At 70.1% G+C, this 57003-nt stretch carries 51 protein-coding genes (1 of these 51 only partly in view); 26 read left to right on the forward strand and 25 right to left on the reverse strand.

Annotation, left to right across the window (positions count from 1 at the left end; genetic code table 11):
* Positions 1–62 precede the first annotated feature (62 nt).
* From ACFORO_RS43820 to ACFORO_RS43835, 4 genes are all read left to right on the forward strand, one after another.
* Positions 63–662, forward strand: a complete 600-nt coding sequence (locus tag ACFORO_RS43820; RefSeq protein WP_377869857.1) for a non-oxidative hydroxyarylic acid decarboxylases subunit B — start codon at positions 63–65, stop codon at positions 660–662.
* A 46-nt stretch (positions 663–708) separates the two neighbouring features.
* Positions 709–2151 carry an amidase gene (locus ACFORO_RS43825; protein WP_377869856.1) on the forward strand — a complete coding sequence of 481 codons (1443 nt, stop codon included), beginning with the start codon at positions 709–711 and terminating at the stop codon, positions 2149–2151.
* 203 nt (positions 2152–2354) lie between these two features.
* Positions 2355–3605, forward strand: a complete 1251-nt coding sequence (locus ACFORO_RS43830) for an MFS transporter (RefSeq protein ID WP_377869855.1) — start codon at positions 2355–2357, stop codon at positions 3603–3605.
* 256 nt (positions 3606–3861) lie between these two features.
* The gene (locus tag ACFORO_RS43835; RefSeq protein WP_377869854.1) at positions 3862–5580 is read left to right on the forward strand and encodes a glycosyl hydrolase family 18 protein; all 1719 of its coding nucleotides are present in this window, start codon (positions 3862–3864) and stop codon (positions 5578–5580) included.
* An 83-nt stretch (positions 5581–5663) separates the two neighbouring features.
* On the opposite strand, the gene ACFORO_RS43840 is transcribed toward ACFORO_RS43835, so the two are convergent.
* From ACFORO_RS43840 to ACFORO_RS43855, 4 genes are all read right to left on the reverse strand, one after another.
* Entirely contained in the window at positions 5664–6668 is a 1005-nt protein-coding gene (locus tag ACFORO_RS43840; RefSeq protein WP_377869853.1) for a hypothetical protein, read from the reverse strand.
* A gap of 46 nt (positions 6669–6714) precedes the next feature.
* Positions 6715–8367 (reverse strand): beta-ketoacyl reductase, encoded by a 1653-nt coding sequence (locus ACFORO_RS43845; RefSeq protein ID WP_377869852.1) that lies wholly within the window; start codon positions 8365–8367, stop codon positions 6715–6717.
* A gap of 291 nt (positions 8368–8658) precedes the next feature.
* Complete coding sequence (locus ACFORO_RS43850; protein WP_377869851.1) at positions 8659–9258, reverse strand: AAA family ATPase; 600 nt, start codon at positions 9256–9258, stop codon at positions 8659–8661.
* On the reverse strand, positions 9259–10077 hold the full coding sequence (locus ACFORO_RS43855; protein ID WP_377869850.1) for an MBL fold metallo-hydrolase: 819 nt from the start codon (positions 10075–10077) through the stop codon (positions 9259–9261).
* Between the two features lie 101 nt (positions 10078–10178).
* Here ACFORO_RS43855 and ACFORO_RS43860 point away from each other — a divergent pair, with 101 nt between their 5' ends.
* Positions 10179–10613 carry a MarR family winged helix-turn-helix transcriptional regulator gene (locus ACFORO_RS43860; RefSeq protein WP_377869849.1) on the forward strand — a complete coding sequence of 145 codons (435 nt, stop codon included), beginning with the start codon at positions 10179–10181 and terminating at the stop codon, positions 10611–10613.
* Here ACFORO_RS43860 and ACFORO_RS43865 read toward each other — a convergent pair.
* Positions 10537–11175 carry a TetR/AcrR family transcriptional regulator gene (locus tag ACFORO_RS43865; RefSeq protein WP_377869848.1) on the reverse strand — a complete coding sequence of 213 codons (639 nt, stop codon included), beginning with the start codon at positions 11173–11175 and terminating at the stop codon, positions 10537–10539. The two genes, ACFORO_RS43860 and ACFORO_RS43865, sit on opposite strands and share 77 nt — an antisense overlap.
* 92 nt (positions 11176–11267) lie before the next feature.
* On the opposite strand from ACFORO_RS43865, the gene ACFORO_RS43870 reads away from it, so the two are divergent.
* The 3 genes from ACFORO_RS43870 (at position 11268) to ACFORO_RS43880 (ending at position 13261) form a co-directional block, all read left to right on the forward strand.
* Positions 11268–12332, forward strand: a complete 1065-nt coding sequence (locus ACFORO_RS43870) for a Gfo/Idh/MocA family protein (RefSeq protein ID WP_377869847.1) — start codon at positions 11268–11270, stop codon at positions 12330–12332.
* Between the two features lie 48 nt (positions 12333–12380).
* Positions 12381–12602: a hypothetical protein gene (locus ACFORO_RS43875; RefSeq protein WP_377869846.1), complete on the forward strand. Its 222-nt coding sequence runs from the start codon at positions 12381–12383 to the stop codon at positions 12600–12602.
* 149 nt (positions 12603–12751) lie between these two features.
* Positions 12752–13261: a hypothetical protein gene (locus ACFORO_RS43880; protein WP_377869845.1), complete on the forward strand. Its 510-nt coding sequence runs from the start codon at positions 12752–12754 to the stop codon at positions 13259–13261.
* A gap of 70 nt (positions 13262–13331) precedes the next feature.
* Here ACFORO_RS43880 and ACFORO_RS43885 read toward each other — a convergent pair whose 3' ends face one another.
* Positions 13332–14321, reverse strand: a complete 990-nt coding sequence (locus ACFORO_RS43885; RefSeq protein ID WP_377869844.1) for a malate dehydrogenase — start codon at positions 14319–14321, stop codon at positions 13332–13334.
* A gap of 565 nt (positions 14322–14886) precedes the next feature.
* Between ACFORO_RS43885 and ACFORO_RS43890 the strand changes: the two genes are divergently transcribed.
* Positions 14887–15525, forward strand: coding sequence for a DUF4360 domain-containing protein (locus ACFORO_RS43890; RefSeq protein ID WP_354750695.1), 639 nt, complete (start codon positions 14887–14889; stop codon positions 15523–15525).
* Between the two features lie 37 nt (positions 15526–15562).
* On the opposite strand, the gene ACFORO_RS43895 is transcribed toward ACFORO_RS43890, so the two are convergent.
* Positions 15563–16000: a MarR family winged helix-turn-helix transcriptional regulator gene (locus tag ACFORO_RS43895; protein WP_377869843.1), complete on the reverse strand. Its 438-nt coding sequence runs from the start codon at positions 15998–16000 to the stop codon at positions 15563–15565.
* Between the two features lie 102 nt (positions 16001–16102).
* Between ACFORO_RS43895 and ACFORO_RS43900 the strand changes: the two genes are divergently transcribed.
* Positions 16103–16489, forward strand: a complete 387-nt coding sequence (locus tag ACFORO_RS43900) for a nuclear transport factor 2 family protein (RefSeq protein ID WP_377869842.1) — start codon at positions 16103–16105, stop codon at positions 16487–16489.
* Positions 16490–16949: 460 nt separating this feature from the next.
* Here ACFORO_RS43900 and ACFORO_RS43905 read toward each other — a convergent pair whose 3' ends face one another.
* Positions 16950–18731 carry a hypothetical protein gene (locus ACFORO_RS43905; RefSeq protein ID WP_377872358.1) on the reverse strand — a complete coding sequence of 594 codons (1782 nt, stop codon included), beginning with the start codon at positions 18729–18731 and terminating at the stop codon, positions 16950–16952.
* A gap of 128 nt (positions 18732–18859) precedes the next feature.
* On the opposite strand from ACFORO_RS43905, the gene ACFORO_RS43910 reads away from it, so the two are divergent.
* Positions 18860–19807, forward strand: coding sequence for an aldo/keto reductase (locus ACFORO_RS43910; protein ID WP_377872359.1), 948 nt, complete (start codon positions 18860–18862; stop codon positions 19805–19807).
* Between the two features lies 1 nt (position 19808).
* On the opposite strand, the gene ACFORO_RS43915 is transcribed toward ACFORO_RS43910, so the two are convergent.
* Genes ACFORO_RS43915 through ACFORO_RS43925 form a run of 3 tightly spaced genes read right to left on the reverse strand, consistent with a single transcriptional unit; the run spans position 19809 to position 25419 of the window.
* A complete protein-coding gene (locus ACFORO_RS43915; protein WP_377872360.1) occupies positions 19809–21896 on the reverse strand; it encodes an FUSC family protein in 2088 nt (695 codons plus the stop codon).
* A complete protein-coding gene (locus tag ACFORO_RS43920; protein WP_377872361.1) occupies positions 21893–24982 on the reverse strand; it encodes a GH92 family glycosyl hydrolase in 3090 nt (1029 codons plus the stop codon). The genes ACFORO_RS43915 and ACFORO_RS43920 overlap by 4 nt, the downstream gene beginning before the upstream one ends.
* Before the next feature lie 38 nt (positions 24983–25020).
* The gene (locus ACFORO_RS43925) at positions 25021–25419 is read right to left on the reverse strand and encodes a GNAT family N-acetyltransferase (RefSeq protein WP_377872363.1); all 399 of its coding nucleotides are present in this window, start codon (positions 25417–25419) and stop codon (positions 25021–25023) included.
* A 56-nt stretch (positions 25420–25475) separates the two neighbouring features.
* Here ACFORO_RS43925 and ACFORO_RS43930 point away from each other — a divergent pair, with 56 nt between their 5' ends.
* Positions 25476–25934, forward strand: coding sequence for a hypothetical protein (locus ACFORO_RS43930; protein WP_377872365.1), 459 nt, complete (start codon positions 25476–25478; stop codon positions 25932–25934).
* Between the two features lie 76 nt (positions 25935–26010).
* On the opposite strand, the gene ACFORO_RS43935 is transcribed toward ACFORO_RS43930, so the two are convergent.
* On the reverse strand, positions 26011–30318 hold the full coding sequence (locus ACFORO_RS43935) for a GH92 family glycosyl hydrolase (protein WP_377872366.1): 4308 nt from the start codon (positions 30316–30318) through the stop codon (positions 26011–26013).
* Between the two features lie 294 nt (positions 30319–30612).
* Here ACFORO_RS43935 and ACFORO_RS43940 point away from each other — a divergent pair, with 294 nt between their 5' ends.
* Together ACFORO_RS43940 and ACFORO_RS43945 are read left to right on the forward strand one after the other, a co-directional pair.
* Positions 30613–31269, forward strand: coding sequence for a class I SAM-dependent methyltransferase (locus ACFORO_RS43940; RefSeq protein WP_377872368.1), 657 nt, complete (start codon positions 30613–30615; stop codon positions 31267–31269).
* The gene (locus ACFORO_RS43945) at positions 31269–31901 is read left to right on the forward strand and encodes a class I SAM-dependent methyltransferase (RefSeq protein ID WP_377872370.1); all 633 of its coding nucleotides are present in this window, start codon (positions 31269–31271) and stop codon (positions 31899–31901) included. Before ACFORO_RS43940 ends, ACFORO_RS43945 begins: the two co-directional genes overlap by 1 nt.
* Before the next feature lie 3 nt (positions 31902–31904).
* Here ACFORO_RS43945 and ACFORO_RS43950 read toward each other — a convergent pair whose 3' ends face one another.
* Positions 31905–33209 (reverse strand): M20/M25/M40 family metallo-hydrolase, encoded by a 1305-nt coding sequence (locus ACFORO_RS43950; RefSeq protein WP_377872371.1) that lies wholly within the window; start codon positions 33207–33209, stop codon positions 31905–31907.
* A complete protein-coding gene (locus ACFORO_RS43955; protein WP_354750650.1) occupies positions 33202–34029 on the reverse strand; it encodes a M55 family metallopeptidase in 828 nt (275 codons plus the stop codon). The genes ACFORO_RS43950 and ACFORO_RS43955 overlap by 8 nt, the downstream gene beginning before the upstream one ends.
* Positions 34030–34216: 187 nt before the next feature.
* Here ACFORO_RS43955 and ACFORO_RS43960 point away from each other — a divergent pair, with 187 nt between their 5' ends.
* The 5 genes from ACFORO_RS43960 (at position 34217) to mptB (ending at position 41644) form a co-directional block, all read left to right on the forward strand.
* A complete protein-coding gene (locus ACFORO_RS43960; protein WP_377872372.1) occupies positions 34217–35992 on the forward strand; it encodes an ABC transporter substrate-binding protein in 1776 nt (591 codons plus the stop codon).
* A gap of 415 nt (positions 35993–36407) precedes the next feature.
* On the forward strand, positions 36408–37436 hold the full coding sequence (locus ACFORO_RS43965) for an ABC transporter permease (protein ID WP_354750652.1): 1029 nt from the start codon (positions 36408–36410) through the stop codon (positions 37434–37436).
* A complete protein-coding gene (locus ACFORO_RS43970; RefSeq protein ID WP_377872373.1) occupies positions 37433–38350 on the forward strand; it encodes an ABC transporter permease in 918 nt (305 codons plus the stop codon). The genes ACFORO_RS43965 and ACFORO_RS43970 overlap by 4 nt, the downstream gene beginning before the upstream one ends.
* Positions 38347–39999 (forward strand): nickel ABC transporter ATP-binding protein NikE, encoded by a 1653-nt coding sequence (nikE, locus tag ACFORO_RS43975; protein ID WP_377872374.1) that lies wholly within the window; start codon positions 38347–38349, stop codon positions 39997–39999. The genes ACFORO_RS43970 and nikE overlap by 4 nt, the downstream gene beginning before the upstream one ends.
* 91 nt (positions 40000–40090) lie before the next feature.
* Positions 40091–41644, forward strand: coding sequence for a polyprenol phosphomannose-dependent alpha 1,6 mannosyltransferase MptB (gene mptB / locus ACFORO_RS43980; protein WP_377872376.1), 1554 nt, complete (start codon positions 40091–40093; stop codon positions 41642–41644).
* A 293-nt stretch (positions 41645–41937) separates the two neighbouring features.
* On the opposite strand, the gene ACFORO_RS43985 is transcribed toward mptB, so the two are convergent.
* The 4 genes from ACFORO_RS43985 to ACFORO_RS44000 all read right to left on the reverse strand — a co-directional run bounded on the left by ACFORO_RS43985 (position 41938) and on the right by ACFORO_RS44000 (position 45934).
* Positions 41938–42747, reverse strand: coding sequence for a hypothetical protein (locus tag ACFORO_RS43985; RefSeq protein WP_377872378.1), 810 nt, complete (start codon positions 42745–42747; stop codon positions 41938–41940).
* A gap of 103 nt (positions 42748–42850) precedes the next feature.
* A complete protein-coding gene (locus ACFORO_RS43990; RefSeq protein WP_377872379.1) occupies positions 42851–43456 on the reverse strand; it encodes a short chain dehydrogenase in 606 nt (201 codons plus the stop codon).
* Positions 43453–44322, reverse strand: coding sequence for a helix-turn-helix domain-containing protein (locus ACFORO_RS43995; protein WP_377872380.1), 870 nt, complete (start codon positions 44320–44322; stop codon positions 43453–43455). The genes ACFORO_RS43990 and ACFORO_RS43995 overlap by 4 nt, the downstream gene beginning before the upstream one ends.
* 61 nt (positions 44323–44383) lie before the next feature.
* Positions 44384–45934 (reverse strand): hypothetical protein, encoded by a 1551-nt coding sequence (locus ACFORO_RS44000; protein WP_377872381.1) that lies wholly within the window; start codon positions 45932–45934, stop codon positions 44384–44386.
* Positions 45935–46049: 115 nt separating this feature from the next.
* Here ACFORO_RS44000 and ACFORO_RS44005 point away from each other — a divergent pair, with 115 nt between their 5' ends.
* Positions 46050–46529: a nuclear transport factor 2 family protein gene (locus tag ACFORO_RS44005; protein ID WP_377872382.1), complete on the forward strand. Its 480-nt coding sequence runs from the start codon at positions 46050–46052 to the stop codon at positions 46527–46529.
* 42 nt (positions 46530–46571) lie between these two features.
* Here ACFORO_RS44005 and ACFORO_RS44010 read toward each other — a convergent pair whose 3' ends face one another.
* From ACFORO_RS44010 to ACFORO_RS44035, 6 genes are all read right to left on the reverse strand, one after another.
* Positions 46572–47084: an imine reductase family protein gene (locus ACFORO_RS44010; protein WP_377872383.1), complete on the reverse strand. Its 513-nt coding sequence runs from the start codon at positions 47082–47084 to the stop codon at positions 46572–46574.
* 140 nt (positions 47085–47224) lie between these two features.
* Complete coding sequence (locus ACFORO_RS44015; protein WP_370936977.1) at positions 47225–47413, reverse strand: hypothetical protein; 189 nt, start codon at positions 47411–47413, stop codon at positions 47225–47227.
* Positions 47414–47415: 2 nt separating this feature from the next.
* Positions 47416–48132, reverse strand: a complete 717-nt coding sequence (locus tag ACFORO_RS44020) for a hypothetical protein (protein ID WP_377872384.1) — start codon at positions 48130–48132, stop codon at positions 47416–47418.
* Between the two features lie 46 nt (positions 48133–48178).
* The gene (locus ACFORO_RS44025; RefSeq protein WP_377872386.1) at positions 48179–48592 is read right to left on the reverse strand and encodes a TIGR03668 family PPOX class F420-dependent oxidoreductase; all 414 of its coding nucleotides are present in this window, start codon (positions 48590–48592) and stop codon (positions 48179–48181) included.
* A gap of 5 nt (positions 48593–48597) precedes the next feature.
* Positions 48598–49497: a S66 peptidase family protein gene (locus tag ACFORO_RS44030; protein WP_377872388.1), complete on the reverse strand. Its 900-nt coding sequence runs from the start codon at positions 49495–49497 to the stop codon at positions 48598–48600.
* Complete coding sequence (locus tag ACFORO_RS44035) at positions 49494–51434, reverse strand: S9 family peptidase (protein ID WP_377872390.1); 1941 nt, start codon at positions 51432–51434, stop codon at positions 49494–49496. Before ACFORO_RS44035 ends, ACFORO_RS44030 begins: the two co-directional genes overlap by 4 nt.
* A gap of 130 nt (positions 51435–51564) precedes the next feature.
* Here ACFORO_RS44035 and ACFORO_RS44040 point away from each other — a divergent pair, with 130 nt between their 5' ends.
* The 3 genes from ACFORO_RS44040 to ACFORO_RS44050 are packed head-to-tail and all read left to right on the forward strand — an operon-like array spanning position 51565 to position 53848.
* Entirely contained in the window at positions 51565–52140 is a 576-nt protein-coding gene (locus ACFORO_RS44040) for a DUF3090 domain-containing protein (protein WP_354751019.1), read from the forward strand.
* 8 nt (positions 52141–52148) lie between these two features.
* A complete protein-coding gene (locus tag ACFORO_RS44045) occupies positions 52149–52958 on the forward strand; it encodes an SCO1664 family protein (RefSeq protein WP_377872392.1) in 810 nt (269 codons plus the stop codon).
* A gap of 11 nt (positions 52959–52969) precedes the next feature.
* Positions 52970–53848 (forward strand): phosphotransferase, encoded by an 879-nt coding sequence (locus tag ACFORO_RS44050; RefSeq protein WP_377872394.1) that lies wholly within the window; start codon positions 52970–52972, stop codon positions 53846–53848.
* A 443-nt stretch (positions 53849–54291) separates the two neighbouring features.
* On the opposite strand, the gene ACFORO_RS44055 is transcribed toward ACFORO_RS44050, so the two are convergent.
* A complete protein-coding gene (locus tag ACFORO_RS44055; RefSeq protein WP_377872395.1) occupies positions 54292–55284 on the reverse strand; it encodes an aldo/keto reductase in 993 nt (330 codons plus the stop codon).
* A 158-nt stretch (positions 55285–55442) separates the two neighbouring features.
* Between ACFORO_RS44055 and ACFORO_RS44060 the strand changes: the two genes are divergently transcribed.
* The 3 genes from ACFORO_RS44060 to ACFORO_RS44070 all read left to right on the forward strand — a co-directional run.
* Positions 55443–56249 (forward strand): DUF3097 domain-containing protein, encoded by an 807-nt coding sequence (locus tag ACFORO_RS44060; protein WP_344275335.1) that lies wholly within the window; start codon positions 55443–55445, stop codon positions 56247–56249.
* Positions 56250–56341: 92 nt separating this feature from the next.
* Entirely contained in the window at positions 56342–56776 is a 435-nt protein-coding gene (locus ACFORO_RS44065; protein ID WP_354749525.1) for an NfeD family protein, read from the forward strand.
* Positions 56777–56892: 116 nt separating this feature from the next.
* Positions 56893–57003, forward strand: the start of a protein-coding gene (locus tag ACFORO_RS44070) for an SPFH domain-containing protein (protein ID WP_377872553.1). 1233 nt of this gene lie beyond the right edge of the window; the window shows 111 of its 1344 coding nt (coding positions 1–111); the start codon lies at positions 56893–56895; its stop codon lies beyond the right edge, outside the window.

A 57003-nucleotide genomic window follows, 5' to 3' on the forward strand; every position in this document is an offset into this window, starting at 1 on the left:
CAGGGCCCACCGATCCTACGAATGACCAGTTCAGACCCAACAAAGAAGGTAGGACACCCGGCATGACCCGTCCCGTCCGCATCGTCGTCGCCATGTCCGGGGCCACCGGCGCTCCCTTCGGGGTCCGGCTGCTCGAGGTGCTGCGCGACCTTCCCGACGTCGAGACCCACCTCGTGCTGAGCACCTGGGCCCGGACGACCATCGAGCTGGAGAGCACCCGCACTGTGCGGGAGGTCGTGGAGCTGGCCGACGTTCACCACCGGCCCGGTGAGCAGGGCTCGCTCCTGTCGTCGGGCTCGTTCCGCACCGACGGCATGGTTGTCGTGCCGTGCAGTATGAAGACGCTCGCCGCGATCCGCACCGGCTACGCCGACAACCTCATTACCCGAGCCGCCGACGTCACCCTCAAAGAGCGTCGCCGCCTCGTCCTCGTCCCCCGGGAGACGCCGCTGAGCGAGATCCATCTCGACCACCTGCTGGCACTGAGCCGCATGGGCGCGCGGATCATCCCGCCGATGCCCGCTTTCTACAACCATCCCCGGACCCTCGACGACATGGTCGACCACATCGTGACCAGGATCCTCGACCAGTTCGAGCTGCCCGCCCCGGCTGCCCGCCGCTGGCAGGGCCTCGGCCACGCCCGCCACGAAGCGGCCTCGTGACCGCCACCGGTACTCCTGCGCGTCCGGTCTTTTCCTGGAGATTCGCATGACTGATTTGGCATTTCGTTCCGCGCGCCAGCTCGCTGCTGCCGTCGCGGCGAAGGAGGTGTCGAGCGTCGAACTGCTCGACCACTACCTCGACCGGGGGCGGCGGTTCGATCCGAAGGTGAACGCCGTCGTCGCCCGGGACGAGGAGGGCGCGCGGGCAGCGGCGCGGGCGGCCGATCGCGCGGTCTCCCGGGGCGAGCCGCTCGGGGTCCTGCACGGCGTCCCGGTGACGGTCAAGGACTCCGTGGAGGTCGCGGGCATGCGGGCCACCGGCGGCTCGGCCCGCTGGGGACAGCACGTCCCGGACCGCGACGCCGAGTCGGTGACGCGGCTCAAGAACGCGGGCGCGATCGTGTTCGGCAAGTCCAACCTGCCCGCCGACGCCCGGGACTGGCAGACCTACAACGAGATCTACGGGACCACGAACAATCCGTGGGACCCGGCCCGCGGCCCCGGCGGGTCCTCCGGCGGGTCCGCCGCGGCACTCGCGGCGGGGCTGACCGGGCTGGAACTCGGCGGCGACACCGCGGGCTCGATCCGGGTGCCCGCGCACTTCTGCGGTGTCTACGGGCTGCGTCCGTCGTACGGGATCGTGCCGGGCCTCGGGACCGTGTCGGGTCATGCTCCCGGGACGCTGGCGGACACCGACATGAGCGTGCTCGGCCCGCTCGGCAGGCACGCCGACGACCTCGGCCTCGGTCTCGACGTCCTCGCGGGAGCGGACCGCGAGCGCTCGCCGGCGTGGCGGCTGGAATTGCCCGCCGCCAGGGCGGACACGCTGCGGGAGTTCCGGGTCGCGGCCTGGCTCGACGACCCGTTCTGCCCCGTCGACGGCGAGCCGGCCGCGATCTTGCGGGAGACACTGGAGGCGGTGCGGGCCGAGGGCGCTGTGGTGGTCGAAGGTCCGGGGCCGGTCGGGCTCGAGGAGACGATGGCTCTCTACCGCCCGTTGCTGATGGCGCAATCCGGGCTGATTGAGCCCGACGAGTCGTACTCCGGGCTCGTGGCGCTCGCCGCGGCGGGAGGAGGCGGGTTCGCGTCCGACGCGACGCTCCGCTTCCGCGACTGGCACCTCCTCGACGAACGCCGGCAGCATTCTCGCCGCCGCTGGGCCGGGTTCTTCCGCGACGTCGACGTGCTCCTCTGCCCGGTGAGCCCCACCGCCGCCTTCCCGCACGACCAGCGGCCGGATCCGAGCTGGTCGCTCCGGACCCTGCGGATCAACGACTCGGACCGGCCGTACCGCGAGATGCTGCCGTGGATATCGCTGTCCTCGCTGAACTATCTGCCCGCGGCGGTGGCGCCGGTGGGAGCGACTCGGGACGGGCTTCCGGTCGGCGTCCAGGTGATCGCGCCCCATCTGCACGACCGCACCGCGGTCCGCTTCGCGCAGTGCCTCGCGGAGGCGATCGGCGGGTTTCGCCGCCCGCCTGGATTCTGAGCGCTGCCGCAGGGTCGCCGATGCGCTTACCTGCGCGGAAGCTCGCGAATCGCCGCCGCCGCACCGATCCTCGGGAAGCTGGCGGACCGGCTCTTCGTCGGATCCGCTGACACCCGGGCCCGGGATTCGGCGGATCCGACGAAGCCGCGGAGGGGGTCCATGACCGCACAATGCGGCATCGCCGAATCAAGGAGGATCCGACGGTGAGCATTCCGAGTTCCGCCCCGGTCGTGCGGCGGACCGAACGGACCACGTTGGCGCTGCTGGTCGGCGTCTTCATCATCGACTACATCGACCGCGTCATGATCGCGGTCGCGCTGCCGCTGATCGGCGCCGAGTTCGGGCTTTCCAAGACCACGCAGGGGCTGGTCGTGTCCGCGTTCGCGATCGCCTACCTGCTCGGGCAGATGCCCGGCGGACTGCTCGCGGACCGCGTGGGCGCGCGGCCGTTGCTGGTGATTTCGCTGGTGGCGTGGTCGGTGTTCACCGCCTCCACCGGGTTCGCGCCCGGATTGGTCGTGCTGCTCGTGCTGCGCGCGGCGTTCGGGTTCGCGCAGGCGTTGTTCCCTGGCGCGGCGTTCAAGGCGCTTGCCGAGCGGACGACGCAGGAGGGGCGCAGCCGCGGCGCGGGGCTGCTGCTGGCGTCCAACTCGGTCGGGGCCGGGCTCGGGCCGCTGCTGGTCGCGCCGCTCGTGGTTGCCGCGGGCTGGCGGCATACGTTCTGGATCGTCGCGGTGGCCGGGCTGGTCGTCGGGTTGTTGCTGTGGCGGTTGCTGCCGGCGCCGCTGCCGCGCGAGCTGACCGAACCCGAGGCGCGCGTCGCCCCGGTGAAGGTGCCGGTGTCGCAGGTGCTGCGGAACCGGCTGGTGATCCGCTGCGCGGCGATGTTCGCCTGCTTCAACATGCTCGCCTACGGGATGATCACCTGGGTCCCGTCGTACCTGGTCGAGACGAAGGGCCTGTCGCTGGTCGCGGCGGGGATCTCGGCGGCGATCCCGCAGCTGGTCAGCGCGGCGGCGGTGCTGCTGGGCGGCTGGCTGATGAGCCGGTACTTCGACCGCCGCCCGCGCTGGCTCGTGGTGCCCGCGCTCGTCGCCGCGGCGGGCGTGCTCGTCGCGATGCTGCTGTCGGACTCGGCGACCGGGTTCACCGTGCTGCAGACCGTCGCGATGTTCATCAGCGGCCTCGCCTCGATCGGCATCGTCGGCCTGCCATTGCGCGTGCTGCCGCGCGATCTGGTGGGCGCGGGGATGGGCCTGGTCAACACCGGCGGCCAGCTCGCCGGCGTGCTCGCGCCGCTGGTGATGGGCTGGCTCGCGGACCGGTTCGGGTTCGCCGCGGCGTTCGGCTTCCTGGCGGTGTCGACGCTGGCCGCGGCCCTGATTTCGCTGACCACGCGGTCGACCACGTTCGCGCTCGGCGCGCCCGCTCCGGCCAGGGAACAGGTCGGCTGAGCCACCGGCGATCGTGAGTGTTCCTGCCGGTGGGAACCGGCAGGAACACTCACGGGGCGGACGGCAGCTCCGTGCCCGGCACCGGACCACCGGCCCCCGGTGGCGCCCGACGATCCGACCCGGCCGTTCGGCCGCATTAGTGGTCTAGACCTTGACGGGCGACTGGTCCAGTCCAATTCTGAGAAGGTTCCGGCCGTGCCCGCCGCCGCACGGCCCCTTTTTCGGCACTGGAGCCCGCATGCGACGAAGAAGTCACTTGTCACGATTGTCCGCTGTCCTGGCCGCCGCCGCGGCTCCGCTCGGCGTGCTGGTCGCCACCGCGGCCCCGGCGCACGCCGCGACGCCGCTGCCGAACCACGTGTTCGCGCCCTACTTCGAATCCTGGAACGGCCAGAGCCCGGCCGCGATGGCGCAGGAAGCCGGCGTCAAGCACCTGACGATGGCCTTCCTGCAGACCGCCTCCTCGGGTTCGTGCACCGTCCTCTGGAACGGCGACGCGAGCCTCCCGGTCGCGGATTCGTCCTTCGGCGCGGACTTCCGCACCATCCGCTCGCGCGGCGGGGACGTGATCCCGTCGTTCGGCGGCTACACCGCGGACCACAACGCCACCGAAATCGCCGACAGCTGCACGGACGTCGACAAGATCGCGGCGGCGTACGAATCGCTGATCACCACCTACGACGTGCCGCGCCTCGACATGGACATCGAGGACAACTCGCTGACCAACTCGGCCGGCGTCGACCGCCGGAACAAGGCGATCAAGAAGGTCCAGGACTGGGCCGCGGCCAACGGGCGCTCGCTGCAGATCTCCTACACGCTGCCGACCACCACGAGCGGTCTCACCAGCGCGCTGGGCGTCCTGCAGAACGCGGTTTCCAACGGCGCCAAGGTCGACGTGGTCAACCTGATGACCTTCGACTACTACGACAACGCCACGCACAACATGGCCCAGGACACCCAGACCGCCGCCGCCGGGCTGGTGTCGCAGCTGGCGTCGCTGTACCCGGACAAGTCGCAGGACCAGCTGTGGGGCATGGTCGGCATCACCGAGATGCCGGGCATCGACGACTTCGGCGCGGCCGAAACGTTCACCACGGCCGACGCGGTGACCGTCTACAACTGGGCCGTGTCCAAGGGCATCAACATGCTGTCGTTCTGGGCGCTGCAGCGGGACAACGGCACCTGCCCGGGCACCGGCGCGCAGGACACCTGTTCCGGCATCCCGCAGGACAAGTGGTACTTCAGCCACACGTTCTCCCCGTTCACCGGCGGAACCCCGGTGCCGGGCAACGACTTCTCGGTCTCGGCCAGCCCGGCCTCGGCTTCGGTCGACCCGGGCGGTTCGGCGGCCGGGAAGGTGACCACCGCGGTGACTTCCGGTACGGCGCAGCAGGTTTCGCTCGCGGTGAGCGGTGCGCCGGGCGGGGTGACCGCCTCGGTCAGCCCGGCGACAGTCAAGGCGGGGGAGAGCGCGGACCTCTCGATCACCACGACGGCCGCGACCCAGCCGGGCGTTTATCCGCTGACCATCACCGGTTCGGTGGCGGGCGGCGGCAGCCACACCGCCACGTACACGTTGACGGTCAACGGAACCAGCCCGACCGGCAGCGTCATCAACGGCAACTTCGAGACCGGCGCACTTAGCCCGTGGACCGGGGGGACGATCGTGTCCTCGCCGGTGCACTCCGGCAGCCACGCACTGCAGGTGTCGCCGACGGCGTCGACGACCGGGGAAGCGGCGCAGAAGCTGACGCTCGCGCCGAACCACGCGTACACGCTGACGGCGTGGGTGCAGGGCGGATACGCCTACGCCGGGGTCAGCGGGGGAGCGACGGCCAGTTCGTGGACGGCGAACTCCAGCTGGACCAAGCTGACCGTCCCGTTCACGACTGGATCCTCCGGCGCGGTGACGATCTACGTGCACGGCTGGTACGGCCAGGCCCCGATCTACGCCGACGACATCTCGGTCAACTGAGTACTGTATAACGACCTATACAGCTGGGCGCTAGGCGGAAAACTTCGCCTAGCGCCCAGCTCTCGTTTCAAGACAAAAACCGCTCAAGACCGGCCGAGGGCCGAGATCAAGCCGCGGTGCAGCCAGTACATCGGCTTCGGGGCGTAGTCGTCGGTCATGAGGCCGAAGTTGTCGAACGGGCTGGCGGAGCCGGTGACGTCGTCGCGCAGGTCGAACATCTCGTAACTGGCCACGTTTTCCGTGACGCGGTCCTGGTTGATCGCGAGGATTTCCGTGGTGAGCGCGCGGGCCTGGTCGGCGGGTGCGCGCTCGGCGGTGTGCGTCGCCCAGCCGTTCTCCGAGACGCGGATCGGGATGTCGCGGCCGAGGCCGGCGATCGGCATCTCCTGGGTGCGGACGTTGTGCAGGGTCTGGTGGACGAACCCGGCGAGGTCGGACTGCGGCGGGATGCCGGGCAGCCCCGCGTCCGGGTAGAGGTCGATGCCGACGAAGCCGACCGAGCGGCTGAACTCCGTGCCGCCGAGTTCGGCGAGGTGCTGCCAGAACTGGGTGAACGGTTTGGTGTAGGCGACCTCGTCGAAGCCGATCTGCAGCCGGTGGAACCCGTCGCGGTCAGCGGTTTTCTTGCCCGCGATCACGCCCTGCACCAATGCGGTGTCGCCATTCGGCTTGGGTACCACGTTCTGTTCGAGTGTCACCGAGATCGTGTCGGCGACCGGGCCGTAGCGGTGCACCGTGTTCTCCACGCAGGTCTGCCATTCCGGCATGCTTTCGCCGGAGTAGCCGAGCACGACGTCCAGCCGGCGGCCCGGGGCGAGGTACCGCATTTCGTCGTCGGGGAAGGCGGTGCCGCAGCCGAGGTAGTCGCGGAGCAGGAACGGCTGGCGCCCGGATTGCAGCTGCGCCAACGCCTTCCGGATCTGGGCCGGATTGTCGGGTTTGCCGGTGGTGGAACCGCCTCCCGCGTAGCCGCCCGGGTAGATGCCGAAGGTCAGCGGCGAGGTCGTGGCGTCGGCGGCGGCCGGGGCGAGCACGGCGAATCCCGCGACGAGGGCGGCGGCCGCGGCGGCGGTCCGGATCTTGTTCATGGCACTGAGTATTGCGGCGCAACCGGGACGGACCCGATGACGGATGTCATCTTCCGGCCGGGGTATTCGTCAGCAGTCTGGGGAAGGTTTCTTCGGCCGGACAAGGCCGTTCCGGGTGCGGCGGGACGGTGCCGGGGCCGATCACGACCGGTTCTTCGCTGCCGAGGGCGGCGTCGAAGAGGGCGGGGTCCCAGCGGCTCCACGCGATCGACACGGCGGGCAGGTTTTTCGCGTGCCGGTGCTCGGCGAGGGCGTCGAGGAATCGGTTGGCGGCGGCGTAGTTCGCTTGTCCGGCCTCGCCGAGCACTCCTGCGACGGAGGAGAAGAGCACGAATGCCGACAGCGGCAGGTGCTGGGTGGCTTCGTGGAGGATCCAGGCGGAGTCGGCTTTGGCGCGCAGGACCGGGTCGAGGCGTTCGGGGGTTTGCTCCGCGAGGACGTCGTCATCGAAGACGGCGGCGCAGTGGATCACGGCGGTCAGCGGCGGGGTGCAGGAGGCGATGAGGCTTTCGGCCTGGCCCGGGTCGGCGACGTCGATGGCGGCGATGCGGACGTCCGCGTCGAGGTCCTGGAGATGCTCGGCGTTCGGCGCGGCGGGGCCGCTTCGGCTCGCCAGCACGAGATGCCGGACGCCGTGCTCGGCGACGAGGTGCTCGGCCAGCAGCGCGCCGATTCTGCCGGTGCCGCCGGTGATGAGGACGGTGCCGGACGGATCGATGGGCCGGGCTTTCCGGACCGTGGCCGGGCGGATCCGGAAGGCGTGCGGGACTCCGTCGCGGATGGCGAGCTGCGGTTCGGTGTTGCCGCCGACGAGGTTGAGGATCTCATCGGCGGGCATTGGCGCGTCGAGACCCACGGCGGTGATCTTGCCCGGGTACTCGGCGGCTGCGGCGTTGACCAAGCCCCAGACCGCGGCGTTCACGGGGTCAGGCCCAGCGGTGGTCACGACGAGTCGGTCTTCGCGGCTCTGTACTGCGTGCAGGGTGTGGGCGGTGAGGGAGTGGAGGTCGTCGCTGGCGGGGATTTCGAGGATTTCGGCTGCGCCGGGCTTGGCCGGGACGGGGACCCGCTCCGGGCGGTAGAGCATGGCTTCGGCGGGCAGGTCGACCTGCCGGGCGCCGCTCCCGGCGAAGACCGCGTTCCAGGCGACCGGGATGCCCGCGGTGTGCAGCCGGGCGACCTCGGCGAGGAGATCCGGGACGGAGGCCGGGGTGAGGTCCAGGACGAGGCTGGCGTCATCCCAAGGTCGCTTGGTCAGGCGGGCGACCGCCTCGGGGTAGAGGCCCCAGGATTCCAGCAGGCAGCACAGCGCGCCCTGGAAAGCGAAGTGCCGGTCTTGATAGTCGCCGAACATCGCGTCGAACGTTTCCGAGAAGAGCGGAGACCGTTGGCCGAACTCGGTTTCCCTGCCCGGCGGGAGTTCGGTGCCGCGGGAGACGAAGGTCAGCCGCGGGCGCTGCGCGACGGGCTGGCCGGTCGTCTCGCCGCTTGCGACGGCTGAGAGGGCGGCGCGGTCCCCGGCGGGGACCAGGGCGCGGAGTGCCAGCGGAGTACGGGTCGCGAGCGTGTAGGAGAGGTCGAGATCGGACGCCGTGCTGTCGAGGATGCCTCCGGCGAGGGCGCGCAGGGCGACGCTGTCGGTCGCGCTGAGCAGCCAGGGCGGCGTGGGGAAATCCGTGCGGGCAGCGGGTTCGGGCATGGGAGTCTCTTCCGGGAGGACGTGTGCGGGGTCGGGCCGGGGACTCCGGGATCCGCGGCGGCGACCGGACCGTCGTAGGGGAGTGGCGTCGCGGTTCCGACGTGCTTTTGACCGCTGACAAGCGGAATTGCGCTGGATTCAGCTTTGCGAGCCACGATTTCCGCACCAGTGACCGCGAATCCGGCCCGTGAGCGCACTCGGCCCGCGGCGAGGGTGCACGCGGTCCGCCCAGCAAGCGACGGCCGGACCGCGTCGGCTCTGTGTCCTGGCACTCCTCGACATATACCGCGCTCAGGCCGGGCTCGGCGGCGGCTTTCCCGTTTGGTCCCCGTTCCGTGCACTCGGTGCCTCTGCCGCTGCTCGCCGGGCAACAATCGCCGCGACGCGCGCGCACGTTTCGTCCGGGTCGAGGTGTTCGGTGTCCAGCACTGTGCACTGTGGACGGAGCGGGAGGTACTCCGCGACGTGGTCGTGGATCCGGTCGAGCACGACCGGTCCGCCCAATGCGGCCATCGCGTCGGTCGCCGCGTGCTCGCCGCGCGCGGCGAACCGGGCCTTCGCCTGCGCCCGGGGCGCGGTGAGCATGATCTCGATGTACTCGCCGCCCGCCGTGCGGGCTGCCTCCTGGAATCGCTCGGCCTGCTCGACCCGGGCCACCAGCTGCGGCATGACCACGTCGTGCCCGGCCCGCAGATGGGTTTCCGCCATGGCGAGCGCGAGCCGTCGCGCGGCGGGCAGCGTGTCCCAGAACGCGGTCCGCCAGCCGCCGATCATCGTGACGACCTGGTCGGCCTCGAGCGCGAGCACGCCGGGGTGGAGGTCGGCGTAGTGCCGCGCGACGGTGGATTTCCCGATGCCGGACGGGCCGTTGAGGTGGATCAGCCGGGCCATTCACCCGACAGTAGCGGTCCAACGGCCGTCGCGGACGTGCCCGAAGACGACGTCGGCGAAATGGTTTCCGAAGCCGATCGTGCGGGGCTCGGCGAGTTCGGCGACGAGCTTCCGGCGGTGGCTGGCGGCCTCGGCCGGATCGTGGTCGTACACGCAGGACCAATCCGGGTTTTCGATCTGGATCGGCGAATGGACCGCGTCACCGAACGCGATCAGCCGTTGCTCGCCCGCGGTGATGACGTACTCCGCGTGTCCCGGCGTGTGCCCGGCGGCGAAGCGCACCCGGACGCCGGGAAACACCTCCTGCCCGTCGTCGACCGTGCGCACCCGCGGTGCCATGGTGTCGGTCTCGCTGGAGGGCTCACGCTGCGCCCACTCTGGCTTCGCGACCAGATACTCGGCGTGCGCGAATGCCGGTTGCGCTGCCCAGCCGATGTGGTCCGAGTGCAAGTGCGTGAACGCCACCGCCTCGACGTCTTCCGGCCTTCGCCCGAGCGCGCTCAGGTTGTCGAGCAGCGCGCCGCCGTACAGCAGGCCGTTCGGCGCTCCCGGCTCAGCGGGCACCGACTGCGGTCCGAACCCGGCGTCGATCAGCAGCGCCCGGCCGTCGTGTTCCACCAGTAGCCCGCCGATGCTGGCGACGAGGTAGCCGTCGTCGTCCAGATACTCCGGGCGTGCGGCCCAGGTCTCCGCGGTGCTGCTGGGCAGCCACAACCGCGGATTTCCTTGCACAGCACCGTCCGGCACGAAGGACACCTTCGTCTCGCCCAGGTGCACGGTCTGGAGCAGCGCGGGCCGGCGCAGTCGGTCGTCGAGCACGGTTTCGTTCCCTTCCCTCGGTCTGCTCCGACCATAAGCATCAAGCTAGAAACATTCAAGCTTTAAATATTCTGGCTTGATGGAGTTGCTAGGATGGGATCATGACGGAACCTCGGGCGATCGCCGAACGGGAGCTGTGCGGTCTGGTGAACGGGCTGGCGCAGCAGATCGCCGACCACGTCCGGGAGCGCGCGGTGGCGCTGGGGCTCACCGCCGCGCAGGCGACCGCGCTGCGGGAGCTGACCGGCCCGATGACCATGCGCGAGCTGGCCGAGCGGATGAGCTGCGAGCCGTCGAACGCCACGTTCGTCGTGGACAAGCTGGAGAAACAGGGCCTGATCGAGCGGCGCGCGCACCCGACCGACCGGCGTGCCAAGCATCTCGTCTTGACCGAGGACGGCACGGCACTGCGCGAGCGGTTGCTCGAACTGCTGACGCGGGATTCGCCGCTGGCCGGGCTCAATCCGAAGGAGCAGCGGGTTCTGCAGGGCCTTCTGGAGCAAGCGATCGTGCCGGGCGCAGGCCGTCGAGGATGATGCGCAGGTTCCGCCGCCACTGGTCGCCGCTCGGGACGAGACCGATCGTGTGGCCGGGCGGGATCGCGGTGGCGAGCGCGAAGGGGATGTCCCGCCAGTCGAGGTCGGCGCGGAGCACGTTGGCTTTTTGTGCGCGCCGGACGAGTTGATGCACTGCCCGCTGCAGCCGGGTGATGCGCGGCTCCAGGTCAAGCCGTTCGCCGCGGCCGGAGAGCGCGTCGTGCAGTCCGCAGCTGGACGCTCGTAGCTGGACGTAGGTTTCGGCGAACTCGGCGAACCCCTGCCACGGGTCGGGGGAGTCGAGTGCGTGGGCGGCGCGGTCGGTCATCTCGTCGATGGTGTCGGTGAGGATCGCGGCGAGGAGTGCGTCCAGCGACGGCACGCGCCGATACAGCGTGCCGAGGCCGACGCCCGCGCGCTGCGCGATGTCGCGAGTGGTGACTGCGAGCCCCAGTTCATCGAGCGCTTCGCGGGTGGCCGCGACCAGCCGCTCGACGTTGCGCTGCGCGTCAGCGCGCGGTTGGCCTTGGGCGAGCAGCGCTGCGACGGCGGATTCCGGCATTCCCGCAGTCTAAACCAAGCGGGTCACGTTGTTCCGCTTCTGGTAGCTTGACGGAAACGGAACGCTTTGACCCGCTTACTGGAGGCAGGGACTTGACCAAGCCGATCGGCGTCGGAATCCTCGGCGCGAACCCGGACCGGGGCTGGGCAGGGCGGGCGCACATTCCCGCCATCGCCGCGTCGCCCGACTTCTCGCTGGCCGCCGTCGCGACCACGCGCACCCGCAGTGCGGAAGAGGCGCGCACGCGCTTCGGTGCCCGACATGCCTTCACTGACGCCCGGAGTCTCGCCGAGCATCCGGACGTTGACCTGGTTGTCGTCACGGTGAAGGTGCCCGCGCATGTGGAGCTGGTGACGGCCGCGCTGGAGGCGGGCAAACACGTCTACTGCGAATGGCCGCTGACGACGACCGCCGCGGAAGCCGTCGCGCTGGCTGCCGCAGGGGAGCGGGCCGGAGTGCACACCGCTGTCGGGCTGCAGGCGCGGTTCTCGCCGACCGTCCGCCGGGCCCGGGGGATGATCGCCGAGATCGGCGCGGTGCAGTCCGCGACCGTGTACAGCTCGCGCAGCAAGGGAAACACCCGCGATGTCCCCGGATGGACGGCCTACACCTACGACCGTCGCACCGGGGCCGGACTGGTCGAAGTCCTAGGCGGGCACACGCTGGATCTGGTGCAGTACCTGCTCGGGCCGATCCGCGAGCTGACTGCTCGGACGGCGATCCGGAACGGCTCGCATCGCGTCGCCGAGACGGGGGAGCCGATCGACGTCACCGCACCGGATCACTTCCTGGCCCACGCTGAGCTCGACGGTGGGGCAGTGGTGTCCGTTCATCTGCACGACGGGGAAGCGGCGGTGCCCCGGACGCGGATCGAAATCGTGGGCGCCGAAGGGAATCTCGCGCTGACTTCCGTTGTGGAGACCGATCCGTGGGCGGCGCAGCTGCAGATCGGTCGGCTGGAGCTGCGCTCGTCGAGGCCGGAAAGTCCGGAGTGGACGGTGGTTCCGGTGAGCGAGGCCAGCGGATTGCCGATCCAGGCGGCGAATGTCGGCCGGGTCTACGAACAGCTGGCGGCGGACCTTCGAGACGGCACGCACACGGTTCCCGACTTCGGCGTCGCTTCCGGTTTGCACGCGCTCATCGCGGGAGCTTTCTGAGGCGCTCCCGCGGCGAGACCGGAATAACTTTCCGTCTTGCGGTGTTCGGTGCGGAAATCGTTCGGAAAAGACGGTCCGGCGGTTGCCATGATAGAGTTTCATTCTTCGGGCACGTCGCCGGACGGAGTCGCATCGCCCTCGTCCGGCAAGGGCACAAAGACCTTTCAGCGCAAGGAAATCGACCGCTTCGGCGGTGCTCCGGATGCCGATTCGCTGCGAGCTTTGGCGGTCACTCCAACAGCGGCTTCGGAAGCTTTCGGCGGCGGCTAATCTTCTCTCCGGGAACGCGCCCCCGCAGCACGTCGCTCATCTGCGTTCCCATTGCGGAAATTACTGAGATCCTGTCGCTGAGCTAATACCTGGACTATTCCTTGCTGGCATCCGGAACGGATGCCGAATGAGTAATGAAGGGCGATATAGTGGCGATCAAAATCTCGAAGACGATGGTGATCGGTGTCGCGACGGCCGCATTGCTGCCCCTCGGCGCGCTCGCGGCCTCGGCCGCGCCGGCGTCGCCCGCCGCGCCGAGTTCACCGGCCGCGCTCACCCCGGTCACTTACACCGCTGAGAACTTCGAAGACACGATTCCGTCCCTTCCGCTCCAGCTCGGTGGGGTTGCCATCGGCACCGGAGAGCTGAGGGACGCCAATCATTTGCGCGTCGGCGTGTTCTACGAAACTTGCACTGTCGTCACCGCGAGGCGGGACCAGCGGCTGCTGTGCACGGTGGATTTGCGGTTCCGTGACGGCGACATCACCGGCGTCGTAGTCGAAGGCCAGGACCTGCTCGTGCCCGGCCCGACGTCGAGGGATGCGCTCGGGTCGATCACCGGCGGCGCCGGCGAGGGCTACAACAAGCTGCGCGGCGACCTGACCTTCTCCGGCGGCGCGTCCCGAGGCATCCTGAATATCGTCGTCAACCCGGTCTAAACGTTCTTCCGTCCGGCACGGACAGCGATGGCCGCCCCGGAACCGGGGCGGCCATCGTGGAAAACGAACCTCAGATCAGGCCCAGCTTGCGGACCGCGTCGCGCTCCTCGGCCAGTTCGGCCACGGAGGCGTCGATGCGCGGGCGGGAGAACTCGTCGATCTCCAGGCCCTGCACGATCTCGTACTTGCCGCCCTTCGCGGTGACCGGGAAGGAGGAGATGAGGCCCTCCGGGACGCCGTAGGAGCCGTCGGAGACGACGCCGGCCGAGGTCCAGTCGCCCTCGGCGGTGCCGTTGACCCAGGTGTAGACGTGGTCGATGGCGGCCGACGCGGCGGACGCGGCCGAGGAGAGGCCGCGGGCCTCGATGATCGCGGCTCCGCGCTTGGCGACGGTCGGGATGAAGGTGTCGGCGAGCCACGCCTGGTCGTTGATGGTCTCGGCGACGTTCTTGCCGTTGACCTCGGCGTGCTGCACCGACGGGTACTGGGTGGCGGAGTGGTTGCCCCAGATCGCGACCTTCTTGAGGTCGGTCACGGCCACGTCCAGCTTCTTGGCCAGTTGGGCCAGCGCGCGGTTGTGGTCGAGGCGGGTCATCGCGGTGAAGCGTTCGGCGGGCACGTCCGGGGCGTGCGACTGGGCGATCAGCGCGTTGGTGTTGGCCGGGTTGCCGACCACCAGCACGCGGATGTCGTCGGCCGCGCCGGCGTTGATCGCCTCGCCCTGGGGCTTGAAGATGCCGCCGTTGGCCTCGAGCAGGTCGCCGCGCTCCATGCCCTTGCTGCGGGGGCGGGCCCCGACCAGGAGGCCGATGTTCGTGCCGGAGAAGGCCTGCTTCGGGTCGTCGAAGATGTCGATGCCGGCCAGCAGCGGGAACGCGCCGTCGTCCAGTTCCATCGCGGTGCCCTCAGCCGCCTTGACCGCCTGGGGGATCTCCAGGAGCCGAAGCTTCACCGGGGTGTCGGCGCCGAGCAGCTGACCGGACGCGATGCGGAACAGCAGCGCGTAGCCGATCTGGCCGGCCGCACCGGTGACGGTGACGTTGACAGGGGCTTGGGTCATTGCGCTTCTCCAGCTTGAGACGACTTTGGCTAGTACCGAGGATGCTAGCCCTACCGGCGGGCGTCGTCCGGGTGCGTCCAGTCACGGTAGCCAGGATCACGTTCGGGGCCGGCGCGATCCGCCTTAAGTCGCGCGCCGAAGGGCGTAACTCGAGATCACGATCTAGTTGCGGGCCGGTGCGGGGGAGGCGGGTCCGCGGCCGTCGAGTTCGGCGGACGCGGGCGCGACGGGCGGCAGCGCCGGGAGATTCCGCCGGATCGGGTGAGAAGGCGCGGGGTGGCGCATCGGCCGCCGCGGCGCGCGAACTGTCCCAATTGCCCCGGTTTTCGGGCCGATTTCCGCCGGAGTTGTCCGGACCAGCCGGGCCGGGTGGTTCTGGGTCGTGTATTTTTGAATCATTTTTGTTGATTCGTCAATTGTCCATAATAGCTTTTGTCAACGGTTTGTTAACACGTTGCTGTGCGCAGCTAAGCAAGTACGTTGCTCCATTCAGTGGGACTCGGTGTGTAGTTCTCGCGCTACCCTGTCGAAACCCCCCACCCTCGGAAGTAATGGGAAGGAACCCATGCTTACCACAATGGCCGCTGCGCTTTTGGCCCTCTCCTCGACTATTACCCCGCATTCCTGGCCGCAGAATCCTCCGCCGGACAAAATTATCATCGACGTCGCGACCGTGAACGGGACCGGCTGCCCGCCGGACACGGCCGCGGTTTCGGTTTCGGCGGACAACACGGCATTCACCGTCACCTACAGCCAATACACCGCCCAGGTCGGCGTCGGCGCGCAGCCGACCGACTTCCGCAAGAACTGCCAGATCGGCCTGCGCGTGCACGTGCCGCAGGGCTTCACGTACGGAATCGCCTCGGCGGACTACCGCGGATTCGGGCACCTCGAAAAGGGTGCGTACGGCGTGGAACGCGCGAACTACTATTTCCAGGGAAACTCGCCGACCGCGTACGCGACGCATCGGCTGGACGGGTTCTACGACAATGACTGGCAGTTCTCGGATCAGACGGACATCGACGCGATTATCTACGAACCGTGCGGCCAGGAGCGCAACCTGAACATCAACACGGAATTGCGGGCGTATGCCGGTTCTTCGGACCCGGCGAAGACGACGAGCTTCCTGACGATGGACTCGACGGACGGCAGCGTCCAGACGGTTTACCACTTCGCCTGGAAGACGTGCCCGGATAACCGGTAACTGCAGAACTCGGACCCGTGAGCGCTTCCTCGGACGCTCACGGGTCCGTCTGCGTCACGTTTTCCGTGAGCCTGCCGAGCAATGCGGCCAGCGTCGCGATCTCGTCGTCGGTGAACCCGCGGCGCATCCGCTTGTCGTGCGCGATCGCGGCGTCGGCGAGGCGGTGGAAGGTGTGCTCGCCGTGTTCGGTGAGCACGACCTGGTGCACGCGCCGGTTTTCCGGGTCGCGGGTGCGGGTGAGCAGGCCCGCGGTCTCCATGCCGTTGAGGTGATGGGTGAGCGTGGCGCCCTGGATGCCGACGGCGTCGGCGAGTTCGCGCTGGCTCGCGTGCCGGCGGGTTTTGAGCGCGATGAGGATCTGCCAGACCGGCTGCGATCCGCCGACCTCGGCGAGTGCGCGGTCGAAAGCCTGGCCCGCGGTTTTGGCGGTGCGGGCGAGGAGGACGCCGAGCGGAGGCGTGTCGGGTCGGGGCACGGGGAGACGGTACCGCAGGTTCGTCGAGCTCTAACTGTTTGACGACGAACCATTAGATGTCTAACGTTTGTGCTGTCTCATTGATCGGCACTGGAGGGCATTGTGGACACTGCGGAGATCGCTGAACTGGGCAAACGCTGGGCCGTCGCCGAGGCGGCGGGCGATACGGACACGCTGGGCGGCCTGGTCGCCGACGAATTCCGGCTCGTCGGACCCCTCGGATTCGTGCTCGACCGGGAGCAGTGGCTGGACCGCTACCGCTCCGGCGCGCTGGCGACGCTGCGGCTGGATTGGCGCGACGTCGAGGTGCGCGTCCACGGTGACACCGCCATCGCGATCGGCGTGCACGACCAGGAAGCGACCCATCAGGGGAACCGCGTCGACGGCACGTTCCGGGCGACGCACGTGCTCGTCCGCGACGGGGACGGGTGGCGGATCGCGGGGATGCATCTCAGCCCGATGGGTGCTCCGCCTGCTTTTGCCCGCTGAACGCGGGACCGTGACGCGGGATTGGGTGCGCCGGTCGGGCGGAGCACCTCGATCTCGCGTCGTCGGGCGTGCCCGGAGCGGAGGTGCGGTCCGTGAAGGGCTCCTTGAGGGAATCAGATTCCCTCAAGGAGCCCTTCACGGACCACTGCCCGCAGCGTCAGGAACTTGAGCTGCGCGGCGCACGCCCGTCGACCGTCCACAAAGGACGCGGACTTCGCTGGAATGCCTCATTGATGACCATGCGACCGTCTGCTGAACTCCGTGAGGGGAACCCTGAGGGACTCTGAGTCCGTCAGGGTTCCCCTCACGGACGCCTGGTCCCGCCCAGGTCCTCCGACCTGGGCAAACTGCAGTCGCAGCGCCGCCCTAAGTCTCTGGCATTGACCCCCGCCGGTCCGTGGGGGCCCCTTCACGGACCGGCGGCGGCCCGCACGCGATGCGGCTGCGGATCGGTGCGAGGTCAGGGTTTGCGCCACAAATGCACGGTGGTGTCCGCTGTCGAGCCGGAAGTCGTGGCGAGGGTTTTCCCGTCCGGACTGACCGCGAGGTTGAGGATTCCGGGGAGACCGGCTCCGTCCTGTTTGCCGTCGAGGTCGCGGACCGTGACGGTGCCCGTCGCGATCGCGACGAGGTGCTGGTCGTCCAGCCCTGGTACGGCCATGATGAAGAAGGCATCCTTCATTTCCCCGTTGCCGGGATCCTGGGACAGGGAAAAGGCCGGGCGGATCTCCTTGTGCGTGGCGGTGTCCCACTGCCGCACCTTCGGCTGCGAGCCGGTCGTGCCGCCTGCGGTGGTGATCAGCGTCCGGCCGTCGGGCCGGAAAGCGAAGCAGCAGAGCCGCTCGGTTTCGGCGAAGGCGATCGGGTTTCCCCGCATCCGGAGGGAAGCCGTGTCCCACAGGCTGAGCTGACTCGTGTGGGCGGAGTGGCCGTCCCACTGGTAAACGGCGAGGGTGCGTCCGTCGGGGCTGAACTCCGAGTTCCGGAAGGCGGCCGGTGTTTCGATGCTGCCGATGCGGGTGCGGTCGGCGACCCGCCACAGTTCCAGCCTGCGCGGGGAGGACATCGGCACCGCCACGACGCCGCCGTCGGAGCTGAGCGCGGGCCAGCTGCCGTCGCGGTCGATGTTTTCGAGCACGAGGGGTTCGCCGATTTCCCTGCCGGTTCGCGGGTCCCAGGTCTGCGTCGTGAGCTGGTTGTCTTTGACCCTTGAGGCGGCGAGGGCGATGCCTTCGGGGCGGAAAGCCAGGCCGGTCAAGCCGGTGTCGGGGAAGGGGCCGAGGCGCGGACCGACCGGTTTGCGCGTCACTACGTCCAGGACGTCCATGGTGGAGTCGGCGTTCACCGTGGCGAGGAGACGGCCGTCGTGGTTGAACGCGAGGAACTGCGGATGTCCGCGTGCGGTGAGGAATCCGGATTCGACGAGGGGCGGCTGGGGTGCGGGCGGAAGCGCGTCGGGTACGGGCGGATTCGGCCAAGCGAGCCAGGCGGCGAGTCCGGCGATCACCAGGGCTAGCGCGCCGATCAGGATTCCCCGGCGCGGTGCCGGGCGTCGCGGAGGCGGCGGGGTTTCCGAGACCTGGTAGATCACCGAGTCGTTCTGCGGTGCTGGCTGGCCGTCGAGGAACTGGGCTAGTTCAGCGGTGCGCTCGGCGATGAGCTTCTCTACGGCGGGTGGCCACGGCTCAGCCGACGGCCCGATTGCTTCGAGAAGTTCGGCGGCGGTGAGCCGATCGGCCGGGTTTTCCGCGAGGCACGGGCGGAGCGCCTCGGGAAGCGCGCCCTGCGCGGCGAGAAGCGTGCCGAGCGCGAGCAGGTCGTCGGCCGGGTCGTCGCCGGTCGCGCGGGCGACGAGTCTTGCCCCGCTGCTGGTGAGCCGGACGTGGGACGCCGTCAGCCGCCCGTGGGCCAGCCCGGCGCTGTGGAGCTGAGTCAAGTCGGCGGCGATTCCGGCGGCCAGCCGGAGCACGGCCGGTTCGGGCAGCGGGTCGGGCACGTCCTGCAGAGAGGGGCCGGGCACGAACTCTTGCGCCCACCAAGGCATCGACGCGTCCGGATCGGCCTCGAGAACCGCGCTCAACGCCGCGGCCTCGGCGGATCGCTGGTCCGGCAGGGCGAGCGCGACGAGGCGGTCGTCCGGTCCGCTGCCGAGCAGCACCCGGGTCGTCTCGTCCCGGGCCAGTTCCGCGAGCACCCGGTACTGGCCGAGCCAAAGCGGGTCGCCGACCGCCGGTCTTCGCATCAGCTGCCTCCCCAGAAAGCTGCCCGAGAAGGACGATCTTGCCAGCTCGGCGGCCGGGCTGGGTACGAGCGGGCAGAATCTCTCGCCGAGACGGGCATTTCCCGGGGCGGGAGTGCTTGAATGCGATCATGGTCGCACTTCGCACTCTGGGCTCATCCGACCTCGCCGTCTCCCCGCTGTGCCTCGGCGGGAACGTGTTCGGCTGGACCGCCGACGAAACGGCGTCGTTCGCGGTGCTGGACGCCTACGCCGAGGCGGGCGGGAACTTCCTCGACACCGCCGATTCGTACATCTACCAGTTCCCGGGCAACGAGCCCGGGCAGTCCGAGACGATCATCGCCAGGTGGCTCGCCGCGCGCGGCAACCGGGACGACGTGGTGGTCGCGACGAAGGTCGGGGACAGCCCGCAGTTCAAGGGGCTCGCTCCGGCGAACATCAAGGCCGCGGCCGAGGAATCGCTGCGGCGGCTGGGGATCGAGCGGATCGACCTGTACTACACGCATTTCGACGACGAGTCCGTCCCGGTCGGGGACATCGTCGCCGCGCTCGACGAACTGGTGAGGGAAGGCAAGGTCCGCGCGATCGGGACGTCGAACATCAGCCCGGAACGGCTCGCCGAGTCGCTGGAGTTCTCCGACCGCGAGGGGCTGGCGAAGTACGTCGCGCTGCAGCCGAAGTACAACCTCGTCGCGCGGGAGTACGAGAGCGAGCGGCGGGGGATCGCGGAGCGGCACGGGCTGGCCTGCGTCCCGTATTTCGGCCTGGCGTCGGGGTTCCTGACCGGCAAGTACCGGCCGGGACAGCAGGTGGACAACATCCGCAATCTGCCCGGGCTCGCGGGCGGTTACGCGGACACCGAACACGGCGTGAAGGTGCTGGCGGCGCTGGAGGAGGTCGCGAAGGCGCGCGGCGCGGAGATGCCGACGGTCGCGCTGGCCTGGCTCGCGCAGCAGCCGACGGTGGCCGCGCCGATCGCGTCCGCGCGCACGGTCGAGCAGGTTCCGGCGCTGGTCGCGATGCAGGACGTAGCGCTGAGCGCCGAAGAACTGCGGATCCTCGACGCCGCCTCCGCGTAGGTCAGCTGTGCCGCGGCGGGTCCTGCGCGCCGACGCCCAGCACGCGGCCGAGCGCGATGAGTCCCTCGTCGAGGTGGCTCAGGCTGGACAGGACCGCGCGGGTCTCGGCCTCGTCGATCCGGTCGGCGACCGGGGTCCCGTCGTCGCGGACCAGCTTGCGCAGCCGCGTGCTGCCCGGGTTGCTGACCGCCTCGTGCACGAGGTCGACGTTCGCGATGATCCGGCCGGCGAACTGGTCCAGCCGCTCGGAGACGGGACCGGCGAGCTGGCCGGGCTGCGCGCGGGCGGCCACGTGCCGGGCGCGGAAGGCGATGCCCTCCAGCGTGGTCAGCACGTGCCAGCCGTAGTCGCGGCGGGCGCTGCGCAGGTTGATCGGGTGGGTGAGCGGTTCGATCGTCAGCCGCACCTGCTCGACCGCGCGGTCGAGATCGCGGGACATCTCGATGATGTTCACGTTCTCGCGGCCGGACAGCAGCGTCGCTGCTGATTCGACGAACTCGTGCAGTTCGTCGAGCGCGAGCGCGATGTCGTCCAGCATCACCGCGCGCGTGCGGACCGGCAGCACCACCACCGCGGCGAGCAGCCCGCACGCCGCGCCGACCGCGGTTTCGGCGACCCGGATCCACAGCACCTCGATGCTGAACGTGCCGAGCAGGCTGTACAGCAAGCCGAGCATGCTTGTCACGAAGAACGCCATCAGGAACTGCGAAACCCGCGCGGTGTAGACCATGCCGAAGACGCAGACCAGCAGCAGCGCGAGGATCGCCGGGGTGTTGCCGCTGACCAGCAGCGCGAGCGCGACGCCGCCGACGATGCCCAGCAGCGTCCCGCCGGTGCGGCGCATGCCTTTCACGAACCGCGCGCCCGCGCTGGACGTGCCGATGAACACGACGAACACCGTCAGCACGGCCCAATACCAGCGTTGCGGCGAGATCAGCTGCCCGGCCAGGACGGCGAGCCCGCCGCCCAGCACAGCCTGGATCGCGCCGCGCGTCTGGTTGTCATACGCGAACGCCTTGGTCGGTTCGTCTTCCTCGTCCTCTTCGACGGGGAAGTCCACTCCCTCCTGGAGACTGGCGATGCGCTGCGCCCGGTCGTCCGCAACGGCCAGTTCGGCGATCGCGCGGCGGACTCCGTCGCCGGGGTGCGCGCGTTCGTCGATCCGGCTGCCTTCCACGAGCATCCGGCTGTACTCGCCGGTCTGGCTGATCAGCGGCAGATCGCGCGGATCGCGTTCCATCAGCGACCGGAACCGGGACAGCCGCGCCACGAGATCGTCGGCGACGCCCTCGGGCAGCGGCTGCGAGCACGTCCGCCGCACGGTGATCACCAGCCACTGCACGGCCAGCTCCACCTCGATGACCCGGCGGCGCAGCTGGTCAGCGCGACGGTCGTCGACCACGTCGGGCGCGTGGTCCTCGATCAGCAAGACCACCTCGTGCAGCCGTTCCACCGAGGTGCGGATCTGCCGGTTGCTGCGATCCGAACCGCCGGAGGAGATGTACGCCTCGGTCGCGCGCACCGCAGCGCCGAGCCGTGCGCGGAACGCCTGCCGGTAGCGGATCAGCTCGCTTTCGGCGTTGCGGCGCAAGAGAAGGAACCGCACGACCGCGTTCGCCGCGACACCGATCGCCAGCGCGATCAGCAGGTGCGGCACCTGCGCGAGGTGCGCCTGCAGAAACATCGGGAAGAAGAACAGGAAGAACGCCATCGACCCGAGCGCGATGCCGCGCGCGCCGAACCGCTGCACGTACACCGCGACGAAGATCAGCAGCACGAACACGATGCTGTCGAGCGGCGCGTAGGCGGAGCCGAAACAGGCGGCGGTGATCGACGCGGCCCCGACCACGAGCGCCAGCAGCAGCGTGACGGCCTGGCCGCCGCCCGTGGCGTCGTTGACGGTGAACGCGCTCATCATCGCCGCGATGGCCGCGACGAGCGTGGTCGTGAGCGGGAAATGCAGCGGCTGCATCGCGAGGACCGCGATCACGATGCCGAGCACTGCCGACGCGGCGAGCCGCAGCCGGACGAGACCGGGGTCGGCGGCCGCCAGCCGGTCGAGGAAGGCGTTGCGCACGTCGGTGATCATCGGGCCAGCAGCTCCCACTGGGCGAGGGCGACGCGGCGCCGGGTCGAGGCGCGGACCCGCAGCCGGTAGTGCCGGCACGCGGCGGGGTCGGCCAGCACGAACGGCCGGGTCTGGCGCCGCCAGCGGAACACCTCGCCGGAGCGTTCGTCCAGGGTCCGCCACTGCTGTCCGTTGTCGGAGCCTTCGAGTACCCAGTCCCGCGGATCGCCTGCGCTGGCGCCGGAGGTGAGCGTGTAGAGGACCACTTCGCGCGGCTCGCCTTCGGTGGTGAAGGCGATGGTCGGCCTTGGCGTGCGGAAGACGGCCTGGGTGCGGCTGGTGTTGTCCGTCAGAGCGGCGATCCCGGTGCCGGTCAGATCGCTGAGCGGCGCGGGGGCGACCGGGGTGACCGGCTCGGCGCCCCAGCCGCCGGGTTCGGCGCGGACGTCGAACTCCAGCACCGCGCCGCGCGCGAGGACCGCGTGCGCGAGGGTGGCCGAAGGGTGCGGTTCGCCGTCGACAGTCAGGCCGTGCACGTACGGCGTGTCGGCTTCGCTGTCGGCGCTCGCGGCGCGGGGTGCTCGGATCACCAGGTCCTTTCCGTTCTCGAGATGCACGGTGGCGGAGCGGAACAACGGCGCGCACACCGCGTACCGCGGGCTGCCGACGGTCAACGGGTAGAGACCGAGGGCGGTGAAGACATACCAGGCCGACATCTCGCCGTTGTCCTCGTCCCCGGGATAGCCCTGGCCGAGTTCGCTGCCGAGGTACAGCCGGCGCAGCACCTCGCGGACGGTGCGCTGCAGCTTCGCCTGCGCTCCGGCGAAGGCGTAGACGAACGGGATGTGGTGCGAGGGCTGGTTGGAATGTCCGTACTGGCCCATCCGCACGTCCCGGGCCTCGGTCATTTCGTGGATCCGGCCGCCCTGACCGGTCTCCGGGGTCCGGAAGAACTCGTCGAGTTTCGCATCGAGGCCCTTGGGGCCGCCGTGGAGCGCGGCGAGGCCGGGACCGTCGTGCGGCACGGAGAACGCGGTGTTCCAGGCGTTGGTCTCCACGTAGTCCGGACCCCACACCGTGGGATCGAATCCTTCCGCCGGACGCCGCCAGCCGCCTTCGAGGGTGCGGCCCTGGAAGAAGCCGATCCGCGCGTCGAAGTGGTTGGCGTAATGCTGGGCGCGCTGGCGGAAGTAGACGGCGTTGTCGGCGAACCGGCGGGCCCGCGCGCCGCTGCTTTCGCGGGCGAGCGCGTCGGACAGGTTGGCGAGGCCGAAGTCGTTGAGGCAGCCTTCGAGCGCCCACGACAGGCCGCCGCGCGTCGAGGCCGGCGTGTAGCCGAGGAACGCGGAGCGGTCGAGTCCCTTGCGGCCGACGCCCGCGCGCGGCGGGGTGACGGTGGCGTTCTTGAGCGCGGCGTCGTAGGCGGCCTCGACGTCGAAGTTCGTGACGCCCTTCAGATACGCGTCGGCGAACGCGACGTCGGAGCTCGTGCCGGTCATCAGGTCGGCGCAGCCGGGGGAGGACCACCGGGCGATCCAGCCGCCTTCGCGGTACTGCTGCAGGAAACCGTCGATCATCCGGCCGCACTGGCGCGGCGCGAGCAGCGCGTACGCGGGCCAGACGGTGCGGTAGGTGTCCCAGAAGCCGTTGTTGACGTACAACTCGCCGTCCACGACCTTCGCGCCGGTGCGCCGCCGCGTGCTCGGCCGGAAACTCCGCACGACCGGGCTCGCGTGCCGGATGCCGCGCGGCGTGTTCTCGTGCGCGACGTTCGGGTACAGGAACATGCGGTAGAGGCTGGAGTAGAAGGTGGTCAGCTCGTCCTCGGACGCGCCTTCCAGCTCGACCTTCCCGAGCATCTCCTGCCAGCGTTCCCGGGCGTTGTTGCGCACCTGGTCGAACGTCGTGCCCGCCGGGATTTCCAATGTCAGGTTGCGTTTCGCCTGCGCGAGGCTGATCAGCGACGTCGCGATCCGCAGCGTCACCTCCGGCGCGGCGAACTCCAGGCTCCCGGTCACCGTCCGCCAGAACGGCCGCCGGATCCGTCCGCCTCCGACCGGGCGTTGATCAGCCTCGGCGTACACGAACATCCGCCGCGCGCCGGTCGACAGCCCGCTCCGCACCCACGTGTGCCCGGTGACGATCCCGCGCTCGGCGTCGATCCGGAGACCGCCGCGGTTGCGGGCGTTGTCGAACAGCACCCAGCCTCCGCTTTCGGGAAAAGCGAAACGGAACATCGCCGCGTGCTCGGACGGCGCGATCTCAGCGGCGATGCCGGTGCGAAACCGCACTCGGTAGTGGTGCGGCCGGTCGGTCTCGTCGTCGTGGCCGAACGCCAGCGAACGCCGCACGCGATCCGGCTCGACCGGTCCGGTCCCGGGCATCAGATGGAAGGTGTGCCGGTCGCCCATCCACGGACTCGGCTGATGGCTGAGCCCGAACGCCTGCAGCCGCGGCTCGTTCCGGTCGTCGTTGTGGCGGTGGTAGGAGTAGAACCAGTTCAGCGCCCGGGCGTCGGTGACCGGGGTCCAGAAGTTGAACCCGTGCGGGACCGCGGTGGCCGGGAACGTGTTGCCGCGCGAGAACTCGCCGCTGGAATGCGTGCCGCGCGTCGTGCGAACCCAGTCGACCGGCTCCTTGTGCTGCGGCGGATGTCCGGCGATCCGGACGTCGTCCAGCCAGCCCGTCCCGTCGGAGCCCGTCACCAGCAGGATGCGCCGCACCCTTCGTCCCGCGAACGCTTTCAGCGGACGACGCACCAGGTTCCACTGGTCGACGCAGAGCTTCTTCGGCTCGGGGGAGAACCCGGCGCGGCTGCCGTCGTCGAACTCGACGTCGAGCGCCACGTGTGTGCTGCGGTAGGTCGGGACCGGACCGTCGGAGGCCGGGAAGACCACATACGACAGTGCACTGTGGTCAGTGACCGGAATGTCCACCTCGAACAGTGTCACGGTGGGCCCGGCCTGGTAGCGCAAGGCTTTCGCCCCGGTGAACCCGACCCCGGTCTTCGCGGTCGGCGACCGGCGCGGCCCGTTGTCCACTCGCGCCCCCGCGACCGGCTGCGGATCGCCCGCTTCGAACGAGGAGAAGAACGCAGCCGTGGTCACGCCCCCACGGTAATCGCTCCCGCACCGGCGGTGCCGGCTCAGCTCGCGGTGAGCCGGATCAACCCCGCGTCGGTGGAAGCGAACCCGCAGGCGCCGAAGTAGAACGGGCGGAGATGCGGTTCGAAGTCCACGTGCAGCCACTCGCAGCCCGCGTCCCTCGCGGCGTCCCGCGCCCGGCGGACGAGTTCGGTGCCGATGCCGCGGTGCTGCCAGTCCGCGTGGACCTTCGGGTCGAGGAGGAACGCGTGGTCCGCGCCGTCCCAAGCCAGGTTCGCGAACCCGACCAGCTCGGTGCCGTCGTGCGCGCTGACCCAGCCGAGGCTGTGCTGCTTCGCCCGGTCCCACCAGCCGGGTTCCGCGCTGCCGCCGTGGGCTTCGGTGAGGGTGACCAGTTGGGCGTCGGTGAGGGCGGCGCGCCAGGAGTAGTTGATCTTCATGGGCCGACGCTCCCACGGGGCCGGGCGCGGGAGCCAGCCAATAAGCTGGTGCGGCGATGAAACACGTCAGAGTGGAAGCGACCGGGACGGGCAACTACCTCGATCCTCGCGCGTATCTCGGCCTGCTGCCCGCACTCTCGGCCGAGCTTCCTCCCGGCGCGCGAGCATTCGCCGCCGACCCGGATCACTACGACTTCTCCGGCCTGCGGTGCGTCAAGGACCTCGTGCTCGACGCCCTGCAGCGCGGAATCGCGGACGGCGAGGACTGGCTGCAGCTCGGCTTCCGCCACAACTGCTGGAAACACGAAGAAGACCTGAGCATCCGCTACATCGGGCTCAGCACCCGCAACCCCGACCCGGCGGACTGGACCGGCTTCGGCCCGGTCACGCTGGACGAGATCCTGCCTCACCGCCACGGCTGCAGCCACGAGATCGGCTTCCTCGGCGGATCCCTCACCGTCGTCAGCCGCGACCTGACCGCGACCTGGACCGAAGCCGACTGCCCGGACAAGTAAGCCGATACGCCGCAGGCCAGGAACCCGGAACGAATCCGAGCCCCTGGCCTGCGGCTATGTGCCGAAAATCAGCCGATCAGAACTGCGCGCACTGCCCTGCGGAAGGCCCGCGAACAGTATTGGCGAGCTGATGATCCGTCGGGGCAGGAGAGTTGCCCGTACAGGCCAACGGCCCGCCCACAGTGCTGCTCGAGAGCACCGGCCCCTGGTTCCCGGTCAGGTTGACCGGGCCGGAGATGTCGGTGAGCTCGATCGACACCGGCCCGGTCGAGCCGGTGATCGACACCGGACCGGCCACCTTCGTCCGGTTCAGCACCACCTGCGCCGCACCGGACGCCGCCACCGGACCGGTGATCTGGCCGCCGCGCACGATCAGCGAAGCACCGCGCGCCACGTTCACCGGACCCGACACCGTCGCGCCGTTCAGGCACACCACGCCGCTCGACACGGTCAGCGGGCCGTTCTGCACGCCGGTCAGCGTTTTGCCGCATGAGGCGTCCGGGCGGCCCAGCAGTTCGAACTCCGCCAGCGTCGCCGGGCCGCCGGTGGTCGCGGTGACCTCCAGCCGGTAGTAGGCGTAGTGCGCCGGGTTCTTCACCGCGAACGCCCGGGTCTGCTGCCGCCACGGGAAGGACTGGTCGGTCTGCTGATCGGCGACCGTCCAGTTCTTCCCGTCGTACGAACCCTTCAGCGTCCAGCTCTTCGCATCACCGGCGCCGGTGCCGGAGGTGAGCGTGTAGTGCGTGACCGCCTCGTCCGTCGACTTCAGCTGGTACTGCACCGCACCCGTCACCTTCGCCTGCGTGCGCGAGGTGTTGTCCAGCAACGCCGACGCGTCCGAACCGTCCGAAGTGGACAGCGTGCCCAGCCCGGGACCGGTCTCGTCGTGCAGCGGCGTCGGCACCGCGTCGCCCGTGGTGATCGACTTCGGCGCGTCGCCCGCGCCGGTGCCCCACGTCGACGGGTTCGGGCCCATGTCGAAGTCGAGCGTGGCGCCGTGGGCGAGCACGTCGTGCGGCAGCGACGTCGACGTCCAGCTCTTCCCGTTGACCTTCAGGCCCTGGATGTAGACGTTCTTCGCCGAGTTCTTCGGCGCGTTGATCACCAGGTCCCCGCCGGGCAGGTGCACGGTCGCCTTGGTGAACAGCGGCGACCCGATCGCGTAATCCGGGCTGCCCATCTGCAGCGGGTAGAAGCCCAGCGAACTGAACACGTACCACGCGGACATCTCGCCGTTGTCCTCGTCGCCCGCGTAGCCCTGGCCCAACTCGCTGCCCGTGTACAGCCGCGACACCGCTTCGCGCACCTTCGCCTGCGTCTTCGCCGGCTGGCCCGCGTAGTCGTACATGTAGAGGATGTGGTGCGAAGGCTGGTTGGAGTGGCCGTACTGGCCCATCCGCACGTCCCGCGCCTCCCGCATCTCGTGGATCACGCCGCCGTAGCTGCCCGGGTAGTTCGCGGTCTCCTGGTCGGCGAAGAACTGGTCGAGCTTGGCGCCCAGCTTGTCCTTGCCGCCGTAGAGATTCGCCAGCCCCTGCCCGTCCTGCGGCACGGTGAAGGCCATGTTCCAGCCGTCGGTCTCGGTGTAGTCCCCGCCCCACTGGCGCGGATCGTAATCAGCCTTGTCCTTGGTGAACTTCCCGCTCGCGTCCTTGCCCTGGAAGAACCCGGTGCTCGGGTCGAACAGGTTCACGTACTGCTGCGCCCGGCTCGTGAAGTACTGGTAGTTCTCCAGGTACTCCGCCTTGCGCGGATCGTTCGCCGCGGCCGTGTCGTACAGCTTCTTCGACAGGTTCGCGATGCCGAAGTCGTTGACGTAGCCCTCGATCGCCCACGAGAAGCCCTCGCCGGTCGAGTTCGGCGTGTAGCCCAGGAACTCCGACTGGTCCAGCCCCTTGCGGCCGACCGCCGAGTTCGGCGGAGTCACCGTGGCGTTCTTCAGCGCCGCGTCGTAGGCCGACTTGACGTCGAAGTTCGTCACGCCCTTCTGGTAGGCGTCCGCGAACGCGACGTCGGAGCTAGTGCCGGTCATCAGGTCCGCGTAACCGGGGGAGGACCAGCGCGCGATCCAGCCGCCGTCGCGGTACTGCTGCACGAAACCGTCCACCATCTTGCCCGCCATGTCCGGCGTGAGCAGCGAATACGCCGGCCAGGTGGTCCGGTAGGTGTCCCAGAACCCGTTGTTCACATAGGTCTGGCCGTCGACGATCTTCGACCCGGTCCGCGTCGCGGTGTCCGTGCCCGTCTTCGGCGAAACCGGGCTCGCGTACTGGTACTTCGGCGCTTCCTTCGTGCCGACGTTCTCGAAACCCTCGTTCGGGTACAGGAACAACCGGTACAGGTTGGAGTACAGCGTCTCCATCTGGTCCTTCGACGCGCCCTGCACTTCGATCACGCCGAGCTGCTTGTCCCAGGCCTGCTGAGCCGCGTCCCGCACCGCGTCGAACCCGGCGTTCGGGGCGATCTCCTGCTCCAGGTTCTTCTTCGCCTGGTCCACGCTGATCAGCGACGTCGCGATCCGCATCGTCACGGTCTTGTCCGCGCCCGCGGCGAACCGCAGGTAGCCGGTCACGTTGTCCCGGTTCTGCCCGGTCAGCTTGCCGCCGGTCGTGACGGGCTTGTCGAACGTCGCGTACACGAACATCCGCCCGGCGCCCGCGGACAGACCGCTCTTCGCGTCGGAGTACCCGCTGAGCGTGCCGTTCGCCGGGTCGAGCGTGAGCCCGCCGGAATTGTTGACGTTGTCGAAGATCAGGCTGGAATCGTTGCCCGGGAAGGAGAACCGCAGCACCGCCGCGTGATCCGTCGGCGCGATCTCGGTCTTGATCCCGTTCTGGAACGTGACGCCGTAGTAATGCGCCCGCGCCACCTCGTTGTCGTGCGTGAACGGCAGCGCCCGCTTGTCGCGGTTGGCGTCCGGCACCCCGCTCGCGGCCGACGGCATCACCTGGAAGCTCTGCCGGTCGCCCATCCACGGGCTCGGCTCGTGGCTCACGCTGAACGCCTGCAGCTGCGGGAGATTGTCCGCGTTGTTCTGCGAGTGGTAGTTGTACAGCCAGCTCGCCGAACCCGCGTCCGTCACCGGGGTCCAGAAGTTGAACCCGTGCGGCACCGCGGTCGCCGGGAAGTTGTTGCCCCGGGAGAACGTGCCGTTCGCCATCGTGCCGCGCGTGGTGAGCACGTTGTCGCTGGGCCGCGTGCTGGCCGGCGGCGTCGGCGTCGCGGAGATCTTCAGGTCGTCCAGCCAGCCCGCGAACTGCGCCGGGCCGTTCGCGTTGTCGTAGCCGATCGCGATCCGGTCGATCGTCTTGCCCGAGGCGACCCGCCCGATCACCGAACGCACCAGGTTCCACTGGTTCGCGTAGAGGACCTTGCTCGCGCCCTGGCCCTCCGGCGTCAGCGGGAACCCGTACTGGTCGGTCGCGCCGAGATCGCGCAGATGCGTCCCGTCGGTGAAGTCGAGGTCGACCGCGACGTTCGTGCTCGGGTACTTCAGATCGCCCTCGACGAACTGCGGCTGCACCTTGTACGACAGTTCGGTCGTCCCGGTCACCGGGATATCGACGTCGTAGACCTTGTTGTAGGAATACCCGTGCCCGGCCTTGGGCTGGCTGCCGGAATACCGGAACGCCTTCTTGCCGGTGAACCCGACCCGGTTCTTGTTGGTGTAGCCCGAATTCGGGCCCGAATCCACCACGCTGCGCATGTTCGGCAACGGCGGCGGGGCCGGATCGTCGTTGGCCAGCAGCAGCTCCGAGAACTGCATGATGTCGTCGCCGTGATTGCGCGTGACGTCCATCTGGTAGTACCGGTACGCGTCGCTCGGCGCGGCCAGCTTGTAGTCGTTCTGCTGGAACCGCTTGTCGAACGACTGGCCCGACTGCTTGTCCAGGTCGGTCCACGTCTTGCCGTCGGCCGACCCGCGCAGCGTCCAGTCCTGCGGGTCCCGGCCGGGCGCGTCGTTGGCCGAGGACACCGCGTAGTGCGTGATCCTCGTCGGCTCCGACAGCGTGAACGTCACCGACGCGGCCGGATCCCACGACAGCCACTTGGTGCCGGTGCTGCCGTCGATCAGGTTCGCGGCGACCTCGCCGCCGCCGGTGTTCTCGCTGGTCGCGCTGATGTCGGTGACCTTGCCCCGGATGTCGCCGGGGATCGCGGTCCCGTTCGCGCCGTCGACGCCCGAGGCCCGCGGCTTCCCGGCGGCATCGGTGTCGACGGCGTCCTGCGCCGGTTGCGGGTCGTTCGGCTCGAACGAAGAAACGAAGTCCGGCGGGGCGGCCTCGCCCGGCGCGGCACCGGCCGCGGCGGGAAGGACGACCAGGCCCGCCGCCGCCACGGCCGCGGCGAGCACGACGTGGAACGGTCTGGCGCTTCGGGGCATCATTGCTCCCAGTTCGTCAGGGGGATCAGGGATCGGGAAACGAGTCGGGACTCGGGGCCCCGGAAGCTCAACGCGCGGGTGACATCGATGTCAAGGCCGCCCAGCAAACCTGACCGGAAACGGACAACCGGCGGCGGCCCGGCTACGGCAACCAGGTTCCCGCCCCGCGGATCGCCCCAATGCCACATTGGGGCGGTCGGGCGGGAACACCGGGACGAGTGCGCCCGGGAAAACTGCCGCGCACCGGCGGTGCGAGCGCACCGGCGCCAAGGCCCGGCGGGTATAACAGAGTCCATGCCAGACGACGCCATCGATCCCGACGAGGAAGCCCGCCGCCGGGCCGGACTCGCACTCGCCAACGGTGACCCCACCGGGTGGTTCGAGCCCCTCTACGCGGCCGCGGAAGCCGGAGAGGCCGTCCTGCCGTGGTACCGCGGCAAGCCCTCGCCGGAACTCGCCGACTGGATCGACGGGCGGCCCGGCGACGGCCGCCGCGCCCTCGTCGTCGGCTGCGGGATGGCCGACGACGCCGAACTCCTCGCCGCCTCCGGCTACGAGACCTCCGCCTTCGACGTCTCGCCCAGCGCGATCAAAGCCGTGCTCAACCGCTTCCCGGACACCACCGTCTCCTACCGCACCGCGGACCTGCTCACCCCGCCCGCGGAATTCCACTACGCCTTCGACCTGGTCGTGGAGATCATGACCGTCCAGTCGATGCCGAAGGACGTCCACGACCCCGCCATCGCCTCGGTCTCCGGCTTCGTCGCCCCGGGCGGGACGCTCGTCGTCGGCGCGGTCGCCGAGGAAAGCATCGACCTCGACACCTGGGAGGGGCCGCCGTGGCCGCTCAGCAAAGCCGAGGTCGAGTCCTTCGCCCGCGACGGCGTCACCCTGACCTCGCTGCGGCGCGTCCGCGACGACGCCCGCTGGTGGGCGGAGTTCACCCGCTGATGCCCGAGGACCGTCCCGCGACAAGCCACGAACGCGACGCAGGCCGTCCGTGGGACGAGTCCTATCAGGACGGTCCGGCCCCGTGGGACCTCGGCCGCCCGCAACCGGCGATCGCCGAACTCGCCGCCGAGGGCGCGTTCCGCGGCACGGTCCTCGACGCCGGATGCGGGACCGGAGAGAACGCGCTGCACCTCGCCGCGACCGGACTGTCCATTGTGGGCATCGATGTCGCGGAAACCGCGGTGGCGCAAGCGAAAGAGAAGGCGCGCGTCCGGGGTCTCGCGGCCGAGTTCGCGGTCGGCGACGCGTTCCGGCTGTCCACTCTGGACCGGGCATTCGACACGGTCCTCGACTGCGGCCTGTTCCACACCTTCGACGCCCGGGAACGCCAGGCCTACGTCGCCGGCCTCGCGTCCGTCACCGAACCGGGCGCGAGGCTGCACATCCTGTGCTTCCGGGACACGGACGGGGACGCCGGTCCGCATCCGGTCACGCGAGCCGACCTGGAAGCGCCGTTCCACGACGAGAACTGCTGGCGGATCGAGACCCTCAGGGACAGCCGCATCGTCGCGAGGTTCGCGCCGGACGGTCTTCCGGCCTGGCTGGCGACCGTCCAGCGCGTCAATCCGTGAGCCTCAGCAGGACTCCAGGAACCGCGTCAGCACCCGCGTGCCGAACCGCAGCCCGTCCACCGGCACCCGCTCGTCCACGCCGTGCGCCATCGCCCGGTACGGGAAACCCTCCGGCAGCGCCAGGGGAGCGAAGCCGTAACACGCCATCCCCAGCTGCGTGAACGCTTTGGCGTCCGTCCCGCCGCCCATGCAGTACGGCACCACGACCGCCTCCGGGTCCTCCGCCCGCAGCGCCGCGGCCATCGCGTCGAACCACGGCGAATCGACCGGAGCCTGCACCGGCGGCTGATGCGCCACGAATTCCCGCGTGACCCCCTCGCCCAGCAACGAATCCACCACCGCGAACAGCTCGTCCTCGGTCCCCGGCAGCACCCGCACGTCGACCTGCGCGCTCGCCTTCGACGGGATCACGTTCACCTTGTACCCGGCGTCGAGCATCGTCGGCGTGGTGCTGTTGCGCACCGTCGGCACCACCAGCGACCCGGCCGTCCCCAGCCGCGCCACGGTTTCGTCGACCGCTTCGCCGGACGAGAGATCCACCGGCACGCCCAAAGCCGCACCAGTCCGCTCCAGGAACGCGCGCACGGTCGGCGTCAGTTGCACCGGCCAGCGATGCTCCGCGATCCGCTGCAGCGCCCCGACCAGCCGCACGACCGCGTTCTCCGAGTTCGGCCGCGACCCGTGCCCGGCCCGCCCGGTCGCGGTGAGCCGCAGGTGCGCGGTCCCGCGCTCAGCGGTCCCGACCGGGTACAGCCGCACTTTCCGGCCGTCCGCGGCGGGCACGTGATAGCTGTACCCGCCGGACTCGCTGATCGCCGCCGCGCAGCCCTCGAACAGGTCCGCGTGCTCCTTGACCAGCCAGTGCGCGCCGTAGTCGCCGCGGTCCTCCTCGTCGGCGACGAACGCCAGCACGAGATCCCGCCGCGGCCGCAGCCCGGACGCGACGGCGGCCAGCACCATCGCGCAGAAATCCTTCATGTCGACCGCGCCGCGGCCCCACAGGAACCCGTCGCGGACCTCGCCGGAAAACGGCGGTACAGACCAATCGGCCGCCGCCGCGGGAACCACGTCCAGGTGCCCCTGCACGAGGAGCGCGGGCAGCGTCGGATCGGTGCCCGGGATCCGCGCGATGACATTCGCCCGCTGCGGTTCGGACTCCAGAATCCGCGCCGAAACGCCGTACCGGCCCAGGAATTCGGCTACGTACTCGGCGGCGAGGCGTTCGCCCGCGGCCTCCCCGTCGCCCCAGTTGGTGGTGTCGAACCGGATCAGGTCCGCGCACAGCGAAACAACGTCGACCTCAGCCATAAATGCCCTGCACCGCCCCTGCCGCGATGGCCGTGACCACCTTGAACGCCTTCATCGCCTCGGTCATGCTCGGCGCCTCGAACGCGACGCGGCGCGTCCCGGTCTGCTCCACGGTCGGGATCACCGCGGTCGCCTGCGCCAGATGGCTCGCGTCGAACTCGACCTCGATGCGGTGCCGCCCCGGCGTCCGCTCGGCGCGCCCGGCCAGCGCCATCGACTCCCGCGCGCCGGTTTCCAGCAGCCTCGCCGTGCGCGCCGGCGGCAGGCAGATCGCCGCGTACCGGCTCACGCATTCCTTGACCTGCACCAGTTCCGCGTCCGGCGCGTAGTCGCGTGCGTCCTCGCACGTCTGGTCGTCGCCGCTGACCAGCAGCACCGGCACGCCGTACTCGGCCGCCATCGCCGAGTTCAGCCTGCCCTCGCTCGCGGGCACGTCGTCCAGCCACACGCCGGTGATCTGGTTTTCCAGGTAGGTGTGCGACAGGACGCCGTCGAACCCGGCCCCGGCGTGGTAGCCGAGGAACACCACACCGTCCACACCGGAATCGATGCCTTGCATCATCGACAGCGGCTTGTGCCGCCCGGTCAGCATCCGCGCGCGTTCGTCGAGGTCTTCCAGGAGCAGGTTGCGCTGCGACGAGTGCGCCTCGTTGACGAGCACGTCGGTCGCGCCCGCCGCGTACAGGCCGGCCAGCACCGCGTTGACGTCGCCGGTGAACATGCCCCGGAACCGCTGCCACTGCGGGCTCCCGGGCACGACGTCGTCGGTCCAGGTGACCCCCGTGGCGCCTTCCATGTCGGCCGAGATCAGGATCCGCATGCCGGCACTCTAGTGATCCGCGCCGCGACCATAACGATCGGACACGCAGCGGCACCGTCACATATTGCGCGCTTCCCGCCGTATGTGGTTACTTTTCGTCTCTGGGGTCGGGGATTGACGATGGGGTGGTTCTCAAGTGCGAAATAAGCACAGGCGACACGGGTTGCGCCGCGTTTTCGGTGTCGTGATGGCAGTAACGCTGGCGATTCTGCCGTTGGCGGGCACTGCGACCGCGCAGCAGCAGGCACAGCCGAAGGTGCTGCGGGTCGCGTTGACCACTGGTATCGACCACTTGAACCCGTTCACCGCCGGGCTCGCCGCGTCGACCCAGGTCGGCCGGTTCATCTACGAGTTCCTGACGACCCCGTCGCAGGACAAGGCCGAGGCCGCCCCGGCGCTCGCCGAGTCGTGGACGACGTCGCCGGACAAGCTGACCTGGACGTTCAAGATCCGCAAGGGCGCGAAGTGGTCCGACGGGCAGCCGGTCACCGCGAAGGACGCCGCGTTCACCTTCAACCGGATGCTCACCGACGCCACCGCGCGCACCGCGAACGGCAACTACGTCGCGAGCTTCCAGTCGGTGGCCGCGCCGGACGACGCCACGCTGGTGATCAAGACCAAGACCGTCCAGTCGTCGATGGACCTGCTCGACGTCCCGATCGTGCCCGAGCACGTGTGGTCGCAGATCAAGGACCTGAGCGACCCGAAGACCGACACCATCCCGGTCGTCGGCGTCGACGACGGGCCGTACCAGATCACCGAGTACAAGCAGAACGAATACGTCAAGTTCAAGGCCAACAAGGACTATTGGCGCGGCGCGCCCAAGGTCGACGAGCTGCAGCTGCTGGTGTTCAAGGACGTCGAGGCCGCGGTCAACGCCCTCAAACAGGGCGAGGTCGACGTGATCAACCGGCTCACCCCGACCCAGTTCGACGCGCTCAAGGACCAGCCGAACATCGCGCTGAACAAGGCGCCCGGCCGCCGCTACAACGAGATCAACCTCAACTTCGGCGTCCAGAACTCGGAGAACAAGCCGATCGGCAACGGAAACCCGGTGCTCAAGGACATCCGGGTGCGCCAGGCGATCGCGCAGTCGATCGACATCTCCACGATCGTGGACAAGGTCGCGGGCGGCTACGCCCAGCCCGGCGGCGGCGTGATCCCGCCGATCTATTCGGCCTACCACTGGGATCCGGCCCCGGGGGAGGCGCACAAGTTCGACCTCGCCGCCGCCAACGCCGCGCTCGACGCGGCCGGCTACGCGAAGGGCCGCGACGGCATCCGCACCGCGCCCGGCGGCGCGCGCCTCGAACTGCGCCTCACCGGGCACGCGAACCGCGCGCCCGACCAGCGCCTCGCCCAGTACGTCACCGGCTGGCTGCACGACATCGGCATCTCGGTCAAGCAAGAACTCGTCTCCGACGACGAGCTGAACGACCGCACCAACGCGGGCAACTACGACCTCGCGATCTCCGGCTACGCGAACAACCCGGACCCGGACTACTCGCTGGCCCTGCACACCTGCGCCGCGCGCCCGAACGCCGAGGGCAAGGGCGGCACCACCGACACGTTCTTCTGCGACCCGCAGTACGACGCGCTCTACGCCAAGCAGCTCGCCGAAACCGACCCGGGCGTGCGCGCCGGCTACGTGAAGCAGGCCCAGGCGCGGCTCTACAGCCAGGCCGTGAACGTCGTCTACGACTACGACAACGCGCTCGAGGCCTACCGCTCCGACAAGTTCTCCTCGTTCGGCAAGCAGCCCCAGCCCGAGGGCTCGATCCTCGAGCAGACCGGCTACTGGGGCGTCTACGGCGCGGTCCCGGCCGACGCTTCGGCCGCGTCCTCGGACAGCGGTTCCGGCACGACCGTGTGGATCGTCGTCGGCGCGGTCGTGCTCGTCGTGCTCGTGGGCGGCGGCATCGCGCTGTCCCGCCGCGGCAAATCCGCCGACGACCGGGAGTAAATCCGATGCTGTGCCAGTCGCCCGCTCCGGCCCGGCGGTCCGTGAAGGGCCCCTTGAGGGAATCCAAGTCCCTCAAGGAGTCCTTCACGGCACGCGAGTCCGATGTCAGGAACTCAAGCTGCGCTGCTTCTCCGTGCCGACCGTCCACAAAGGACGCTAAGCTCGTCGAAATGCCCGGTTTAAGCCCTCGTGACCGCTTGCAGGCGTCCGTGAGGGGAACCCTGAGGGAATCAGATTCCCTCAGGGTTCCCCTCACGGACAACGCATCCCGCGCTTGCCTCGCTACCCCCCGCGACCGGGAGACCGACCCCAAACCACAGCCGCAGCGCCGCCTTGAGTCCCTGGCGTCGGCGCGCGAGTCCGTGCGGGACCCCTTCGCGGACAGCCGCGCCGTCCAGCAGAAGGGGAGCCTCGGGTGAGTCAAGCGATAGCGCCCGACCAGGCCTCGGTGCTCGCCGACCCCGACGAGCGCCGAGGCGGCACCGGGACCCTCCGGTTCGTCCTCAAGAAGATCGCCGAGGCGGTCGCCAGCGTCTTCCTGGTGATCGTCCTCGGGTTCTTCCTCTTCCGGCTGCTGCCCGGCGACCCGGTCGCGTTCATGGCCCGCGAACGCCCCACCGACCCCGGCCAGATCGCCGAACTGCGCGAACGGCTCGGCATCGACAAGCCCATCCTCGCGCAGTTCGGGAACTACTTCGTCGGTCTCTTCCAAGGCGACTTCGGCGAGTCCTACATCGAACGCCGCCCGGTGCTGGACATGATCGGCGAACGGCTCTGGCCGACCGTGCTGCTCGTCGGCAGCGCGACCGTCCTCGCTGTCGCGCTCGGGCTGTGGCTCGGCATCCGCGCGGCGTGGAAGCGCGACAGCTTCTTCGACCGCGCGCAGACCGGCATCGCGCTGACGTTCTGGTCGGTCCCGCAGTTCTGGCTCGGCCTGCTGCTGCTCGTGGCCACCAACGGGCTGTTCCCCAGCCGCGGCATGCACTCGCCCGACGCCGGGCCCGGATTCTTCGCCCAGAGCCTCGACGTGCTGCACCACCTGATCCTGCCGTGCCTGACGCTGCTCGTGGTGTTCTACGCGCAGTACATGCTGGTGATGCGCTCGTCGCTGCTCGGCGAGATGAACGCCGACTACCTCACCACCGCCCGCGCGAAAGGCCTGCGCGACGACCTCGTCCGGCGACGGCACGCGGTCCCCAACGCGCTGCTGCCCACCGTGACGCTGGTGTTCATGCAGTTCGGCACGGTCGTCGCGGGTGCGGTCACCGTCGAAGCGGTGTTCAGCTGGCCGGGGCTCGGCCAGCTCACCTACGACGCGCTGCACGGCCCGGACCTGCCGGTGCTGCAAGGGGTTTTCATCGTCCTCGCCAGCGCCGTCGTCCTGATGAACCTGTTCGCGGAGCTGCTCTACCGCGTGCTCGACCCGAGGGTGCGTACCGCATGACCTCAATCCCCGCGAAAACCGAAAGCGCCCGCGCGATCGCGTGGCGCCGCCGCCGCGCCGGAATCGCCCGCACCTGGCACGAATTCGCCACGCAGAAAGCCGCGTTGGCCGGGCTGTTCCTGCTCGTGCTCACTGTGCTGCTGGCTCTGCTGCTGCCGCTGATCAGCGACCAGAGCGGCCTCGACGTCACCCGCGTCACCGGCAAACCGCTCAGCCCGCCGGACAGCCAGTTCTGGCTCGGCACCGACATCGACGGTCGCTCGGTGCTGCTGATGACGGTGTGGGGCACCAGGATCTCGCTGCTCGTCGGGTTCTGCGCGACCGCGCTGAGCGTGTTCATCGGCACCCTGATCGGCATCACCGCCGCGCACTTCGGCGGCTGGGTGTCGGCGATCCTGTTGCGGTTCACCGACTTCTTCCTCGTGCTGCCCTCGCTCGTGCTGGCGATCGCGCTGGCGGCCGTGCTGCCGCAAGGGATCTGGACCATCGTGCTCGCCATCGGCGTCACCGCCTGGCCGAGCACCGCCCGCCTCGTCCGCGCCCAGACGCTCACCATCGAAAGCCGCCCCTACATCGAACGCTCCCGCGCGCTCGGCGGCGGCCACCTGCACGTGGTCGCCAAACACGTGCTGCCCGGCGTCGCCCCGCTCGTGCTCGCCAACACCACCCTCGTGGTCGGCAACGCGGTCATCGCCGACGCCACCCTCTCGTTCCTCGGCGTCGGCGACCCCACCTCGATCTCCTGGGGCGCCATGCTGGAAACCGCACTCAACAACGGCGCGGTCACCCGCGGCGCCTGGTGGAACCTGCTCCCGCCGGGCATCGCGATCGTGCTCGTCGTGCTGATGTTCACCCTCGTCGGCCGCGGCCTCGAAACCGTGCTGAACCCGCGGCTCAAAGGACGGCACTCGTGACCGCGCTGCTCGAACTGAAAAACCTCGGCGTCACCTACCGCACCGGCGGCGGCGACGTCCCCGCGGTCCGCGGCGTCGACCTCCGTCTCGACGCGGGCGGCACGCTCGGCGTCGCGGGGGAGTCCGGCTCCGGCAAGTCCACCGTCGCGATGAGCGTGCTCCGGCTCCTGCCGCGCAGCGCGAAGATCACCGGCGAGATCCTGCTCGGCGGCGAGGACGTCAGCGAAATGCGCTGGGGACGGCTTCGCGCGGTCCGCTGGGCCGAGGCGTCGGTCGTGTTCCAGGGCGCGATGCACGCGCTCAACCCGGTCCGCCGCGTCGGCGAGCAGATCGCCGAACCGATCCGGCTGCACGCGCCCGACGGCAAGGCGCAGTCCGAAGCGCAGGTGCAGGCCCGGGTCACGGAACTGCTCGAACAGGTCGACCTGCCGCGCTCGCGTGCGGGCGCGTACCCGCACGAACTGTCCGGCGGCCAGAAACAGCGCGTGATGATCGCGATGGCGCTGGCCTGCGAACCGCGGCTGGTGATCGCCGACGAACCGACCACCGCGCTCGACGTCATCGTCCAGGCCCAGGTCCTGTCCGTATTGTCGAAGCTGGTCGCCGAACGCGGCATCGGGCTGATCATGATCAGCCACGACCTGTCCGTGCTCGCCGCCACCTGCGAACGCATCGCGGTGATGTACGACGGGGAAGTCGTCGAGGAACGCCCCAGCGCCGAGCTGATGTCCTCGCCGCAGCACGAACACAGCCGCGCCCTCGCCGCCGCCTTCCCGACGGTCGGCGACCCGGTCTCGCGCTACGCCCCGGCCACCGCGACCCCGCTGCCCCCGGAACCGGAGGAACGCGGCGGCGCGGACGAAGCGCCGCTGCTCGCCGCCGAGGACCTGCACGTCACGTTCCGTGACCGCAAGGGGAAGCGGATCCACGCGGTCGACGGGGTGAACCTGCAGGTCCGCCGGGACGAGATCGTCGCGCTGGTCGGGCAGTCCGGCTCCGGCAAGACCACCCTCGCCCGCACGCTGCTCGGCCTGCAGAAACCCGACTCCGGCGCGGTCCGCTACGCGGGCAAGCCGGTGCCCTCGGCCGGGGCCGGGTTGCGCGCGTACCGGCGGGAAGTCCAGCTCGTGCTCCAGGACCCGACGAGCGCGCTCAACCCGGCCCACACGGTGTACGAGGCGGTCGCCGAGGGCCCGCGCATCCACGGCTTGCCGAACGAACGCGACGTCGTGCTCAAAGCGCTCGAATCCGCCGAACTGCGCCCGCCGGAGAAATTCCTCGACCGGCTCCCGCACGAGCTGTCCGGCGGCCAGCGCCAGCGCGTCGTCATCGCCGGAGCCCTCGCGCTCGAACCGTCGCTGCTGCTCGCCGACGAACCGGTGGCCTCGCTCGACGCGTCGGTGCGCGGGGAAATCCTCGCGCTGCTGCTCCGGCTCCGCCGCCAGCTCGGCCTCTCCGCCCTCGTCATCACCCACGACCTCGGCCTGGCCTGGAACATCGCCGACCGGGTCGCGGTGATGTACCGCGGCGAACTCGTCGAGACCGGTACCGTCGAACAGGTCCTGCTCGACCCGCGGCACGAGTACACGAAGTCGCTGCTCGCGGCGCTCCCCGGGGGCACTGCGCAGCGGACCGCGGCCGAGACCTGACCCCGGTCCGCTCCGGGCGCGCGCCGAAGCCGGGCGCGCCCGGAGCCAGTGCGGGGCGGGCCGACTGCACCCGGTAATCTTCTGGATCGAAATGGCCACTACTATCGACGACGCGCAGCCGAACGCCGGAGGTCTCGACCGGCAGTTCCTGACGCCTTCGCGCTTCCCCTACCGCACCATCGCCATGGGCACGGTCGGAAGCGCCCTCCTCATGCTCGCCGCGCTCGGCGCGGGCGGCATCCTCATCCGAGACCCCGTCATCGGCCACGGCCCGCTCTCGTGGATCCGCTACGGCCACGGCCGGGCGCTCGCCAACGCGCTGCTCTACAGCGGCTTCGGCCTCGTCGTGTGGGCGTGGGTCCGGCTCGGCCGCTACGCGCTCGCCGGGCGCATCGGCAGCAAGCCGATCCTGATCGCCGCGCTGTGCTGGATGGCGCCGCTGATCGTGTCGCCGCCGCTGTTCACCCGCGACGTCTTCTCCTACCTCGGCCAGGGCGCGCAGCTGCTCTACGGGCTCGACCCGTACGCCAACGGCCCCGCCGAGCTGCCCGTGCTGCCGAACGTCGTGCAGAACGTGCACCCGCTGTGGCAGACCACGCCCGCCCCGTACGGGCCGCTGTTCCTGCTCATCTCCAAGGGCATCGTCGCGATCACCCAGGACCACATGATCGCCGGCGTCATCCTGACCCGGCTCGTCCTGCTCGTCGGGCTCGGCATGACGCTGTGGGCGCTGCCCCGGCTCGTCAAGCACCTCGGCGGGAAGCTCCCGGTCGCGCTGTGGGTCGCGGTCGCCAGCCCGATGATGGTCATCCACCTCTTCGGCGGCCCGCACAACGACCTGATGATGCTCGGCTTCCTCACCATCGGGATGCTCGCCGCGCTCGAGCGCAAACACGTCATCGCGGTCGTGCTCGTCACCATCGGCATGCTGATCAAGCCGACCGCCGCCGTCGCGCTGCCGTTCATGGTCTGGATGTGGGCCGCGGACATGGCGGGCCCGTCGAAGACGAAGAACTTCTTCAAGGCCGGAGCCGCCGCGGTCGGGCTGTTCCTGCCGGTGTTCGTCGTCGGCACCTGGGTCTCGCTCGGCTCGCTCAACCTCGGCTGGTGGTCCGGCCTCAAGGCCCCGCAGCTCATCACCAACTGGCTGAACTTCCCCAGCGGCATCGGCGAGGCGGTCTACAACCTCGTCCACATCATCGCCAACGTCCAGCCCTCGCCGTTCGTCACCGTCGCCCGCGCCATCGCGATGGTCGGGCTCGTCGTGTTCGGCGTGCGGCAGTGGTGGCTCGCCCGCGGCGGCGGCAAGGAAGCCGTCTACCGCGCCGCGATCACCCTGCTGGCCGTCGCGATCCTTATGCCGCCGACCCTGCCCTGGTACCTCACCTGGGGCTTCGTCCTGATCTCGGCGTTCCCGTGGGAACGGCGGAACCTGTCGGCGATCGTGGCGATCTCGGTTTTCGTGACCCTCGTGTACTACCCGACGGGGGAGCAGGCGCTCTACGACTGGTGGTTCATCGCGATCGTCGTCGTGGTCAGCCTCTACGCCGCCGCGTCCCTGCTGCGCCCCGACCCGCTCGGGCTCGTCGCCGCGTGGCGGAAGAAGCCCAAGGACGAGGAGTTCCTCCCGAAGCAAGGGGCGTGAGTGGTGGCGCCGGTTAGGGCGCACAGTGTTCCGGCTGCCTACCGACCCCGCTGCCCGAATGCCACCTCGGGGTTTTCTCGGCAGCGGCCGCTACGACAAGGAACGCGACGCCTTCCCCTGCTCGCCTGGCCACGTCCCGCCCTGCGGGCACGTCCGTGAGGGGAACCCTGAGGGACTCAGAGTCCCTCAGGGTTCCCCTCACGGACAGTCAACGGGAACGGAGAGAGCCCGCAGCTACCGAACGGCTCGCGAGCGGCGATCCCGGTCAGAACCGGCATCGCCACTCACGACGACTACTTGCGTTCCGCGCGGTAGTTCCGGAACAGCAGGTAGGTGTCGAGAATGTCCGCCGGGTCGCTCTCCACTGAGCGGTAGATGCCCCACTTCGGCCGCACGTAGTCGCCCTGATCCGGCAGCTTCACCCCGGTCTTGCTGCCCTGCGCGGCGATCGGCGCGCCCGCACCGGCTCCGCTGCGGATCACGCACGCCGCCGCGCCCGCGTCGCCCGGAGTGAGCGTCCACTCGATCGTGATCCACTTGTCCCGCAACGGAGCCAGCTTCGCCGCCGCGATCGACGGCGACCCCGGATTCGCGTACGCCCGCGCGGAAATCATCTCCACGCCGCCGTCCCGGACCAGATCGAGCGTCACCCACGGACCCGCGTTCGTCGCCGGGGTCTTGGTCTGGAAGATGTGCGTGAACCGGCTCGTCCCGTGCAGGCTCGCCGGGATGAACATCTCGTAGGACAGCGTCCACGTCTCGCCGTCGTGCATCTTCAGCGCGGAACCGTTCTGCACCATGCCCTTCGTCTCGGTCCGCTGCCGATCGCCGCCGCCCGTGGTGTCGCGGTCGTCGCGCCAGATGTTGAATCGGTAGTGATTTCCCTCGACCACCACGTACTTCCGGTCCGGATGCAGACCGCCGCGATCAGCCTCGACGCCCTCGAACGCCTTCAGCCCGTCCTTCACCGGATCGGGATGCCACAACGGACTCGCGGCCGTGGCGCAGCGAGCCAACGGGCCGGTCAAAACCGGGAGGGCAAGCGCCGACCCGACGATCGTGCGCAGCGCCGTACGGCGCGGGAAACCAGGGGAATCCGGCATCACGGAGTGACCTTTCCGAACAGGAACGAAAGGGGCACATCGGCCGGCGGCGTCGTACATCCGATGTCTGGCAGGTCAAAGGTAAGAGTCTTGCCGAACGCGGTCAAGCGTAGGCCCGGACGACCGTCCCGGTGATGTCGCTTTCGACGCAGTTCAGGTAGTGCCGCACCACTTCGTCCATCGGCACCGGGCGCATCCCCGGGAAATGCCCGCTGAACTCGTCCACGGAATCGCCGATCAACGTCGGGCTGACCGCGTTGACCCGCATCCCGCGCGGCAGCTCGATCGCCGCCGACAGCACGAAACTGTGCAGCGCGCCGCTGATCACCCCGCCGCCGGTCACGTGCGGCCACGCCTGGTCTGCGAAGACCCCGGACGTCAGCGTGAACGACGCGCCGTCCGCGGCGTGATGCTGTCCTTGAAGAACCAGCTCGGCCTGCCCGTAGAACTTGGCGCGCAGGTTCTCGTGCAGCTCCGCCGAGGTGAGTGTCGCGAACTCGTCCAAGGCGCCGTGCGCGGCGATGCTCACGACCGCGTCCATTGCTCCGACCTCGCGGTACATCGCCGTGATCGTCTCCGGCTCGGCCAGATCGACGCGCACCTCGCCGGACGTCCGCCCGGCCACAATCACCTCGTGCCCGCGCGAGCGCAGTTCCGGCACCAGCCGCCGTCCGATCGTTCCGGCACCGCCGACAACGAGGATCTTCACCGCACTTTCTCCTTCGCCAGGGGTGCCGCGAAGCTCTGGGACAGCAACGCGAGCGCGTCGGCGTCGGGAGTGCCGGGCAGCGCGTAGAACAGCCCGAGTTGCTGATCGTCGTCGGGCAGCGTGACGGTCTCGTTCGCGAGCGTCAGACGTCCGACCACTGGATGGTCGAGTTCGCGCACGTAGTACGAGCAGGTCCGGACCGGGCGCTTCGCCCACATCCGCGCGAACTCCGGGCTCTCCACGGCCAACCGCCCGACGAGCTGTTCCAGCACCGGATCGTCCCGATGCCGCGCGACCGCCTGATGCAGCGCCGCGACGGTGACCGACGCCTTGTCCGCCCAATCCCGGTAAAGCGCGCGGTGATGCGGGTCGAGGAACAACATCCGCGCGATGTTCGGGCGGACCCGCTCGTCCGGCGCCTCGAACGCGACGTGCCCGGCCAGCAGCGCGTGCCCGAGCCGGTTCCACGCCAGGACATCGGCCCGGTGATCGACCGCCACCGCGGGCAGCGCGGACATCGCCGCGAGCAGATCCGCTACCGCGGGCCGCAGTGTGGTCCTCCGGACCCGCGGCCGGGTCGCCCGCCGAGGCGCTGCGAGATTCCTCAGGTGCTCGTGCTCGGCCGGAGCCAGCTGTAATGCCGCGGCCAGCGCGTCGACCACCGAGTCCGAGGCGCTGCTGCTGGCCCCTTGTTCGAGCCGGGTGTAGTAGCTGACGCTGACCCCGGCCAGCTCGGCCAGTTCCTCCCGCCGCAGGCCGGGAACCGCGCGCCGGGTGCCGCCGGGCGCGATGCCTGCGGCCTCCGGCGTCAACCGTTCGCGACGGCTGCGCAGAAAACCGCCGAGTTCGTTGCTTCCGTTGCTCACCAGGCCATCCTGGCGCGCCGCCGAGCCCGCCGCCTGCCCCTGACCGGGATACCCCGCCGGGTCAGAACATCTTGCTGAGCACGTCGTGCCAGGCAGTGACGGTCTGCGCGAGCTGCGCGCCGGTCTTGGCGGCCTCGGTCATCGCGCTGAGTGCCAGCTTCGCGCGGCCGCGCTTCTGCTTCTCGCCGGGTTCGGCGGCAGCCTCCGCGATGTCCTTGACGTGGTACAGAAGTTCCTCGCGCTCGTCGTCCGGCAGCTCGGGATCCTCGCGCACCGCGGTCGAAAGCGCCTCGATCGCCTCGGCGAGCCGGTCGTCCCGCCCGGCGACCGGAGCCAGCACGGTCGTGATGTCCCGGACCGTGCTGTTGAGGATGAAGTTGCTGTGCGTCACGTCGCCGCCGATTTCGATGCGGTGGCCGGACTGCGGCGCGGAATCCCGTTTGTAGTCGGCCATGTTGCCGAGCACCTCCGTCAGATAGTCGAGAGCGATGGTGACGTAAGCCAGGTAGACGCGGGCGAGGCTCCCGCCTTCGAGCTGATCGGTTTTCCACTGCGCGACCCACGGGAAGCCCTCCGTGCCCTTGGCGAGCCGCCGGCGGATCTCCTCGGTCACGAACCCGGCCAGCACGCCGCCGTCCAGCCGCCAGCCGGCATCGAACTCGGCGGGCCACGACCCGGTCAGCGCCCTCTCCCGCAGCTTCGCGGTGTCGTGGAGGAATTCCCGGAGATCCTGCTCCATCGCCTCGCCCGACACGTGCTCCTTGAACCGCGCTTCCTTGGGCCGGTGCATGAGCGGAAGCAGCTTGGGCCGGGGGAGCGCGGCCAGCCCGTCCGCGACCGCGACGAGCGCGCCGTGCAGATCGCCGAGGAGGGCTTCCCATTCGCCGGGCGGGAGCACCGCGATCCCCGCCCCGTCGTCAGCCCGCCCGTAGCGGGTCTTGAGGCTGTCCCGGAACCGTTGCGCCAGCGGGCCGGTGAGCGTCGCCAGCAGGCGCTCGGCTTCGGGATGGATGTCGGACACCAGAGTCCGCCGGGCGGAGGCCCACCGCAGCATGTCCTTGACCTGGCCCGCCACCTCACGCGTCGGACGGGAACCGGTGCGCTCCGGACCCCACCAGACGTTGAACCGGCCCCAGTCTTCCTCCTCCTGCAGGTACCGCCCCGGCTGGCACAGCCGCTCGACCGACGGGCGGAGCCGCTCCGCGTGCGCACGGGCTTCCTCCGAGACACGGAGCGGGAGCGCCCCGACTACCTCGCGAATCGTCCGCCGGGCCCGGTCGGCTCCCGACACGGCCTCGCGCACCGAGCCGCCCGACAACTCCACCGGGCCCGGATGCTGCGCGGGCGGCAGTTTCGCGTCCCGGGTCTTCCGCTGCCATTCGGTCGCCTGGGAAGATCGTTCGCGGAGAGTCTTGTCCTTCGCTGCCTTCGTGTTCGCCGCGACCGCCGTCTTGTTCTTCTCGTACGCCTTCGACGCCAGCCAGAGCCCGCCGCCGATCAACGCGATCCAGACCACGACGCTGAACCCGCCGGTCACCGCGTGGTCCACGTCGCTGTCGGCAGCCGCGGCGATCAGCACCACGACGATCACCACCGCGACCGCACATCCCACAACGCCTCCCCCGAAGCGGCCGGCACCGGGAGTGCGACCGCCGTCACAGCATGATGTCACGCCCGCCCGGCGCGGAACGATGAACCGAGACAGCGGAACCCCGAGGGAGAAGCCGGTGCAGGAAACGGATCAGCACGAACTCGACGCGTTGCTCGCCACGTCCCGCATCATCCGCACCTTCAACAGCTACTACCGCGCGGTCGACGAACGGCAGTTCGACGCACCGCGCTTCCAGCGCATTTTCGCGCCGGACGGGAAAATCGTGCGCCCCAACGGCGCCGAAATCGCCGGACCGGCCGACATCGCCGAAAGCCACGCCCGCAGCTTCGCCCGCTTCGAGGCGAGCCAGCACCTGCTCACCGGCCACGACGTCGACCTCGACGGCGCCACGGCGACGGTGCGGGCGAACCTCGTCGCGATCCACCTGTGGAAAGACCGCCCGGTCACCGTGCGGATGGAGGACCGCGCGTTCACCGCGGGCGGGGTGGTTACCGCGGACCTGCGCGAGAGCGGGAAAGGCTGGCGCATCACGGAAGTCCGCACTCGGATCCTGTGGCGGACCGGGTATTTCGGGGACCTGGCACAGACCCGCTGACTCGCCAGGGACTTCGCGTTCGGCTGGCGCCTGCATCCGCAGCTACGCCGCCGGTGCGCGGAGCACTTCCACCAGCGCCGAGATGCTGTGGTCCCCGTGCCCTGCCTCGACCGCGCGCAGCAGGAGATCGTTGAGCGGGGCGCGCCAGGAGTTGTCGACGCCCGCCTCCGCGCCGAAAGCGTCGTCGTCAGCGGCCATCTCGTGGAAGAGGTTCACCGAGGACGCCGCAGCGGTGTAGTCGCCGCGGTCGATCTCGTCGGCGAAGACCGGCAGGACCGAGTTGATCATCTCGAACCATTTCACGGTGAAGCGCACCAGCGTGCTCGCCTCCAGACCGCGCGACTGGACCGCGGCCGCGCCCTGGAAGAACCCGGCGAGCGCGGGCAACAGGGTGCCGCCGACCGCCATCTCGTACAGCGCGGCCAGATCCGGCTCGCCGCCCAGATGGACAGTGTCGCCGCCGAGCACCTTCAGCGTGGTCTCGTGCTCGTCGAAAACGGCCTTGTCCCCGGCGTAATAGAGCAGCGTGTCCCGCGCTCCGACCGCGGACGGCACGTTCTTGACCGCTCCCGCGAGAAACCGCGCACCGCGACCGGCCGCCCACTCGGCCGTCGCGCGGGCCTCGGCCGGGATCCCGCTCGGGGAATGGGGCGAGGAACATCTCGAGCGGATCGAAGCCCTGCCCTGAAACCGGGTCAGCGCTTCGCCGCGCGGTACCGGTTGATCAGCGCGGTGAGAGTCGCGTGGTCCGCACCGCTGTTGAGCGCGGCGACCAGATCGTCCGGGCAGAGCTGGTAGTGATCGCCCCACCAGCGGCGGGCCCGGTTGTCCCAGATCTGGTACCCGCCGGGCACGCCGCGGGCCACGTAGCGCCGTTTCGCCATCGTCAGTCCTGGTCGAACGCCGCGACGAAGGTGGGAGCCAGTCGCGTCAGTTCGGCCTGCTGCGCCGCCATGCTCGCTTGGCCAGGTTGGCGGTCGGTGGTCGTGACGGCGAGAACGCGATTGCCGTGCGCGAGGACCAGGACACAGCTGGCCATCCGGGCCTCCGCGAACTGCCCGCAGAACCCGAGTTGCGGATCACCGGTGCCGGGCACCGAGAACCGGGTCTTCACCGTCAGCTCGGCGTCCTCGGGCAGCCCTTTGCCGTGTGAGGAGAACCGGCTGACGAACGCGAGGTCGTGGTCTCCGGACACCGTTTTCCCGCAGCCGAGCGCCTTGTCCAGGCCTGAGACGACCTGCGAGCCGGTATAGCCCGCGTACTCGGCGAGCCGTTGCCGGATCCACAGCGTGTCCTTTGTGGAGTACGCCTGCGCGCCGTTCCGCACGGCGGCGTCCCAGGGCTGGTCGACGCCGCACGCCCGCACGATGCGCAGCGGGGTGTTCGGGCCGACGACGTACGGCAGCCGATCCCGTCCCACGGCGAGACCGGCCTTCGTCAACTCGTCCCCGCTCGGCAGGTGCTTCGTGAGGTCACCCGCGACCGGCGGCGGCGCGGAACTCGACGGCGGCGCGGAACTCTGTTTCGGAGCGGCCGCCGGAGCCTCGGCCGAACAGCCCGCGACCAGCAGGACAAGACCGGTCACCACAAGCGCGATACGCATGATCCTCCCCATTTCGGGAGAAAGATCGCCACGCCCGGACCGCGCGTTACGAACCCGCCCAACCCCGCCAGGTCTGAACCTCGGTCACGACCACCGCGTGCTCCGGCGGCCGCTCCGCGTACTGCGGATACTTCTTCGTCAACCAACCGGCATACGAAGCCCGCGAAGCGTCCGCGACCACCCGCGCCACGCCGTCCGCACGGGCCCACCACAACCGCGACCAGTCCTCGTCGTACTCGTCGGCTAAGAACGACACCGCCGGGTTCTCCGCGATGTTCGCCAGCCGCCGCAACGACGTCGTGGTCTTCGGCTTGTGGTCGACCGCGAAGACGACCGTGTCGTCGCGCACCGCGAACGTCACCGGCACCAGATGCGGGACCCCGCGACCGTCCGCTGTGGCGAGCCGGGCCACGCGCGCCGCCGCGAACCGGGCCCGGGTTTCCACAGTGGACAGTCGCATGCGGCTCAGTCCAGCGCGGGGGAGTCGAGGGTGACGGTGCCCAGTTCGGTGTCGAGCGAGGCCGAGACGCCGAGCGGCAGCGTCGGCGACCCCGCGACGTGCCCGAAGCCGAACCCGCTCAGCACCGGAACCCCGAGCGGCGACAGCCGTTCCGCCAGCAGTTCCCGGACCTCCGCCGGGTCGCCGCACGCGGCCCACGAACCCAGCACGATCCCGCGCACCCCGTCGAACCAGCCGGAACGCAGCAGCTGCGTCACCATCCGGTCGATCCGGTACGGGCTCTCGGTCACGTCCTCGAGCAGCACGATCCCGCCGCGCGCGGACCCCTGCTCCGCCGTCCCGACCCCGGACGCCAGCAGCGACAGGTTTCCGCCCACCGGCACGCCCAGCGCGCGTCCGGGCACGACCACGTCCGGCTCCCGCGCCCGCAGCACCCGCGCGTGATCCGGTTCGAACAACGTCCGCCGCAAGTGCTCCGACGCCGCTTCGTCGAACAGGACGCTCGCTGGCATCGGCGAAAGGAGCGTCGCAAGGTCCAGATGGGTGTGCACGGCCCGGTGCAACGCGGTCACATCGCTCGACCCGGCCAGCACCTTCGGCCCGGCAGCCCGCAGCGCCGCCCAGTCCACCAGATCGATCATCCGCTGCGTCCCGTAGCCGCCGCGCGCCGCAAGGACGCACCGGACCTCCGGGTCCAGCCACGCTTCGGTGAACTCCGCCGCCCGCGCCTGGTCCGGCGCGGACAGATAGGACTCGCCGGAAGCCCGCACTCCGGCGCCGATCCGCACCTTCACGCCCCACTCGCGCAGCACCGGCAACGCGGCGTCCAGCAGGTCCTGCGGCACCGGCCCGGACGGCGCGACGAGCGCGACGGTGTCCCCGGCGGAGAGTCTGGCGGGCCTCATCGGGACAGCTCCAGCCGCGGCACGTCCGGCGTCTCGAAGCCGAACACCTGGCCGTAGAAGGAAAGTTCGGCCTCCAGCGCGGCGACGATCGTCTCGGCCTTCCGGAAACCGTGCTGCTCGCCCTCGAACCGCAGGTACGCGTGCGGGATCCCGCTGCCGTCGATCTCGGAAACGAACCGGTCCGCCTGGTCCGGCGGGCAGATCTCGTCCTCCAGGCCCTGCAGGAACAGCACCGGCCCGGCCAGCGAGCCCACGTGCGTCATCGGCGAGCGCTCCCGGTACCGCTGCGCGGTTTCCGGATACGGGCCGACCATGCTGACCAGGTACTGCGACTCGAAGTCGTGCGTTTCGCCGCCCTCGCCGGTCCAGCCGGCGAAGTCGAGGATCGGGAACTTCACCGTCGCCGCCGCGTAGGTGCGGGTCATCGTGATCGACGCGGCCGAGGTGAACCCGCCCGCGCTGCCGCCGCGGACGCCCAGCCGGGCCCGGTCGGCGATGCCTTCCGCGACCAGCGCTTCGGCGACCGCCGCGCAGTCGCGCACGTCCACCACGCCCCACTGCTCCCGCAGCCGCTCGCGGAACGCGCGCCCGTACCCGGTGGAGCCGCCGTAGTTCACCGCGACGACGCCGATGCCGCGGCTGGTGAAGTACGCGAAATCCAGATCGAGCGATTCGTCGCTGTGCCCGGTCGGCCCGCCGTGCACGTGGACCACGTACGGCGGCAGTTCGCCTTCCGGCGCGACGAAGTCCGGGTTCGTCGGCGGGAACACGTAGGCCGGGATGTCCGCGCCGTCCGGCCCGGTGAACACCCGCTCCCGCGGCACTGGCAGATACTCCGCGGGCGGCAGCGAGGCCGGCTGCGGCGTGCGCGCGCGCCACTTCCCGGTGTCCGGGTCCAGCACCACGACCGCGCTCTCGTGCCGGGGCCCGCCCGCGATGCCGGCGATCCCGTCCGCCGTCGCGACCAGCCCGACCGACGACCACACGGTCAGCTCGGTGTCGACGCGCGTGACCGAACCGTCGCTCTCGTCGAGAATCGCCGGCTTGCCGGAGTCGAGGACCGCGTGCTTGCCGCCGCCCAGCGGGGCGAACCAGCTGGTGCCAAGCTTCCACATCGGCCCGCCCAGCTCGCGCTCCACCGGCGCGAGATTGACCGTCGCGCCGTCGAGCCCGACGCGGTGCAGATTCCACCAGCCGTCCGGGTCGGCGAGCACGAGCAGCTGGTCCGCGGTCTCCCACGCCACCTGGCACACCGCGACCTCCGGCCCGCCCGCCAGCACGCGCGCGTCCCCGAAGGAACCGTCGGCGGCCACCGGTGCGACGAACAGCTCGGTCCCGTCCCACGGCATCGCCGGGTGGTCCCACGCGAGCCACGCGGCGTGCGCGCCGTCCGGAGACAGCTGCGGCGCGGTGAAGAACCGGTGCCCTTCGACCAGCACCCGTTCGGCGGAGCCGTCCAGCGGGATCGCGACCAGCTCGCGGGAGATGTCGGTGCGCCGCGGCCCGGTGCTGCGCTCGCGGACCGCCCACACCTCGCCCGCGCGGCCGGGCCGGAGGTCGCCGTACCGGACGCCCTGCGGCGTGGCCGGTTCCGGCGTCAGCGGGGTGACCTCGCCGCCTGTGCCGGCCTTGAGCGCGTACACCCGCTGATCGGCCCAATGCGTGAACACCACCACGCCGTCGACCGCGAGCCACGGCCGTCCGCCGTACTCGTGCACCCGGTTGCGGACGTTCCACGGCGCGGGCAGCACGTCCTCGACTCCGCCGTCGGGAAGCGCGCGCACGAGAGCGACGCGGCCGCCTTCGGCAGGCCGCGCCTCCGCCCACCAGAGCGCGCCGTCGACCGCGGCGAGCCATTGCGCGCCGCCGCCGGCGGCAGCGGCGTCGGCCGCGGTGACGGGAGAGGTCCAGGTTCCATGAGGAGAGATGCGAGGCACCCGGAAAGCGTAACGAGGATCCGCTGCGTGTCCGGATCCGCACGCACCGCGCAGGTTTCGCGCGCGAACTCCCCTCAACCCGGGGCGGCGGATGCCGATCATGCGCGCGTGGCCTAGGGTCGAAGACGTTATGTCACGCGTAATCCACGTCTTCCGCAAGCCCGACCGGTTCGTGGCCGGCACGGTCGGCGAGCCCGGCGACCGCACCTTCTACCTCCAGGCGACGGAGGACGTGCGGACGATCAGCGTCACGATCGAAAAACAGCAGGTCGTCGTCCTCGCGGAGCGGCTCGGCTCGCTCCTGGAGGAGGTCGCCAGCCGGTTCGGCGCCGACGTGCCCGCACAGGCCCCCGACGACGAGGTCGACGTGGACCCGCTCGCGGTGCCCGTCGAGGAGGAGTTCCGGGTCGGCACGATGGGGCTCGGCTGGGACGCCGACTCCGGCGCGGTCGTCGTGGAACTGCTCGCGATCACCGAGGGCGAAATCGACGAGACGGTCGTGCTCGACGACACCGAGGAGGGCCCGGACGCGGTCCGCGTGTTCCTCACCCCGGTCGCCGCCCGCGCCTTCGCCGAACGCGCCGACCGCGTCGTCAACGCCGGCCGCAAGCCGTGCCCGCTGTGCGGCGAACCGCTCGACCCGGCCGGGCACATCTGCCCGCGCCAGAACGGGTACCGGCGCGACGTCGACGTGACCGAGGACTGAGGGCGCCCGTGGCGAGCACCGCGCCGGGGCCTGCCGACCCCGCGGCCCGCGATTTCGTCTCCCGCGGCCGCATCGACGTCGAGGGCAGGCTGGTCGACGCCTCCAACGTCACGCTCTTCTGCGCGATCGAACTCGACGGCGTCACCGGCCGAGTCGTGTACAAGCCGGTGTCGGGGGAGCGCCCGCTGTGGGACTTCCCGGACGGCACCCTCGCCGGCCGCGAGGTCGCGACCGCGATGATCTCCGACGCCTGCGGCCTCGGCGCGATCCCGCCCACCGTGCTGCGCGACGGCCCGTTCGGGCCCGGAATGGTGCAGTTGTGGGTCGAGACAGAAGAGGACACCGAGGTCGTCGACGTCTGCGCGCCCGACGACGTCCCGGAAGGCTGGCGCACCGTGCTGCACGCGCACGACCGGCTCGGCGAACCGGCGGTCCTCGCCCACGCCGACCACCCGGACCTGCGCGAACTCGCGGTCCTCGACATCGTCGTCAACAACACCGACCGCAAGGGCGGCCACCTGCTCGCCGCGACCGACGGCCACGTCTACGGCGTCGACCACGGCATCTGCCTGCACACCGACCCGAAGCTGCGCACCGTCCTGTGGGGCTGGATCGGCGAGGACCTGCCCGAGGACGCGGTCGAGAAACTGCGGAAACTCCGCGCGGACCTCGACGGCCGCCTCGGCGCGGAACTCGGCGAGCACCTGACCGCCTTCGAGATCCGGGCGCTTTCGCAGCGCACCGACTATCTGCTCGCCGAGGCGGTGTTCCCCGAGCCCGGCGACGACTGGCGCGCGATCCCCTGGCCGCTGTTCTGATGGCGGAACTGATGGACAACGCTCTGATGGACGCTGCCGCGCGCGCCCGCCTCGTCAACCGCTTCGGCCCGGCCGCGCAAGCGTGGTGCGACGCGCTGCCAGCGCTGGTCGAACGGCTCTGCCGCCAGTGGGGCCTCACCGTGTCCGAAGCCCGGCCCGGCAACACCGGCCGCACCCTGCTCTGCCGCGACGGCGAGGGCGTGCTGAAGGTGCTCAAGCTCTGCCCGGACCGCGCGATCGCGACCGCGGAGGCCACCGCGCTGGGCTCGTGGGCCGGACTGGCGCGGGTCGTGCAGATCCTCGACGCCGACCTCGACCACGGCGCCGTGCTGCTCGAAGGGCTCGAACCCGGAGGCACGTTCACCGAACGCGGCGCGGACGTCCCGTGGGACCAGATCGGCGAGCTCCTCGCCGACATCCACGGTGTCCCGGCCGCCGGGCCGTTCCCGACCCAGCTCGAACGCGTCCGGTTCATGTTCGGCCTCGCCGAGCAGCGCCTGGCCGGATCCCCGGCCGAAGCGCACCTTCCGCTGGAATCGCTGCGCACCGGCCTGGCCCGCTCCGAGAAACTGGCCGCCAGCGGCCCGATCGCGCTCGTGCACGGCGACCTGCATCCCGGCAACGTCCTGGACGCCGGACCGGCGCGGGGCGCGGTCGCGATCGACCCGCGCCCGTGCGTCGGAGACCCGGCCTTCGACGCGATCGACTGGGCGGTGCTGCCGATGGCCGACGGCGCGGCCGTGGAGGACGGGATCGCCAAACTCCCGCACCTCGACGGCGACCGGGTGCGCGCGTGGTGCGTCGCGCTCGCCCCATTGGTGGCGATGGGCCCGCTCCGCCGCGGCGGGCCGACGCCGTTCACGGACGCCGTGCTGCGGATGGCCGGCTGAGCTGGTCCGGGACCAATGCCAGGAACTCAAGGCCGTACAGCGGGCGAGGCTAGGTGTCCGTGAGGGGAGCCCTGAGGGACTCAGAGTCAATGCCAGGAACTTAAGGCTGTGATGCGGACGCGCTTCCGGCGTGTTTCCGCAGCTCAGGCTGCTTGATCCGGTTGAGCGCACGTCGCCGTGGGCCCGGACCCGGGAGCGGAGGCCGGGTTGTGGTCCGTGAGGGACTCCTTGAGGGAATCTGATTCCCTCAAGGAGTCCCTCACGGACTTCAAGACACGGTCACAAGGTGACAAAGCGGGTATTTCGACACTGATTGCGTCCTTTGTGGACGGTCAGCGGGCCGAGGTCACACGGCTTAAGTTCCTGGCATTGGGACTCAGATTCCCTCAGGGCTCCCCTCACGGACCTGGCATTGCCGGTCAGGGCGCGTCGAGCCTCCGGGGCTAGCCCCGAGCGATCTCAGCGGTGTGCGCGGGGGCGTAGCGCTCGCCCGTCACCTGGTCGCTCAGCGGATCCAGCGCGGCCAGCGCCTCGGCGTCCAGGGTGAGCTCCAGCGCGGCGGCGTTCTGCTCCAGCCGGGCCGGGCTGCGGGTGCCCGGAATCGCCGCCACCGCCACCCCGAGCCGCTCGGCCTGGGCGTACACCCACGCCAGCGCCACCTGGGCCGGGGTGGCGCCCAGCCGGTCGGCCACCTCGCGCACGGTCCGCGCGATCTTCTCGTTGGCTTCGCCCGCCTCCCCGGCGAACCGGGGGTTGCTGCGCCGGAAGTCCTTCTCGCCCAACGCGGAGCGGTCCAGGGCGCCGGTCAGGAACCCCCGCCCCAGCGGCGAGTACGGCACCAGCCCGATCCCCAGCTCGGCCATCACCGGGGTGACGGCCTCGACGTCGCGGGTCCACAGCGAATATTCGCTCTGCACCGCCGCGATCGGGTGCACCGCGTGCGCCCGGCGCAGCAGTTCGCCGTCGACCTCGGACAGGCCCAGCTGGCGGACCTTGCCCGCCTGGACCAGTTCGGCCATCGCCCCGACGGTCTCCTCGATCTCCACGTCCTGGGGCGGGCGGTGGGCGTAGTGCAGGTCGATCACGTCGACGCCCAGTCGCAGCAGCGAGGCGTCGCAGGAGCGCAGCACGTAGTCCCGGGCACCGCGGATACGGCGTGCCGCGTCGCCGCCGCTTCGGTCGAGGCCGAACTTAGTGGCCAGCTGCACCTGGTCGCGGCGGCCGTGGACGGCCCGGCCCACCAGCACCTCGTTGTGCCCGGCCCCGTAGGCGTCGGCGGTGTCCAGGAACGTGACGCCCAGCTCCACAGCCCGGTCGATGGTGGCCAGGCCGCCGTCCCAGTCGGCGGCGCCGTAGCTCTCGCTCATCCCCATGCACCCCAGACCCATCGCGCTGACAGCGAGACCGGGCGAGCCGAGCGTGGTTCGGGTGATCATGCGCGGATACTCCTCTTGCCCGGCGGACCGGGCGGCAACTCAACGGTTGACGAACTCAGCCGACGCTAGGAGCTGGAGCGCGCTCCACGTCAAGCCGGAGGACCGGCCCCGGCGTGGCGGCGGGCCGTCCCGCCGCCACGCCGATAACGTGCCCGACCGTGCGCTATCACGACGTGCTGTCCGGCCCCCGCAAGCGGAAGATCCCGGAGGTCCCCGCCGAGCCAGGCCTCGTGGTCGAAGACCCGGCCAGCGGCTACTGCGGCGCGGTGGTGAAGATCGAGTACGGGAACGTCGTCCTCGAGGACGCCAAGGGCCGCCACCGGGTGTTCCCGCTCGCGCCCGCCGGGTTCCTGCTGGAAGGCAAGCCGGTCACGCTCGTGCCGGTCAAGAAGACCGCCGCCCCCGCGCGGCAGGTGTCGGCGTCCGGCTCGGTCCGCGTGCAGGGCCTGCAGGCGAGGGTCGCGCGCGACTCCCGGATCTGGGTCGAGGGCAAGCACGACGCGGAACTGGTCGAACGCGTCTGGGGACACGACCTGCGCGTCGAGGGCGTCGTCGTGGAACCGCTCGACGGCGTCGACGTGCTGGCCGACCGGATCGCCGAGTTCGGCACCGGGCCCGGCCGCAGGCTCGGCGTGCTCGTCGACCATCTCGTGGCGGGCAGCAAGGAATCCCGGCTGGTCGGGCAGATCCGCGACGAGCAGGTGCTCGTGACCGGGCACCCGTACATCGACGTCTGGCAGGCGGTGAAGCCGGCGTCGGTCGGCATCCGCGCCTGGCCGGAGATCCCGCGCGGCATCGAATGGAAAGCCGGCATCTGCGACGCGCTCGGCTGGGGCGAACCGTACGAGGGATGGCAGCGGGTGCTCGCCGGGGTGCGCAGCTTCCGCGATCTCGAAACGCCGCTGATCGGCGCGGTGGAACGGCTCATCGACTTCGTGACCGAGCCGGGTGACGACGCTCCGTAGTGTCCTATTTGCCGGAAACATCCAAGGTCACGCGTCGGTCACGTCGAGTAGTTTGCCCGGTGCGAAACGACGCGATCTGAGAGCATGAGGGCATGGCAGCGGCTCTGATCTGGCTGATCATCGGCATCGTCCTGATGATCGCGGAGGTGATCTCCGGGGACTTCGTGCTGATCATGCTCGGCGTCGGCGCGTTGCTCGGAGCCGGTTCGGAAGCGCTCACCGGCAACATCTACATCGACGTCGCGGTGTTCGCGGTCAGCTCGGTCGGGCTGCTCGCGCTGGCCCGTCCGGCGCTCAAACGCCGCTTCCTCGCCGGGGCGGGCGTCCCCACGGGCATCGACGCGCTGGTCGGAGCCCGCGCCGTCGTAGTGTCCACTGTGGACTACGATGCCGGCCAGGTGAAAATCGGCGGCGAGGTGTGGTCGGCGCGCGCCGTGCACGAATCGCAGCCGCCGATCGCGCCGGGCACCAGCGTCACGGTCGTCGAGATCTCCGGCGCCACGGCCGTGGTGGACATCGTCGCGTGAGGCGCCGTCCGAGGAAAAACTGTACTAGGTAAGGGGAAACGCTCTTGTCGACAATAGCGATCGTCGTGGTCGCGCTGCTGGCCCTGTTCGTCATCATCACAGTGGTCAAGGCGATCATGGTGGTGCCACAGGCCCAGTCGGCGGTGATCGAGCGGCTCGGCCGGTTCCGCACGGTCGCTTCGCCCGGCCTGACCTTCCTCGTCCCGTTCCTGGACAAGGTGCGCGCG

This window comes from Amycolatopsis halotolerans (assembly GCF_042647905.1).
GTDB classification, from domain to species: Bacteria; Actinomycetota; Actinomycetes; order Mycobacteriales; family Pseudonocardiaceae; genus Amycolatopsis; species Amycolatopsis halotolerans.

What these genes read in the sequence shown, in the direction of transcription:
- ACFORO_RS43860 (WP_377869849.1), top strand. Translation starts at nt 10,179, where the DNA reads ATGACGGAACCTCGGGCGATCGCCGAACGGGAGCTGTGCGGTCTGGTG.
- ACFORO_RS43945 (WP_377872370.1), top strand. Translation starts at nt 31,269, where the DNA reads ATGCCCGAGGACCGTCCCGCGACAAGCCACGAACGCGACGCAGGCCGT.
- ACFORO_RS43905 (WP_377872358.1), bottom strand. Translation starts at nt 18,731, where the DNA reads ATGCGAAGACCGGCGGTCGGCGACCCGCTTTGGCTCGGCCAGTACCGG.
- ACFORO_RS43825 (WP_377869856.1), top strand. Translation starts at nt 709, where the DNA reads ATGACTGATTTGGCATTTCGTTCCGCGCGCCAGCTCGCTGCTGCCGTC.
- ACFORO_RS43890 (WP_354750695.1), top strand. Translation starts at nt 14,887, where the DNA reads ATGCTTACCACAATGGCCGCTGCGCTTTTGGCCCTCTCCTCGACTATT.
- ACFORO_RS44020 (WP_377872384.1), bottom strand. Translation starts at nt 48,132, where the DNA reads ATGCGTATCGCGCTTGTGGTGACCGGTCTTGTCCTGCTGGTCGCGGGC.
- ACFORO_RS43865 (WP_377869848.1), bottom strand. Translation starts at nt 11,175, where the DNA reads ATGCCGGAATCCGCCGTCGCAGCGCTGCTCGCCCAAGGCCAACCGCGC.
- ACFORO_RS43925 (WP_377872363.1), bottom strand. Translation starts at nt 25,419, where the DNA reads ATGAAGATCAACTACTCCTGGCGCGCCGCCCTCACCGACGCCCAACTG.
- ACFORO_RS44025 (WP_377872386.1), bottom strand. Translation starts at nt 48,592, where the DNA reads ATGCGACTGTCCACTGTGGAAACCCGGGCCCGGTTCGCGGCGGCGCGC.
- ACFORO_RS43820 (WP_377869857.1), top strand. Translation starts at nt 63, where the DNA reads ATGACCCGTCCCGTCCGCATCGTCGTCGCCATGTCCGGGGCCACCGGC.
- ACFORO_RS43955 (WP_354750650.1), bottom strand. Translation starts at nt 34,029, where the DNA reads ATGCGGATCCTGATCTCGGCCGACATGGAAGGCGCCACGGGGGTCACC.
- ACFORO_RS43845 (WP_377869852.1), bottom strand. Translation starts at nt 8,367, where the DNA reads ATGCCCGAACCCGCTGCCCGCACGGATTTCCCCACGCCGCCCTGGCTG.
- ACFORO_RS43935 (WP_377872366.1), bottom strand. Translation starts at nt 30,318, where the DNA reads ATGCCCCGAAGCGCCAGACCGTTCCACGTCGTGCTCGCCGCGGCCGTG.
- ACFORO_RS43950 (WP_377872371.1), bottom strand. Translation starts at nt 33,209, where the DNA reads ATGGCTGAGGTCGACGTTGTTTCGCTGTGCGCGGACCTGATCCGGTTC.
- ACFORO_RS43840 (WP_377869853.1), bottom strand. Translation starts at nt 6,668, where the DNA reads ATGAACAAGATCCGGACCGCCGCCGCGGCCGCCGCCCTCGTCGCGGGA.
- mptB (WP_377872376.1), top strand. Translation starts at nt 40,091, where the DNA reads ATGGCCACTACTATCGACGACGCGCAGCCGAACGCCGGAGGTCTCGAC.
- ACFORO_RS43985 (WP_377872378.1), bottom strand. Translation starts at nt 42,747, where the DNA reads ATGCCGGATTCCCCTGGTTTCCCGCGCCGTACGGCGCTGCGCACGATC.
- ACFORO_RS43930 (WP_377872365.1), top strand. Translation starts at nt 25,476, where the DNA reads ATGAAACACGTCAGAGTGGAAGCGACCGGGACGGGCAACTACCTCGAT.
- ACFORO_RS43910 (WP_377872359.1), top strand. Translation starts at nt 18,860, where the DNA reads ATGGTCGCACTTCGCACTCTGGGCTCATCCGACCTCGCCGTCTCCCCG.
- ACFORO_RS43885 (WP_377869844.1), bottom strand. Translation starts at nt 14,321, where the DNA reads ATGACCCAAGCCCCTGTCAACGTCACCGTCACCGGTGCGGCCGGCCAG.
- ACFORO_RS43940 (WP_377872368.1), top strand. Translation starts at nt 30,613, where the DNA reads ATGCCAGACGACGCCATCGATCCCGACGAGGAAGCCCGCCGCCGGGCC.
- ACFORO_RS43970 (WP_377872373.1), top strand. Translation starts at nt 37,433, where the DNA reads ATGACCTCAATCCCCGCGAAAACCGAAAGCGCCCGCGCGATCGCGTGG.
- ACFORO_RS44050 (WP_377872394.1), top strand. Translation starts at nt 52,970, where the DNA reads ATGGACAACGCTCTGATGGACGCTGCCGCGCGCGCCCGCCTCGTCAAC.
- ACFORO_RS44065 (WP_354749525.1), top strand. Translation starts at nt 56,342, where the DNA reads ATGGCAGCGGCTCTGATCTGGCTGATCATCGGCATCGTCCTGATGATC.
- ACFORO_RS43850 (WP_377869851.1), bottom strand. Translation starts at nt 9,258, where the DNA reads ATGGCCCGGCTGATCCACCTCAACGGCCCGTCCGGCATCGGGAAATCC.
- ACFORO_RS43960 (WP_377872372.1), top strand. Translation starts at nt 34,217, where the DNA reads ATGGCAGTAACGCTGGCGATTCTGCCGTTGGCGGGCACTGCGACCGCG.
- ACFORO_RS44055 (WP_377872395.1), bottom strand. Translation starts at nt 55,284, where the DNA reads ATGATCACCCGAACCACGCTCGGCTCGCCCGGTCTCGCTGTCAGCGCG.
- ACFORO_RS44030 (WP_377872388.1), bottom strand. Translation starts at nt 49,497, where the DNA reads ATGAGGCCCGCCAGACTCTCCGCCGGGGACACCGTCGCGCTCGTCGCG.
- ACFORO_RS44015 (WP_370936977.1), bottom strand. Translation starts at nt 47,413, where the DNA reads ATGGCGAAACGGCGCTACGTGGCCCGCGGCGTGCCCGGCGGGTACCAG.
- ACFORO_RS44040 (WP_354751019.1), top strand. Translation starts at nt 51,565, where the DNA reads ATGTCACGCGTAATCCACGTCTTCCGCAAGCCCGACCGGTTCGTGGCC.
- ACFORO_RS43915 (WP_377872360.1), bottom strand. Translation starts at nt 21,896, where the DNA reads ATGATCACCGACGTGCGCAACGCCTTCCTCGACCGGCTGGCGGCCGCC.